The sequence below is a fragment of the Arthrobacter sp. Y3221160 genome (assembly GCF_059092585.1).
Genome location: NZ_JBNHHU010000001.1, coordinates 57,672 through 115,342 on the forward strand (window position 1 = coordinate 57,672; position 57,671 = coordinate 115,342).

Below are 57,671 nucleotides of genomic sequence, written 5' to 3' on the forward strand. Positions count from 1 at the left end.
CGTGATGCGCCAGGATTCCCTCTTCGTGCGCATCCTCGCCGGTTCCATCATGGTGTGGATTATCGGCCAGGCGTTCGTGAACATCGCGGTGGTCACCGGCCTGCTTCCGGTGATCGGAGTGCCCCTGCCGTTCATCTCCTACGGCGGCTCCGCGCTGACGGTCACCCTGGCCGCCGTCGGTGTACTCTTGTCCTTTGCCCGGACCGATGTGCCCGGCCGGAAGAAGTCCGGGGGACTCCTGGGCCGGTGGCGGCAGCAAGCGCCGGCCGGGAACCGCTGACCCCAACCCAGACCACCAGCAGCCGAGCAGAAGGTACTTCCGCAACACCATGAACACTTCCGATCCCTCTGTGGTCCTGGCCGGCGGCGGCACGGCGGGGCATGTCAGCCCGCTGCTGGCCATCGCCGGCGCCGTCCTCCGGGCCGCCCCCGCGGCCCGCATCCTCGCCGTCGGCACCGCCGTCGGCATGGAGACCCGGCTGGTCCCCGCGGCGGGCCACCGGCTCGCCACGATCGGGCGGGTTCCGCTGCCGCGCCGCCCCTCCCTCGACCTGCTGAAGCTGCCGTTCAAGTTCGCCGCGGCCGTGCGCCAGGCCGCGGGCATCATCGACGGCGCGAAGGCCGACGTCGTGGTGGGCGTCGGCGGGTACGTGTGCACCCCGGTCTACATCGCAGCCAGGCTGCGCCGGGTCCCGATCGTGATCCATGAGGCCAACGCCCGGCCGGGGCTGGCGAACCGGGTCGGGGCACGGCTGACCAGCCGGGTCGCGGTCGCGTTCAAAGACACGAAACTGCCCGGCGCCCGCTGGGTCGGCATGCCGATGCGGCCCGAAATCGCCACCCTGGACCGGGAAGCCTCCCGCGAGGCCGCGCGTCGGCGGCTGGGACTGGCGGCGGACCGGCCGACCCTCATCGTCACCGGCGGCTCCTCGGGCGCGCTGAGCATCAACCGCACCATCGGCGCTTCCCTGCAGGAGCTCGCCGCGGCAGGCATCCAGGTGCTGCACATCACGGGGCGGAACAAGGCGCTGCGGGACGCCGACGGGCAACTGCTCGCCGCTCCCGGCTACCACCAGGTGGAATTTGTGGACGGCATGCAGGATGTCTACGCGGCGGCCGACCTGCTGCTGGCCCGCGCCGGCGCGGCCACGGTGTGCGAGATAGCCGCCGTGGGCCTGCCGTCCGTGCTGGTGCCGCTGCCGCACGGCAACGGCGAACAGGCCCTGAACGCGGCCTCCCTCGTGGCCGCCGGCGGGGCCGTGCTGGTCCGCGACGGCGGGTTCACACCCCGCTGGGTCACGGACGAACTAATCCCGTTGCTGCGAAACGCGGAGCGGCTGCAGCAGATGTCCGCCGCGGCACACACCCTGGGAATCCGCGACGCAGACACCCGAATGGCACAATTGGTGCTCGAGGCAGCAGGGAGGAACACAGATGAAAGCCGTTGATTTCCACACCACCGCCCGGCTGCCGTTCGGCGACCTCGGCGCCGTGCACTTCATCGGATTGGGCGGCGCCGGAATGTCCGCCATCGCCCGGATCCTGCTGGCCCGCGGCGTGCCGGTCTCCGGTTCGGACGCGCGCGACTCGGCGGTCCTGCGCCAGCTGGAGGCCCTCGGTGCGACCGTCTTCGTGGGCCACGAGGCCGGCCATGTCGCCGGCGCGGACACGGTGGTTGTCTCCACCGCCATCCGGCCGGAGAACCCCGAACTGCAGGCCGCTGCCGCCGCCGGCCTGAACATCGTGCACCGCTCGGTGGCCCTTGCCGCCTCGATGGAGGGGAAGCGGCTGATCGCCGTCGGCGGCACCCACGGCAAGACCACCACCACGGCCATGGCGACCGTGATGCTGCAGGCGGCCGGCTGCGAACCCTCGTTCGCCATCGGCGGCGACGTGGCGGCGCTCGGCGTCAACGCCGCCCACGGGCAGGGCGAACTGTTCGTCGCCGAAGCCGACGAATCCGACGGGTCGTTCCTCAACTACCGTCCGCAGGTCATCGTGGTGACCAACGTGGAGGCCGACCACCTGGACCACTACGGGTCGGCCGAAGCCGTGTACGCCTCCTTCGACCGATTCACCGCACTGCTTCCGGCCGACGGCACCCTGGTGGCCTGCCTCGACGACGACGGCGCCCGCGCCCTGGCGGAACGGACGACGGCGTCCGGCGCAGCAGGCCGCGTGCTGGGCTACGGCTACGCGGCCGACGCCCAGGTGCGCGTCGAAGACACCGTCTTCGCCGGCTCGGGGAGCACCAGCAGGATCGAATACCCCGGCGGCAGCTGCACGCTGCGGCTGCAGGTGCCGGGCGAGCACAACATCCGCAATGCCGCCGCCGCCCTTGCCGTGGCCATCACCCAGGGCATCGATCCGGCCACCGCGGCCGAGGGACTGGCCGGGTTCACCGGAGCAGCCAGGCGGTTCGAGGCCAAGGGCACGGCGGCAGGGGTACGCGTGTTCGACGACTACGCACACCACCCCACCGAGGTCCACGCGGCCCTCACGGCCGCCCGCGAGGTGGCCGGCGGGCATGCGGTGCACGTCCTGTTCCAGCCGCACCTGTTTTCCCGCACCCGGGAATTCGCCGCCGAGTTCGCCCGGGCCCTGCAACTGGCCGATTCGGCGGCCGTTCTCGACATCTACGCCTCCCGCGAAGACCCCATCCCGGGCGTCACCAGCGAACTGATCACCAACCGGCTCGCTCCCGGCAGCTACGCACCGGATCCGGGGCGGGCGGTGAGGGACATTGTTGCCCGTTCCCGGCCCGGGGACATCGTGCTGACCGTCGGCGCCGGTGACGTGACCCAATACGGGCCCGTGCTGGTCGAGGCCCTGGGGCAGGCCGCAGCGGCGGCGCGATGAGTCCGCGCAAGCCCCGCACTCCCGCCGCGCGTCCCGCCGCCGCCCGGCAGCCGGAGGCCCCGCGGCCGCCGGAAGCCGCCGGGCAGCAGCCAAACCCCGGAGCCGCGACGGAGGCGCCCCGGGACACCGGCGTGCGGATCAACACCGGCAGGGTGTCGGCCATGCCCGCCGCGGAGTCGACCGCGGCTGCCGGGCCCGCCGCCGCTGCCCGGCCCGCCCCCGCTGCCAGGCCCGCCCCGCGCGCCCCTCAGCGCGGATCGGGCAAGCCTTCCGGTCGGGGCGGTGCCCCCGCCGGGAGGACGTCCGGGACGGCCGCGCCCTCCCGCACCCCCAAAGCCGGGGGAGCGGCACGGCCCACGCGTGCGCCCAGGCCCGGCGCCGGCACCCCGTCCGTCCCGGCAGCATCCGGCGCGCCCGGCAAGGCGGCAGGCAAGGCCGCGCGCGCGTCCGGCGCCAAGCGGGCCGGGGCGGCAGCGCTGCTGTCGCGGTGGCGGGGCCACAAGGGACCGGACCGCGCGGACGGGGCGGACACCTCCGAATCCACCGTTGTCAGTTTCCCCGAACCGGCGGCGCGCAAGACGCGGCGCCGGCTGTTGATTGCTTCCGGCATTGTGGCCGTGCTCTTCGCCGTCTTGATGTCGGTCATCTTCCTGTCGCCGGCGCTGGCCGTGAAGACAATCACCGTCGAGGGCGGCGAACTCACCGAAAAAGCAACGCTCACCGAGGCGCTGCGACCGCTCATGGGAACACCGCTGGCCCGCATCGGAGAACGCGACGTCCATGCCCGGGTGGACCACCTGCCGGCGGTGGAGTCGGTGGAAGTGATCGCCAGGCCGCCGTCGGAACTGCACGTTCGGATCATCGAGCACACGCCCGTGGCTGTGCTGAAGGACGGCAAGAAATTCGTGCTGATCGACGAGTCGGGGACGGAGCTTGCGTCGGTCGCCAAGCGCAGCGAGGCAAAACTGCCCTTGATCGACGGAGCGAAGGCCGCCGAAAACCCGGATGTCTTCGCGTCCATCACCGGGGTGCTCGCCGCGCTGCCGCCGGACGTCCTGAGGCAGCTCAAGCACGCCTCAGCGCAGTCGGTGGACTCGGTGGAACTCCAGCTGGCCGGCGGCCAAAAAGTGCTGTGGGGCAACGCGCAGGAGCAGGAACTCAAGGCCACCGTCCTGCAGGCGATGCTGCGGGCAAAAGACGTGAAAGACAAGGCGAGCGTCATCGATGTGAGCACGCCCACACGCCCGGTGACCCGTTGAGCAGGAGACGGGAAATGGGCAACATCCGGGGAACGCGCGACACGCGGAGCAAGGTCGTTGTGTGGGCCGGGGCTTGCGTCTAGCGTCTCGAATAGAAACTACTTGACATAACTCTAACCTTCAAGCTGAAGGTTAAGGTTAGGTGAAACTACCGGACAGGGTACCCGCCCGCTCCGGCAGAACTGATCAGTGCACAGACTCGAGCAAGGGACACAGGACGTGGCAGCACCGCAGAATTACTTGGCCGTCATCAAGGTCGTCGGCATCGGCGGCGGTGGCGTGAATGCCGTCAACCGGATGATCGAGGTGGGACTCCGTGGCGTGGAGTTCATCGCCATCAATACCGACGCTCAGGCACTGCTGATGAGTGACGCCGACGTCAAGCTCGACGTCGGGCGCGAACTCACCCGGGGTCTTGGCGCCGGCGCCGACCCGGAGGTGGGCCGGAAGGCCGCCGAAGACCATGCCGAAGAGATCGAGGAAGTGCTGCGCGGGGCGGACATGGTCTTCGTGACCGCCGGCGAAGGCGGCGGCACCGGCACCGGCGGCGCACCCGTGGTGGCCCGGATCGCGCGCTCGCTCGGCGCCCTGACCATCGGCGTTGTCACCCGCCCGTTCACGTTCGAGGGCCGCCGCCGCTCGAACCAGGCCGAAAGCGGCATCGAGACGCTGCGCGACGAAGTCGACACCCTCATCGTGATCCCCAACGACCGCCTGCTGTCCATCAGCGACCGCAACGTCTCCATGCTCGATGCCTTCCGGTCCGCCGACCAGGTGCTGCTCTCCGGCGTGCAGGGCATTACCGACCTGATCACCACCCCGGGCCTGATCAACCTCGACTTCGCCGACGTGAAGTCCGTCATGCAGGGCGCCGGCTCGGCGCTGATGGGCATCGGCTCCGCCCGCGGCGAGGACCGGGCCGTCAAGGCCGCCGAGCTGGCCATCGCGTCTCCGCTGCTGGAAGCTTCGATCGACGGTGCGCACGGCGTGCTGCTGTCGATCCAGGGCGGATCGGACCTGGGCCTGTTCGAGATCAACGAGGCCGCCCGGCTGGTGCAGGAGGTCGCACACCCCGAGGCGAACATCATCTTCGGCGCCGTCATCGACGATGCACTCGGCGACGAAGCCCGGGTGACCGTCATCGCCGCCGGCTTTGACCAGGTGGACGTCACCTCCGCTCCGACCCAGAAGCCGGCCGCCGCCCCCGCCGGTACGCCCGCCGTTCCGGCCGCCCAGCCGTCCGTGCCGGTCTCGGAGCCCATGGAGCACAGCTTCAGCGGTGCCATGCCGCAGCACCACGTTCCCGCCGACGCGGGCTTCGACATGGACCTGCCGGCCATCGTCGAGCCGGACCTGAGCGCAGGCCGCGTCGACGACCTGGACGTTCCGGACTTCCTGAAGTAAACCCTCAGGCAGGTCCGGCAGTGTTTTGGTGGAAGCAGCGGGTCCACACCGGCGTGTGGGCCGCTTTTACCGACCGCTCGGCCGGGAACCTTGGCCTGCATGTCGGGGACGACCCCGACACGGTGCTCCGGCGGCGCGCGGCGCTGGAAGACGCCATGGCTGTACCGGCCGGTTCGCTGCGGTTCATGAACCAGGTGCATTCGGCCGTCGCCGCGGTCATCCCCGCCGGCTGCGGGGAGGCCGACGCCACTGAAAGAGCCGCGCCGGCCGACGCGCTGGTCAGTGCCGACGGCGCGGCGCCGCTGGCGGTGATGGTCGCGGACTGCCTGCCGGTCGTGCTGGTGGGAACACGGGCCGACGGCGGGCCCGCCACCGCCGTGGCCCATGCTGGCCGCCGCGGACTGCTCGACGGGGTGCTGGCCAACACCGTCGCCCGGCTCCGCGAGGCCGGTTCGGGCGAATTGCGGGCCTGGATCGGTCCCTCCATCTGCGGGGCCTGCTATGAGGTTCCCGAGCAGATGCAGGCCGAGGCGGTTGCCCGGATTCCCCAACTGGCGGCGAGGACAGCCTGGGGGACGCCGGCTTTGGACCTTGCCGCCGGAGCCAGGGCAGAGCTGGCCGGGCTCGGTGTGGACGTGCATCAGGTGGCCGGCTGCACCCGGGAGGACGAAAGGCTCTACTCCTACCGGCGCGATCAACAAACCGGCCGGTTCGCCGGCCTTGTCTGGAAGGACGCATGAGTACCGACGCCCGCAAGTCCGAACTCGCAGCGAACCTGGAACGTGTCCGGGCACGGATTGCCCGGGCCGCCGCGGGGCGATCCACGGAGCCGGAACTGATCGTCGTGACGAAGTTCTTCCCGGCCTCCGACGTTGCGCTGCTGCATGACCTGGGCGTCACCGACGTCGGCGAAAACCGGGACCAGGAAGCGGCCGCGAAGGCCGCCGAGCTTGCCGGTGCCGGGCTCCGCTGGCACTTCATCGGGCAACTGCAGACGAACAAGGCAAAGTCCGTGGTGCGGTACGCGGATGTGGTCCATTCGGTGGACCGGCGGCAACTCGTCACCGCCCTCGGCAAGGCCGTGATGGCCGAGCAGGAACGGCGGGAGGCGGCCGGGCTCGGACCACGGTCGCACCTGGACTGCCTGATCCAGGTGAACCTTGACGAGAGCGGCGCCGGGCAGGCCGCGGGCACGGCGGCCCGCGGCGGTGCCCGGCCCGAGGACATCCCGGCGCTGGCCGATGCCCTCGGCGACACCGAGGGACTAAACCCCGCCGGGCTGATGGCCGTCGCACCGCTGGGCGCAGACCCTGCCCGCGCATTCGGCCGGCTGGTCGAACTGTCGCAGCGGCTTCGGGAACAGCATCCCGGCGCCGGCCTGGTGTCGGCGGGCATGAGCCAGGACCTCGAAGCGGCGGTCGCCGCGGGCGCGACACACCTCCGCGTCGGTTCCGATGTCCTCGGCCCGCGACCAGCCGTGGGGTAGCGTTTTGGCTAGGCAGACTCCTTGCCGGGCCGGCCGATCCGGGACCTGGCAAGGCGCGACAGCAGCGCTGAAGACAGGATGGGAGCGACCATGGCAGGCACACTGCGCAAGACAATGATTTATCTTGGGCTCGCCGATGGTGACGAGCACTACGAAGCCGAGCAGGCAGACACGCCCGCTCGAGATGAGGAGCAGCCTGTGGACCAGCCCCGTCAGGAGCGCCGCCCCGAGCCCGCCCCGCCGGTGAAGCAGGTTGCCGAGGAATACCGGGCGCCGGTGACGCCGATCAAGCGCGCTCCGTCGGCCCGCGAGGACGCTACCGTGCTGCACCAGATCACCACCGTGCATCCGCGGTCGTACAATGATGCCAAGATCATTGGCGAAAGTTTCCGCGACGGCATTCCGGTGATCATGAACGTCACGGACATGGGCGAAGCGGAAGCCAAGCGTTTGGTCGACTTTTCCGCCGGCTTGGTCTTCGGACTGCACGGCAGCATCGAGCGGGTCACGAACAAGGTCTTCCTGCTCTCGCCGTCGAGCGTTGAAGTGCTGGGCGAGGACCGGAAGTCCAGCGACCAGCAGGCCAGCTTCTTTAACCAGAGCTAGCCCGCAGCTACGTCCGGCAGGCGTGCCGCCAGCCTTACTCCTTCTAGCGCTAGGAATCGTGGAACCGGCGTGTCCCTCATTTTCGTCCTGCTCTACCTGATCTTGATGCTGTTCCAGCTGTCCCTGATCGTGCGGATCGTCTTTGAAATCGTGCAGGCCTTCGCCCGGCGCTGGCGGCCGCGCGGCATCGCGCTCGTCGCGGCGTCGGCGGTCTACTCCGTGACCGACCCTCCCATGAAGGCCCTCCGGCGGCTCATTCCGCCGCTGCGAATCGGAGGATTCGCGCTCGATCTTGCGTTCCTGGTCCTGTTCCTTGCCGTCACGATCGCCATGGCGATCGTGGCCGGTCTGGCCTGACCCGAGGCGCGTTAGTGTTCGTCTCCGAAACGATATATTCTGATTCAGATATAGCTGGCGGATGCCCGTTGCACGGCGGATATTCGCTACCGTTGTTATGAATCCAGCACGTAGCATTCATGACCCACGAACCAGTATGAGGTGACCAGATGGCTTTGACGCCAGAAGACGTTGTCAACAAGCGGTTCCAGCCGACCAAGTTTCGCGAAGGCTATGACCAGGACGAGGTCGACGATTTCCTAGATGAGATCGTCGTCGAACTCCGCCGGCTGAACCAGGAGAACGACGAACTTCGCAAGAAGCTGGCCGAAGCCACGTCGAACCAGGGTCCGGAGGCCTCCGTGCCGGCTCCGGTCTCCGCCGCCCCGAAGACCGAGCAGGTCCGGGAACCGGTCAAGGAAGAGCCCAAGGAAGAGCCCAAGCCGAAGGAAGAGCCGAAGCCGGCCCCCGCGGCCGTTCCGGCATCCGGGACCGGGCACACCGCGGCCGCCGAGTCCGCCGCAGGCGTGCTGGCCATGGCCCAGAAGCTCCACGACGAGTACGTCACCGCCGGTGTGGAGCAGCGGGACAAGATCATTGCCGAGGCACAGCTGGAAGCCAGCAGCCTGGTCAACGACGCCGAAGAGAAGAGCCGCAAGACCCTGGGCAACCTCGAGCAGCAGAAGGCCGTGCTGGAGCGCAAACTGGAGCAGCTGCGTGGATTCGAACGCGACTACCGGGCCCGCCTGAAGGCGTACATCGAAGGCCAGCTGCGGGATTTGGAAGCCCGCGGATCCTTCGCTGCCCCCGAGGTCAAGGACAGCGCGGACGCGTAAGCGCGGAAGATAACCGCCAGCCCCGTGCCACGGGGCTCCCAATGGCCGGCGCCGGGATTACCCTGCCGCCGGCCATTGGCTTTGGGCGCCCCGCCCCGGCGCCCGACCGGCACTGAAGACGAGAGAGACATGTCAGAAACTTCACCGGCAGCCGATCGACCCGACGATGGGGCGGCGGCCGCACCGGAACAGCGGAAGGGCGCCGGCCGGTTCATCCTGCTGCTGGCCGGCTGCGCGGCGTTCGCCTATGCCTTCGACCAGCTGACCAAGTGGTGGGTGGTGTCCACCATGACCGAGGGCCAGATCACCCCGGTGCTGCCGCCGCTGCTGCACTGGCACTTCATCCGCAATTCCGGGGCCGCGTTCTCGATCGGCGAGGACTACACGTGGGTGTTCACCATCGTCATGACGGCCGTTTCCGCGGCGATCGTGGTCTACGCGCGCAAGGTCCGGTCCCTGTGGTGGTCCGTGGCGCTCGGCTTCCTGCTCGGCGGCGCGCTGGGCAACCTGACCGACCGACTGTTCCGCGAACCCGGCTTCGGGGTGGGCCACGTGGTGGACTTCATCGCCTTCCCCAACTTCGCCATCTTCAACATTGCCGACTCCGCCGTGGTGGGAGCGGTCATCCTGTGGTGCGTGTTGACCTTCATGGGCATCGGAATGGACGGTACCCGGGAGGCCCCCAAGGCCGCGGACAAGCCGGCCGGCGACGGCAAGGCGGCGGGGGAGAGCGGTGACTGACGACGTCAGGGTCGTGGAGCTGGACGCCCGGACAGCCGGCGCGCGGGCCGATACCGCGGTGGCCGCGCTGCTGGGAGTATCCCGCTCGGCGGCCGCAGCACTCCTCGGCGACGGACGCGTGGAATTGGACGGCCGGGTTATCGCCAAGTCGGAGAAGCTCCCGCAGCAGGGAAGCCTGCGCATTGCCGTACCCGAACAGCGGGATCCGCTCGCCGTCGTTGTGGAAGAGGTAGAGGATTTGAAGATTCTCGGAGACGAGGACGATTTCGTCGTCATCGACAAGCCGGTGGGCGTTGCCGCCCACCCGTCGCCGGGCTGGGTCGGCCCGACCGTCGTCGGCGCCCTGGCCGCCCGGGGCTACCGGATTTCGACGTCAGGCGCCGCCGAGCGGGCCGGCATCGTCCACCGCCTCGACGTGGGAACCTCCGGCGTCATGGTGGTCGCCAAGACCGAACACGGCTACACCCTGCTGAAGCGCGCGTTCAAGGAACGCACGGTGGACAAGGTCTACCACGCGCTGGTCCAGGGACTGCCGGACCCGCTGGAGGGCACCATCGATGCGCCGATCGGCCGGCATCCCGGCTACGACTGGCGGTTCGCCGTGGTCGAAGACGGCCGCAACTCGATCACCCACTACGAGGTACTCGAGGCCTTCGGCAGGGCTTCGCTGGTCGAGGTGCACTTGGAGACCGGCCGCACGCACCAGATCCGCGTGCACTTTTCCGCGCTGCGGCATCCGTGTGCCGGCGACCTGACATATGGCGCGGACCCCAAACTCGCCGCCGCACTGGGACTGACCCGGCAGTGGCTGCACGCCAAGAAACTTGGCTTCCACCACCCCGGCAGCGGGGAGTGGGTCGAATACGAGAGCGAGTACCCGCGGGACCTGGCCTACGCGCTGCAGGCGCTGGCCGAACACCGCGTGTAAGCCGGTACCGGCCGACTCCGGCACCTAGAATGAAACGGTGGCAGCAGTGACTTCATCCAAGATCGGCAACGATTCCTTCGTCCACCTTCACAACCACACCGAGTACTCGATGCTCGACGGTGCCGCGCGGCTGACCGACTTGTTCAGCCACGCCGATGAACTGGGCATGAACGCGGTGGCGACGACCGACCACGGGTTCGTTTTCGGCGCCTTCGATTTCTGGAACAAGGCCCGCAACGCCGGCATCAAGCCGATCGTCGGGGTGGAGGCGTATCTGACCCCGGGCACCGCCCGGGCGGACAAGACACGCGTGCGGTGGGGCGACGGCGGACGCAACGACGTCTCCGGCGCCGGCGCCTACACCCACATGACCATGTGGGCCGAGACCACCGAAGGCATGCACAACCTGTTCCGCGCCTCGTCGCTGGCCTCCCTGGAAGGCTACCTCTACAAGCCCCGGATGGACCGCGACCTGCTGCAGACCTACGGCAAGGGGCTGATCGCCACCACCGGCTGCCCGTCCGGCGAGGTCCAGACCAAGCTGCGGCTCGGACTCTACGACGAGGCCAAGCAGGCCGCCTCCGATTTCCGGGACATCTTCGGCAAAGAGAACTTCTACTGCGAGTTGATGGACCACGGCCTGGACATCGAACGCAACGTCCAGGCCGACCTGCGGAAACTGGCCCGCGAACTCGGGCTGCCGTTCGTCGCCACCAACGACCTCCACTACACCCATGCCGAAGACGCCAAGTCGCACGCGGCGCTGCTGTGCGTGCAGTCCGGATCGACGCTGGCCGACCCGAAGCGCTTCAAGTTCGATGCGGACGAGTTCTACCTGAAGTCGCCGGCGGAAATGCGCGCCATCTTCCGCGACGTCCCGGAGGCCTGCGACAACACGCTCCTGATCGCCGAGCGCTGCAACGTGGAGTTCAATACCAAGGCTTCCTACATGCCGCGCTTCCCGGTGCCGGAGGGGGAAAACGAGGAGTCCTGGTTCGTCAAGGAAGTCGAGAAGGGCCTGCACTACCGGTTCCCCCACGGCATTCCCGACGACGTGCGGAAGCAGGCCGAATATGAGATCGGCATCATCCTCCAGATGGGCTTCCCCGGCTACTTCCTGGTGGTCGCCGACTTCATCAACTGGTCGAAGGACCACGGCATCCGCGTGGGACCCGGCCGTGGTTCCGGCGCCGGCTCCATGGTCGCGTACGCGATGCGCATCACCGACCTGAACCCGCTCAAGCACGGGCTGATCTTCGAGCGCTTCCTGAACCCGGACCGCGTCTCGATGCCCGACTTCGACGTCGACTTCGACGACCGCCGCCGCCCCGAGGTGATCAAGTACGTCACCGAGAAGTACGGCGACGACCGCGTCGCCATGATCGTCACCTACGGCACCATCAAGGCCAAGCAGGCGCTGAAGGACTCGTCCCGCGTCATGGGCTATCCGTTCTCCACCGGCGAGCGGCTGTCCAAGGCGATGCCGCCGGACGTCATGGGCAAGGGCCTGACGTTGAAGGAAGTCCACGATCCCAACGCCAAGCGCTACGGCGAGGCCGAGGAGATGCGCGAGCTGCTCAAGTCCGACCAGGAGTCCGCGAAGGTCTTCGAAACCGCGCTGGGCCTGGAGGGGCTGAAGCGCCAATGGGGCGTGCACGCGGCCGGCGTGATCATGTCCTCGGAACCGCTGATCGACATCATCCCGATCATGCGCCGGGAGCAGGACGGCCAGGTCATTACGCAGTTCGACTACCCCACCTGCGAAGGCCTCGGCCTGATCAAGATGGACTTCCTCGGCCTGCGCAACCTGACGATCATCACGGACGCCATCGAGAACATCAAGATGAACCAGGACATCGACCTGGACCTTGAAACGCTCGACCTGGACGACCGGCCGTCCTACGAACTGCTGGCCCGCGGCGATACCCTCGGCGTGTTCCAGCTCGACGGCGGCCCCATGCGGTCCCTGCTGAAGATGATGCGCCCGGACAACTTCGAAGACATCTCCGCCGTCATCGCCTTGTACCGGCCGGGCCCGATGGGCGCGAACTCCCACACCAACTACGCCCTGCGCAAGACCGGCGTCCAGGAGATCACCCCGATCCATCCGGAGCTGGAAGAGCCGCTGCGGGAAATCCTGGATACCACCTACGGCCTGATCGTGTACCAGGAGCAGGTGATGGCGATCGCGCAGAAGGTGGCCGGCTTCTCGCTGGGCCAGGCGGACATCCTGCGCCGCGCCATGGGCAAGAAGAAGAAGTCCGAACTGGACAAGCAGTATGCGGGCTTCCACCAGGGCATGGTGGACCGCGGCTACTCCGAGGCGGCGGTCAAGGCGCTGTGGGACATCCTGCTGCCCTTCTCCGACTACGCGTTCAACAAGGCGCACTCGGCGGCCTACGGCCTGGTGTCCTACTGGACGGCCTACCTGAAGGCGCACTATCCGGCCGAATACATGGCCGCCCTGCTCACCTCGGTGGGCGACGACAAGGACAAGCTGGCGCTGTACCTGAACGAATGCCGGCACATGGGCATCACCGTGCTGCCGCCTGATGTGAACGAGTCGGCGCTGAACTTCACCCCGGTCGGCACGGACATCCGCTTCGGCATGGGCGCCATCCGCAACGTCGGCGCCAACGTGGTGCACGCCATGGTGGCCGCACGCGACGAGAAGGGCAACTTCGCCAGCTTCAGCGACTTCCTGCAGAAGGTCCCGGCCGTGGTGTGCAACAAGCGAACCATCGAGTCGCTGGTCAAGGCCGGCGCGTTCGACTCGCTGGGCCATCCGCGCCGCGCCCTCGCGATGATCCACGAAGAAGCAGTGGACTCGGTCATCGTGCTCAAGCGCAACGAGGCGGCCAACCAGTTCGACCTCTTCAGCGCGTTCGACGACGGCGGCGAAACCGCCGGGGGCCTGTCGGTCGACGTGCCGGACCTGCCCGAGTGGGACAAGAAGGACAAGCTCGCGTTCGAGCGGGACATGCTCGGCCTGTATGTCTCGGACCACCCGCTGCAGGGGCTGGACGGGATCCTGAGCCAGCACGCGGACCTGTCCATCACGTCCGTGATCGGCGAGGACGGCCCGCCGGACGGGCAGATCATCACCATCGCGGGCATGATCACGTCGCTGCAGCGCCGGATCGCCAAGAACAGCGGCAACGCCTACGCCCGCGCCGAGGTCGAGGACCTGGGCGGTTCCATGGAGGTGATGTTCTTCGGGCAGGCCTACGCGCCGATCGCCACCGTGCTCGCGGAAGACCTAATCGTGGTGGTCCGCGGCCGGCTGCAGCGCCGCGACGACGGCGCCGTCACCCTGAATGCCCAGGAGCTCACGGTTCCGGACCTGAGCGACGGGCACTCGGGGCCCGTCGTGATCTCGATGGCCAGCTTCAAGGCCACCGAGTCGGTGGTCACCGCACTGGGCGACGTGCTGCGCACCCACCCGGGCACCACCGAGGTGCAGGTGCGGCTGAACGGCTCGCGCAAGGTCGAGGTGATGAAGCTCGGGGTGGATCTGCGGGTCAATCCGAACCCCTCGCTGTTCGGCGACCTCAAGGTCCTGCTCGGGCCGGCCTGCCTCGATGCCTGACCGGGCGGCGGCGCCGGGTCAGTAGAATGGGTGGGTGACTTCTGCAGCCTCGGCCAACACCTTCACCGATTTCCCCACCCTTGACCTGCGCGGCCGCCGGCTGGGCACCGCCGAACTCAAGGCGGCCATGCCGCGGGCGGAGACCACCTTCGACGCCGCCACCGGCGCCGTAGAGGAAATCATCGGCAAGGTCCGGGCGGGCGGGTTCGCCGCGTTGGCGGAGCTTGCCCGCCGGTTCGACGGGGTGGAGCAACTGCATCCCCGGGTGCCGGCGGCCGCGCTGGACGAAGCCCTGGAACAGCTGGATCCGCAGGTCCGCTCCGGCCTGGAGGAATCGATCGCGCGGGCCCGGCGGTTCGCCGCGGCGCAAAAGCCGGGGGACACCGACGTCGAGATCGGTGACGGAGCGGTGGTGACGCACAAGTGGATCCCGGTGAACCGGGTGGGCCTCTACGTCCCGGGCGGGCTGGCGGTGTACCCGTCATCCGTCGTCATGAACGTGGTGCCCGCCCAGGCCGCCGGCGTGGCGTCCATCGCCCTCGCGTCGCCGCCGCAGAAGGACTTCGGCTCGCTCCCGCACCCGACAATCCTGGCCGCCGCCAGGCTGCTGGGAATCGACGAGGTGTACGCCATCGGCGGCGCGCAGGCGGTGGCGGCGTTCGCCTACGGCGCGCCCGCGAACGGGCACGGCCCGGCGCTGGAGCCGGTGGACGTCGTGACCGGCCCCGGCAACGTCTATGTGGCCACGGCCAAGAGGCTGGTCAAGAGCGTGGTGGGGATCGACGCCGAGGCCGGCACCACCGAGATCGCCATCCTGGCCGACGAGACTGCCAATCCGGCGTTCGTGGCCGCCGACCTCATCAGCCAGGCCGAGCACGACCCGCACGCCGCCTCCGTCCTGATCACGGCTTCTGAGGAACTGGCGGCGGCAGTGCGCCGGGAACTCGGCGAGCAGGTCGCCCGAACCAAACACGCCGCCCGCGTCCGCGAGGCGCTGTCCGGCCCGCAGTCGGGGACCATCCTGGTGGACGGGCTGGAACAGGGCATCGCCGTCTGCGACGCCTACGCCGCCGAACACCTGGAGATCCAGACCGCCGACGCGGCCGGGGTAGCCGCCCGCATCCGCAACGCCGGAGCGATCTTCGTGGGCGACTACAGCCCGGTGAGCCTGGGCGACTACTGCGCCGGCTCCAACCACGTGCTGCCCACCAGCGGCACCGCCACCTTCGCCAGCGGCCTGAACGTGACGACCTTCCTGCGCGCCGTCCAGGTGGTCAATTACGGCGACGCGGCGCTGCGGGAAGTCAGCGGGCACATCGCCGCGCTGGCCCGCGCCGAGGACCTCCCGGCCCACGGCGACGCCGTCGCCATCCGGTTCGCCTGAACGGGCCCAAACCCCAACATGTAGTAATCACAGTCTTGTAATTCACCTAGATATGGTTCTAGGATGAATAAGTTGGCTGTCCCGAGGGAAGGAGTGTGGCGTGTACTGTCCGTTCTGCCGCAACTCCGATTCCCGGGTGGTGGACAGCCGGCTGACCGATGACGGTTCCGCGATCCGGCGGCGCCGCCAGTGTCCGGCCTGCGGGCGGCGCTTCACCACGGTGGAGACCACCAGCCTCAGCGTGATCAAGCGCTCCGGGGTCAGCGAGCCGTTCAGCCGAACCAAGGTCGTCAACGGCGTGCGCAAGGCCTGCCAGGGCCGTCCCGTGACGGAAGACGACCTGGCCATGCTGGCCCAGGAAGTCGAAGAGTCGGTCCGCGCCAGCGGTGCCGCGGAAATCGACGCGCATGAGGTGGGCCTGGCCATCCTGGGGCCGCTGAAGAAGCTGGACCTGATCGCCTACCTGCGGTTCGCCAGCGTCTACCAGGGCTACGAATCGCTGGAGGATTTTGAATCCGCGATCGACCAGCTGCGCCACGATGCGCAGAGGAACGGCCAGCAGGGGCCCGAAGGCCGGCAACGGCCGTTGACAGCGCAGTAGCGCGACCAAGACTCCGGTGGCGGCTGCGGAGGGGAAGCCGAGGCCGCCACCGGCACCAACCTCCCGGTTGCCGGCCTATTTGGCGAAGCCGAAGTGCAGGGCCGCCTGCAGGGCCGCCCCCACGATGCCGGCGTTGTTGCGCAGCTGGGCCGGGATGATCGGCGTGGCCAGCTGAAGCCGGGGCAGGAAGTCCTCGCTGCGTTTCGAGATGCCGCCGCCGATGATGAACAGCTCCGGCGAGAACAGGAACTCGACGTGCGAAAAGTACCGCTGCAGGCGCTGCGAGTACTCCGCCCAGTCCAAGCCGTCGCGTTCGCGGGCCACGGCGGAAGCCTTCGACTCGGCGTCGTGCCCGTCCAGCTCCAGGTGGCCCAGCTCGGCGTTCGGGACCAGCTTGCCGTCGAAGATGAATGCGGAGCCGATGCCCGTGCCCAGGGTGATGACCAGCACGGTTCCCTTCACCCCCGCACCCGCCCCGTAGCGGACCTCCGCCAGGCCGGCCGCGTCGGCGTCGTTCATCACCTGGACGGGGCGGGACATCCGGTGCGTGAGCAGCGCGTCCACGTCGGTCCCGATCCAGCGCTCGTCCACGTTGGCCGCCGACCGTGCAATGCCGTGGCGGATGATGGCGGGGAATGTCACGCCCACCGGCCGGTCGGATTCCGGTCCCTCCGGGCGGGCGCTGAGTTCTTTGACGATGCGCGCGACGACGTCGGCCACGGCCTCCGGACTGGACGGACGGGGCGTGTCATAGCGGATGCGGTCGCCGACCAGGATGCCCTTTTTGAGGTCGACGATGCCGCCCTTGATGCCGGTTCCGCCGATATCGATGCCGATCGCCGACCGGGCCGCCCGCTTGGCTGCCTTCTTGGCCACGATGTCCTCGGTCGCCATGCCACCTCCGTGCGCGTTGAGACCCGGCGTGCCTCGCCGGACTACCGGAAGCCTACCCGCTGTCTCCGGCGGTGTCAGGCTGCGAAAAGCTAGGGGAGGGTAAGGATTTCCGCCCCGGTCTCGGTGACCACCAGCGTGTGCTCGAACTGGGCGGTCCGCCTGCGGTCCTTCGTGACGACCGTCCAGTTGTCATCCCACATCTCCCACTCGATCGTGCCCAGGGTCAGCATGGGCTCGATGGTGAAAACCATGCCCGGCTCGATCGCCCGGCTGTAGGCCGGGGCGGCATCGTAGTGCGGGATGATCAGGCCGGTGTGGAAGGCCTCGCCGACGCCGTGGCCGGTGAAATCGCGGACCACGCCGTAGCCGAAACGCCTGGCATAGGACTCGATGCTCCGGCCGATCACGTTGATCTCCCGTCCCGGGGCCACGGCCTTGATGCCGCGGCGCAGCGACTCCTGGGTGCGCTCGACCAGCAGGCGGGACTCTTCATCGACGTCGCCGACCAAAAAGGTATAGTTCGTGTCCCCGTGGACGCCGTCCAGATACGCGGTGATATCGATGTTGACGATGTCCCCGTCCTGCAGCACGGTGGTATCCGGAATGCCGTGGCAGATCACTTCATTCACCGAGGAACAGATCGATTTGGGGAAGCCGCGATAGCCCAGGCAGGAGGGATACGCGCCGTGGTCCAGCAGGAATTCATGCCCGATGCGGTCCAACTCGTCGGTGGTCACGCCCGGCTCGATGTGCTTGCCCACCTCCACGATGGCCTGTGCGGCGATCCGTCCGGCGACGCGGATTTTCTCGATGGTCTCCGGCGTCTTGACCTCCGAGCCGGTGAATTTGGCCGGCGCCGGCTTCCACGCGTACTCGGGCCGGACGATCGAAGGGGGAACGGGCAACGGGGGGCTGACGGTGCCTTGAACGAGGGTTCCGACGGGTGCTGTTGCTGCGTTGTGGGGCATAGTATCGATCATATAGGTGCTGCAGAGGTGCCCGACAGCGGAGGGGCAACAGCCTTCGCACGCTGCCGGGCGCCGTCAACGTAAGGAGGCCGGCATGGCGGATTTCTGGTACAACGTGGTCACCCATCAGGTGGAAGTGGGCGCCCAGTCCGACTGGACGCAGCTGATCGGCCCCTACGAGACCCGCGAAGAGGCCGAGCACGCACTGGAAAAGGTGCAGCGGCGCAACGAGGAGTGGGACGCGGAGGACGACTGACCCGCCGGCGCCTGCTCCGGGCGCGGGGTTTACGGATCCAAAGGACGGGGTGCCTAGAAGGAGTGCTCCGGGCCGGGGAACACGCCGTCCTGGACGTCCGAGCGGAAGGCGGCGGCGGCGTCGGAAATGATGGTGCGCACGTCCGCATACTGTTTGACGAACTTCGCCATCTTGCCGCCGCGCAGGCCGACCATGTCCTGCCAGACCAGGACCTGGCCGGTGGTCGACGGTCCGGCCCCGATCCCGATCGTGGGGACACGCAGGGCCTGGTCCACCTTGGCGGCCGCCTCGGCCGGAACCATCTCCATGAGCACGGCGAAGGCTCCGGCCGCTTCCAGGGCCAGGGCGTCGTCGATGAGCCGTTCGGCGTCGTCGCCGCGGCCCTGCACCCGGTAACCGCCCAGCGCATGCTCGCTCTGCGGAGTGAAGCCGATATGCGCCAGTACCGGAACTCCGGCCTGCACCATGGCCCGGACGGTGTCCGCATAGTAGGCGCCGCCCTCCATTTTCACCGCGTGGACGCCGGTCTCCTTCAGGAAGCGCACGGCCGTTTCCACCGCCTGCGCCGGCGACACCTCGTAGCTGCCGAAGGGCAGGTCGGCAACGACGAACGCGCTGCGGGCCGAGCGGGCGACCGCCCGGCAGAGCGGCAGCATCTCGTCCACGGTGATCGGCAGGGAGGTCTCGTTGCCCAGGACGTTGTTGGACGCCGAGTCCCCGATCAGCAGCACCTCGATGCCGGCGGCGTCGAAAATCTCCGCGGTGTACTGGTCATACGCCGTCAACATGGCGAAGCGCCGGCCCTCGTCCTTGGCCTGCTGCAGGTGGTGGATGCGGGTGCGGCGGGCCGGGCGGGAAGCCGATGCCGCCGCCGGCGTGCCGTAAGGAGCCGGCTGCTCGGCGCCGGAAGACTGTGAAGTGGGCATGTGGTAGAGCCTAATCCTCAGGCGTCCGCTTCCTCCACTCTGGCGCGGACGCGTTACCGGGGGCGCCAACTTCGGTTGTGCTGCCAGTAGGCTAAAGGGAAGCAGACCACCGCAGGCTTTGGCATGCAGTTTTTGGATGCCGTGGCCCGGACACAGCGAAAGGCAGCACATGGACCGTCAGCAGGAATTCGTCCTCCGTACCATCGAGGAACGCGACGTGCGCTTTGTCCGGCTCTGGTTCACCGACATCGTCGGGTCGCTGAAATCCGTGGCGCTGGCCCCTGCGGAGGTCGAAGGCGCCTTCGAGGAGGGGCTCGGCTTCGACGGCTCCTCTATTGAAGGACTGGCCCGGGTCTTCGAGTCCGACATGCTGGTCCAGCCGGATCCCACCACGTTCCAGATCCTGCCGTGGCGGGGCGAAGCGGAGCAAACGTCCCGGATGTTCTGCGACGTGCTCACCCCCGACGGCGAACCGTCCACCGCCGACCCGCGCAATGTCCTCAAGCGGACGCTGGGCAAGGCCGCGGAGATGGGCTTCACTTGCTACACGCACCCCGAAATCGAGTTCTACCTGCTCAAGTCCGACCAGCTGGGTCCGGACGGGGTCCCGGTGCCCGTGGACCACGCCGGGTATTTTGACCACGTGCCCGGCGGTGTTGCCCAGGACTTCCGCCGCACCGCGGTGACCATGCTGGAAAACGTGGGCATCTCGGTGGAGTTCAGCCACCACGAGGACGGGCCCGGCCAAAACGAAATCGACCTCCGGTACGCCGATGCCCTGCAGACCGCGGACAACATCATGACCTTCCGCACGGTGGTCAAGGAAGTGGCGTTGATGGAGGGCATCTACGCCACCTTCATGCCCAAGCCGTTCTCCGACCACCCGGGTTCCGGCATGCACACGCACTTTTCGCTGTTCGAGGGAGACTCGAACGCCTTCTTCGAAGCCGGCGCCGAATTCCAGCTCTCCAAGACGGCGCGCCAGTTCATGGCCGGGATCCTGCGCCATGCACCCGAATTCACCGCCGTCACCAACCAGTTCGTTAACTCCTACAAGCGCCTGTGGGGCGGGGGAGAGGCCCCCAGTTACGTGTCCTGGGGCCACAACAACCGGTCGGCGCTGCTGCGGGTGCCGCTGTACAAGCCGAGCAAGGGCCAGTCCGCCCGGGTGGAATACCGGGGCATCGACTCGGCGGCCAACCCCTACCTGTCCTACGCGGTGCTCCTGGGCGCCGGGCTCAAGGGCATCGAGGAGGGCTACGAGTTGCCGCCGGCCGCCGAGGACGACGTGTGGAGCCTGAGCACCGCCGAGCGGCGGGCCATGGGCCTTGACCCGTTGCCGTCCAGCCTGCATGACGCCATCCGCACCATGGAGGAGTCGGAGCTGGTGGCCGGGATCCTGGGCGAACAGGTGTACGAGATTTTCCTGCGCAACAAGCGGGCCGAGTGGCACGACTACCGCCTGCAGGTCACCCCGCACGAGCTGAAGCGCAACATCGGAATCCTCTAGGGCGGACACGTGCTGACGAACCGGCGCTTGATCGCCCGAGGATTCCACGATCTGGAGCGCAGCACCCGGTTCCTGCGGGCCAGGGAACTGTCCGGCATCAGCCAGGAGCGGCTGGAGGCCGGGTTCGCGGTCAGCGCCGACCCGGACCAGGCGCTGGTGTCGCTGGTGCGACTGCTGGAGAAAAACCCGTCACTGGCGGACGTCATCAACATGGGCGGCGACGGCAGCGAAGCCCTGTTCCGGCTGCTCGGGGCTTCCGAGGCCCTGGCTGACTTCCTGCTCCGCCGGCCGGAGCATCTGGACGTCCTCGACACGGACATCGGACCGGAACCCGGCCGGGTGCCGGCATCCCGCCTGCGCAGCTCGCTGCTGCGATCCGTCGGCGCGGACCCCTTGTCGGGACAGCCGGTCGCCTCGTTGACGGGCAAGGAGGCCTACGTCGCGCTGCGGAGCACGTACCGCCGGCACCTGTCCGAACTGGCGATCCGGGACCTCTCCGCGGCCTCGCCGGTCGACTTCCTGCCGGACGCCGCCCGGGAACTGGCGGACCTGGCCGCGGCCGCGCTGGACGCCGGGCTTGCGGTGGCCCGGGCCGAAGCAGCGGAACGTTACGGCGCCGGCGACGTCGCGGCGGTGCGGCTGGCCATTATCGGCATGGGCAAGTGCGGGGCCGGGGAGCTGAACTATATTTCCGACGTCGACGTGGTGTACGTCGTCGAGGCCGACGGGCTCGCCGACACCGAGGCCGGGGTGATCGGCGCGGCGCTGGCCAGCGGAACGGCCCGCGCCATCTCCTCGCCCGGCCCGGAACCAGGGCTCTGGGAAGTCGACGCCAACCTGCGCCCGGAGGGCAAGGACGGTCCGCTGGTCCGGACGCTGGACTCGCACCTGACGTATTACCGGCGCTGGGCGCAGAGCTGGGAGTTCCAGGCACTCCTGAAGGCCCGGGCCGTGGCCGGGGACGCCGAGCTGGGCCGCCGGTACGAGGAAGCGGTGTCGCCGCTGGTGTGGTCCTCGTCGGAACGGGAAGGGTTCGTCGAGTCGGTGCAGTCGATGCGCCGCCGGGTCACCGAAAACATCCCGGCCCATGAGCGCGGCCGCCAGATCAAGCTGGGCCGCGGCGGGCTTCGCGACGTCGAATTCACGGTCCAACTGCTGCAGCTGGTGCATGCCCGGGTAGACGAATCCATCCGCCAGCGCGACACGACGTCGGCCATCGCGGCGCTGAGCACGGCGGGCTACATCTCGCGCGCCGACGCACAGGAATTCGATGAGGCCTACCGGTACCTGCGCGTCCTGGAACACCGGATCCAGTTGGTGCACCTGCGCCGGACCCACTTGATGCCCGACGACGAGCAGGCGCAGCGCGTGCTGGCCAAAGCCGCGCAGGGAGCGCTGCTCGAGAGGCGGCCGGCGCCGGCCGAGTTGCTGGACAAATGGCAGCAGACCAAGCGCAGGGTGCGGGCGCTGCACGAGCGCATCTTTTACCGGCCGCTGCTGGCCGCAGCCTCCAACCTGAGCCTGGACGAGGTGCGGCTGACCCCGGAGGCGGCGCAGGGCCGGCTGGCCGCGCTGGGCTACCAAGACCCGCGGGGTGCGATGCGTCATATCGAGGCCCTGACCGGCGGGGTCAGCAGGAAGGCGTTGCTGCAGCGCCAGCTGCTCCCGGTCTTGCTGGAATGGATCGCTTCCGGCGTGGACCCGGACGCGGGCCTGCTGGGCTTCCGCCGGCTGAGCGAACGGCTGGGAGACTCGCACTGGTACCTGGGCATGCTGCGGGACTCGAGCTCGGCCGCCGAACGCCTGTGCCACATCCTTTCCAGCAGCCGCTTCATCACGGACCTGCTGGAGGTCTCGCCGGAGTCCACGGCCTGGCTGGGCACCGACAAGGACCTCGTACCGCTCAGCTTCGACGCCCAGTGGCAGGAAATCCGGTCCAAGATGTCCCGCCATCCGGTGCCCGAGGAGGCCATCCGGCTGATCCGGCTGATCCGGCGCCGGGAAACGCTGCGCATTGCGCTCGCCGACTCCTCCGGGCTGCTGGAGCAGTCCCAGGTCGGGGCCGCTCTTGCGGACGCCGACCGTGCCGCCGTGCTCGGCGCGCTCCACGTCGCGGAAACCTCCGTGCTGGAGTCCGAGGAACGGCTGACGGCCCTGTTGGTGGTGGCCATGGGCCGGCAGGGCGGACGGGAAATCAGCTACGGCTCGGATGCCGACGTCATGTACGTGCACCGGCCCTTGCCGGGGGCCGACCCCGGCCTGGCCCAGCAGCAGGCGGAGCGCATTGTCACGCGGATCTCTTCCCTCCTGAAGCAGCCCTGCACACCCCCGGTGCTGGCCGAACGGGTGCTCGAAGTGGATGCGGCGCTACGGCCGGAAGGCAAGAACGGGCCGATGGTGCGCTCGCTGGACTCCTACCGCGAGTATTACCAACGCTGGTCCCTGGTCTGGGAGGCGCAGGCCTTGCTGCGCGCCCGCCCGATGGCCGGCGACGACAACCTGGCGGACGAGTTCATCGCGCTCGTGGATCCGATCCGCTACCCGGAGGGGCTGGGAAGCGATCAGGTGCGCGAAATCCGCCGGATCAAGGCGCGGGTGGAATCGGAGCGGCTCCCGCGCGGCGCCGATCCGGCCCGCCATCTGAAGCTGGGCCGCGGGGGACTCAGCGACGTGGAGTGGCTGGTGCAGCTGCTGCAGCTGGAGCACGCCCGGAAGCTCCCGGAGCTGCGCACCACCAACACGCTCGACGCGCTCTCCGCCATCGCCGCCGCCGGGCTGCTGCCGGGCGAGGACGCCGCCGCCCTCGGGCGAAGCTGGAGCCTTGCCACCCGGATCCGGTCGGCCAATGTGATCTGGGCGGGCAAGAACTCGGACGTGCTGCCGGCCTCGCGCCGGGACCTCGAAGCGGTGGCACGCTGGTGCGGTTACGAGCCCGGGAACGCTGCGGCGATCGAGGAAGACTACCTGCGCCTGACCCGCCGCGCCCGGGCCATCTTCGAGCGCTACTTCTACGGTTACGGCACCTAGCCTCCCCGACGCCAAGTGGTGCTGCCGGTCACCGGTCTGTACCCTCAATGAGGATCTTTTGCGCCTTGCACAGGCTGTACAGGCGTGCCCTGAGAACAAATCTAGGAGCTGTTTAGTTTGCACACCCTCCAACGCACCGGGCTGGGACGGCGCCTGCTGGCCCTGACCGGACTGCTGGCGGTGCTCTCGCTGGTCTTCGGCGGCAACGCGGCCGCGGCCGCGGCCCAGGCGCCGCAGAGCGCCAGCGGCAAGAGCTACGTCATCGGTACCGACACGACGTTCGCCCCCTTCGAGTTCCGCCAGGGCGGCGAACTGGTCGGCATCGACATGGACCTGCTGCGGGCGATCGCCGAGAACCAGGGTTTCGAGGTGGAAATCCGGTCGCTCGGGTTCGACGCCGCGCTGCAGGCGCTGCAGTCCAACCAGGTGGATGGAGTCATCGCCGGCATGTCCATCACGGACGAGCGCCGGCAGGTCTTCGACTTCTCCGACCCGTACTTCGACTCGGGTGTGCAGATGGCCGTGGCGCAGAGCAACAACGAGATCACCTCTTACGAGGACCTCGCGGGCGAGACGGTCGCGGTCAAGCGCGGCAGCGAGGGTGAAGCCTTCGCCGACTCCATCGCCGAAGAGTACGGTTTCACGGTCAAGCCGCTGGACCAGTCGGCCACCATGTACGACGACGTCAAGGCCGGCAACTCCGTGGCAGTCTTCGACGACTACCCGGTGCTGGCCTACGGCATCGCCCAAAACAACGGGCTGAAGGCCGTCACGGAGAAGGAACGCGGAAGTTCCTACGGCTTCGCGGCCAACAAGGACCAGAACCCCGAACTGATCCAAGCCTTCAACGCCGGCCTGGCCGAGCTCAAGGCCAGCGGCGAATACCAGCAGATCCTGGACAAGTACCTCGCTTCGCCGGAGACTGCCGGGAAGAGCAGCTTCTGGCAGCTGCTGACCGACAGCCTCCCCGCCCTGATGAAGGGCCTGGGGCTCACGCTGTTCGCCACGGCGGTCTCGATCATCATCGCCCTGGTCCTGGGCGTCGCCTTCGGGTTCCTGAAGGTATCCCGCCGGATCGTGCTGCGCGGGATCGCGACCACCTACGTGGGCATCTTCCGCGGCACGCCGTTGCTGGTCCAGGCGTTCTTCTTCTACTTCGGCCTGCCGCAGCTGACCGGGGCGCCGATCGACGTCCTCACCGCCGGCGTGCTGACGCTGAGCCTGAATGCCGGCGCCTACATGACGGAGATCGTCCGCGGCGGCATCCAGTCCGTGGATCCAGGCCAGATGGAAGCCAGCCGCAGCCTGGGCCTGGGCTACGTCAAGTCCATGCAGAAGGTCGTGATCCCGCAGGCGGTCAAGATCATGACCCCCAGCTTCATCAACCAGTTCGTCATCACGCTCAAGGACAGCTCCCTGCTCGCGGTCATCGGTTTCGCCGAACTGACCTACCAGGGCCAGCAGATCTACGCCTCCAACTTCCGTACCGGCGAAACGCTGCTGATCGTGGCGGCGTTGTACTTCGTGGTGATCACCGCGCTGATCAAGCTTTCCAACATCCTGGATAAGAGGTTCAACAAGTGAGCAAGATTCACGTCGCCGGACTCAGAAAAAGCTTTGGCAGCAACGAGGTCCTCAAGGGCCTCGACGTCGAGGTGGCCGAAGGCGAAGTCGTCTGCGTGATCGGGCCGTCCGGCTCCGGCAAGTCGACCTTCCTGCGCTGCCTGAACAAGCTGGAGGACATCAGCGGGGGAACCGTGGTGGTTGACGGTTTCGACCTGACCGACCCGAAGGTCGACCTGGACAAGGTGCGCCAGCACATCGGCATGGTCTTCCAGCACTTCAACCTGTTCCCGCACAAGTCCGTGTTGGAGAACATCATGCTGGCCCCGGTGGAGCTCAAGAAGCTCGGCAAGGCCGAAGCACGCAGCAAGGCCCTGGAGCTGCTGGAGAGGGTCGGGCTGTCCGAGAAGGCCGACGCCCGCCCGGCCCAGCTCTCCGGCGGACAGAAGCAGCGCGTGGCCATCGCGCGGGCACTGGCCATGAATCCCGACATCATGCTCTTCGACGAGGCCACCAGCGCCCTGGACCCGGAGATGGTGGGGGAGGTGCTGCAGGTCATCAAGGACCTGGCGGCGGAAGGCATGACCATGGTGGTGGTCACCCACGAGATGGGCTTCGCCCGCGAAGTCTCGGACCGCGTCATCTTCATGGCCGACGGCAACATCGTGGAGGAAGGCAGGCCGGAGGCACTCTTCGGCGCCCCGCAGCAGGCACGTACCCAGGACTTCCTGGCCAAGGTCCTCTGAGGTCCTCCGACCGGCCGACGGCGGTGCCCTCCGATGCGCGGGGGCGCGCCGCCGTCGGGCCCCGCCCTGTAGGTGTGTGGCCGGGAACAGGGCGCCGGGCTAGGCTGAGGCCGGAACCCAACCGAAGGAGGCGCCGGACATGACCGACATCGATGTGCTTGGACGCGAACACCTGGCCGTGGCCGTCGGAGCGCCGCACGGCCGCAGTGCCGCCTTGGTGGCCCAGGACGGTCCGCTGCGCCAGACGGTGTTGGCCTTGAAGGCCGGGGCGGAGCTGGGGGAGCACAACGCCCCGCTGGCCGGCACGCTGCTGGTCCTGGAAGGGGCGGTCACCGTGGTGTCCGCGTCCGGCCGCATGGCCGTCAACCAGAACCAGCTCGCCGTGATCCCGCAGGAGCGGCACTCGGTGGAGGCGTCCGAGGACTCGGTGTTCCTGCTGACAGCCGTCACCGAGACACGCCGGGACAGCTGAACGGCGCCGCCGAGACCCACCGGGACAGCCGAGCAACGCGCCGGGCCTTGCCCGCATGGCGCGTCGCGCGTCACCTGCGCAGCGCGCTGCGGATGATCGCCACCACTCCCGCGAACAGCAGCGCGGTGGCCGTCAGCACCAGCGAATAGGCGACCCCGACGCGCAAAATGACCAGGAACACCAGGAAGGCAACGGCAGCGCCGATGAGCGCGGCCCTGACCGGTCGCGGCGTGCGGCCCTGAGGTGCGGGCTCCCCGCTTTCGCCCATGGGCTTCATTTTGCCACGCCTCGCAGTCACAGCCGAGGATCTCAGCTGCCATCAGAAAGTGGTGGGGCGAAGAGGCTATCGACCGGTGGTCGACACTTTTAGAAGCGCGGGCCGAGATGGCGCGGCTCTATGATCTGCTGAACAGTGCAATCGAGCGCCCTGAGCATTACGGTTGCACTCGGCGTCAGCGAGTACGGTCCGGCGCCACCGAGATAAAAGGCGACTGCACTGGACCGCAGTTTCGTGCCGCGCGCCTCGTGTTAGTGTCGGCCGTGTTAAAGATGCCTTGTATCCTGCTGAGGTATCGACGGAAATCAGCGAGGGCACGAGGTAAGCGGGCACATGTTGGGACCCACACTGACGCTGCGCCCGCTATTCATCACGCGGATAGCCTTTTTCGCGGGTACGTTGCTGTTTCTGATAGTGCTCTTCTTCGAGGTCAAAGCCGGCCCTGGCCCTTCTGGACGCGTGGGGGATCACCCCTTCGGGTCGGTGCCAGATGTCATATTGTTTGTGCTTCTTATGGGCGCCCTGCTGCTCACCGGCTGGCGAAACTGGCGGTTGGGTGTGCAAGTATCCGCCGCTGATCTAACAGTGTTCGGAGTCTTTCGGGATCGTACGGTCCCGCGGTCCGCAGTCCGGGACATCACCATGAACTCTCTGCTCGTGTGGGAAGGGGCAGATGGGCAGATCCGGACCACGCCGATCACGGCGTTTTTAGAACTGGGTGGCGTGCTTGGCTTCGTAGCCCGTCACAACGAGCGGAGTCTCGCGCAATTGCGGGACGAGATCCGACCGAAGAATTGATGACCCAAGCGATGATGCAGGCACGTGCTGGTGGATCCCCTGAGCATGGAAGCTTGGCCGCGTTTGGCGCTTCATCGCAACCGAGATTAACGCATACGAAATTTCGCAGAAGACGGCAGCACTAACCAGACCTGCGGCATGACTACGCCTCACTGTTGATCGCCTCCGGGGTCGGCGTAAAGGTCATCAGCGGTGCAAAGCCAAGACGATGCGCGACACGCCTATGCGCAGATGTTTCCGGACAAAGAGGAGTCCGCACGTGCTGCTGTCACCGAAGTGTTGGCAGCTCGTGCGGACTCTGTGCGGACTAACCCCGCGTTTACCGCGGAATCTAGCTAGCAGCCGTAGTAGAGCTCGAATTCGTACGGGTTCGGGCGGGCGGCCAGCGGCGCGATTTCCTCTTCGCGCTTGTAGGCGATCCAGGTGTCGATCAGGTCCTGGGTGAAGACACCGCCGGCCTGCAGGAACTCGTTGTCCGCCTCCAGTGCCTCGAGCGCTTCCTCCAACGAACCCGGAGCCTTCTGGATGTCCTTGGCTTCCTCGGCGGGCAGCTCGTACAGGTCCTTGTCGATCGGGTCGGCCGGCTCGATTCGGTTCTTGATGCCGTCCAGGCCCGCCATCAGCTGCGCGGCGAAGGCCAGGTAAGGATTGGAGCTGGGGTCTGGAGCGCGGAACTCGATGCGCTTGGCCTTCGGGTTGGAGCCGGTGATCGGGATACGGATGCCGGCCGACCGGTTGCCCTGCGAGTAGACCATGTTCACCGGGGCCTCGAAGCCCTTGACCAGCCGGCGGTAGGAGTTGACCGTCGGGTTGGTGAACGCCAGCACGGCGGAAGCATGCTTGAGCAGGCCGCCGATGTACCAGCGGGCGGTGTCGGAGAGGCCGGCGTAGCCCTTCTCGTCGTAGAACAGCGGCTGCCCGCCGGTCCAGAGCGACTGGTGGCAGTGCATGCCGGAGCCGTTGTCGCCGAACACCGGCTTGGGCATGAACGTGGCGGACTTGCCCCAGGCGTCGGCGACGTTCTTGACGATGTACTTGAACTTCAGCAAATCGTCGGCCGCGTGCGTCAGCGTGCTGAACTTGTAGTTGATCTCGGCCTGGCCGGCGGCGCCGACCTCGTGGTGGGAGCGCTCGACCTCGAGGCCGACGGCGTCCAGCTCCACGCAGATCGCGTCGCGCAGGTCCGCCTGCTTGTCGGTGGGGGCCACCGGGAAGTAGCCGCCCTTGACCGGGGTCTTGTACCCCTGGTTCCCGCCTTCTTCCCGCTTCCCCGAGTTCCAGTAGGCCTCGACCGAGTCCACCCTGTAGAAGGAATGCTCGGGGCTGGACTGGTAGCGGACGTCGTCGAAAATAAAGAATTCGGCTTCCGGGGCGAAGAACGCGGTGTCGGCGATGCCGGTGGAGGCCAGGTACGCCTCGGCGCGCTCGGCCACGCCGCGGGGGTCGCGGTGGTAGGGGTCGCCGGTGCGCGGGTTCACGATGGAGAAGTTCAGCGCCAGCGTCTTCTCGACGCGGAACGGATCGATGAAGGCGGTCGAAACATCCGGGATCAGCTGCATGTCGGACTCGGCGATGCCTTGGAAGCCGCGGATCGAGGAGCCGTCGAAGAGTTGGCCGTTCACGAAGAAGTCCGCGTCAACGGTCTTGGCCGGCACGTTGAAGTGCTGCTGGACGCCGGGCAGATCGGTGAAACGGATATCGACGAACTTAACGTCTTCGTCGGCGATGTACTTGAGGACCTCGTCCGCATTCTTGAACATCGGGTCATGCTCCTTACGCATTCTGGGGGAACCTGCCTCCGCTGTACGGGGCCGGCAACAGTTACAACAATAGGAGCAGGGAATTTCCCGACAGTGTCGCAAATGTTTCGGGCAGGTTACGAAATCGATGTGCACTGCAAGTTTACCGTCAGTGGCCTTCACGCTTTACCGGCGGGAACTCCGGCCCGCACCCCCGGGGAACCCCGTTACAGGCGGGACCGGTAAACTTGAGGGGTGGTAAGCAGACGCGATCTTGGTTCCTGGCTCGAAGGCCCCCCGCAGTCCAACATCCAGAAATGGCCCGGGCAGCGGCTCGGGCTCCCGCAATCCGGGCCCGGCTCGATCGCGCGTCCGGGGCGCCGGATCGTGGCGCTGCTCATTGACTGGCTCCTGTGCTACGCGATCGCGAACGCCTTCCTGGGCGGCAGCCAGCTGGCCATCCTGGGGGTGTTCGCCGTCGAGCAGCTGCTGCTGGTGGGGACGCTCGGCTACAGTTTCGGCCACCGACTGCTCGGCATCCACGTGCGCAAACTCGACGGCTCCGCCCCCGGCTTGCTGGCCGCCGTCGTGCGCACCGTCCTCCTGTGCCTGGTGATTCCGGCGGTTATTTTCGACCCCGACCAGCGAGGCTTCCACGATCGCGCCATGGGCACCGTGCTGGTGCGCCGCTGAGCCAAGCGTTCCTCGATCGTGCCGTGAGCACCACCGTCCCGGCGCCCCGCTGAGCCGGCGCCTCACTGCAGGCCTCAAGCCTCCTGTCTGGCGCGATGCGTTAAACCCGAAAGGCTGCCGGTGAAACCGGCAGCCTTTCGGGTTTTGTCAGGCGGGACGCTCAGCGGCCGCGCATGGCCTTGCGGTCCGGGCGGGCCTTGAACGGATCCACGCCCTTGGGGATGGGAAGCTTGTTGCTGCCCAGGGCCGACAGGCGCTTGTCCACGGCGCTGACTTCCTGTTTGGTCAGTTCCTTCTTGAGCTTCTGCACGGTCTTGGCCACCTTGCTCAACTCCACCTGGCCTTCGCCGCGGCCGGTCTCGATCACATGGATCGTGACGTTGGGCAGGATGCGGCGAAGCCTGCGACGCTCCGACTCGACCAGCTGCCGCACGCGGTGCGAGGGGCCCTCGGTGACCAGCACAATGCCGGGGCGGCCCACGGCGCGGAAGACGGCGTCCTGCGTGCGCGGGTTCACGGCCACCGGCTGGTCCTGCAGGATCCAGCCGCGGCGCAGCACGCTGAGGGCCGCGCCGGAAGCACCGGGCTGGCCCTCGATCTGCGAGAACGCCGCACGTTCGGCGCGCCGCGACAAGATGAAGGTGGCGGCCAGAAGACCCAGCGGGATGGAGATGATCAGCAGCGTGACCCAGTTGTTGATCAGCAGGCCGATAACCAGGCCGACGGCGACGATGCCGAGGAAGGCCAGCAGCATGAACCAGACAACGTTCGGGTCGTTGCGCCGGGTCATCCGGAAGACCTGGCCGATCTGCTTCAGCCGGCCGGGCTGCTTGTTGGCTTTGGAGGGTTTCCCAGCCTTGGGCTTGCGTGAGAAGAGACCCCGCTTCGGGGCGTCGGAATCGGTGCTATGGGCCATAATGTCCAATTCTATCGTGAGCCAGGAGGCACTCGTGCCGTACGCGGACACGGCAGCGGCCCGGCAGCCGGCAGGCTCCCGGACCGCGGTTCCGGCGGTTCAGCTACCGGGCAGCAATCAGCGTGGCGGCTTCCTGGCGGGTGCTGCCGGACTCGCCGATGTGGGCGAGCTGGGGCGGGAGCTCCAGGCCCTTCTTGCGCATCGCGGTGGCCCAGAGGCGGCTGGCCCGGTAGGACGAGCGCACCAGCGGCCCGCTCATCACGCCCAGGAAGCCGATGTCCTCGGCCTCCTGGCTTAGTTCCACGAATTCCTCCGGCTTCACCCAGCGCTCCACCGGGTGGTGGCGTTCGGTCGGGCGCAGGTACTGCGTGATGGTCACCAGGTCGCAGCCGGCGGCGTGGAGATCGCGCAGCGCCTCGGAAATTTCTTCGCGGGTTTCGCCCATGCCCAGGATCAGGTTGGACTTGGTCACCATGCCCTGGTCGCGGCCCTGCGTGATGACATCCAGCGAACGCTCATAGCGGAAGGCCGGCCGGATGCGCTTGAAGATCCGGGGCACGGTTTCCACGTTGTGCGCGAATACCTCCGGTTTGGCGTCGCAGATGGCCGTGATGTGTTCGGGCTTTCCGGAGAAGTCCGGAATCAGGATTTCGACGCCGGTGCCGGGGTTGAGTTCGTGGATCTTGCGGATGGTCTCGGCGTAGAGCCACACGCCCTCGTCGGCCAGGTCGTCGCGGGCCACGCCGGTGACGGTGGCGTAGCGCAGGTTCATCTGCTGGACCGACTGGGCCACCTTGGTGGGTTCCAGGATGTCGACGGGGGAGGGCTTGCCCGTATGGATCTGGCAAAAGTCGCAGCGGCGCGTGCACTCGGAGCCGCCGATCAGGAACGTCGCCTCGCGGTCTTCCCAGCATTCGAAAATATTGGGGCAGCCTGCCTCTTCGCAGACGGTATGCAGCCCCTCCTTCTTGACCAGGTTCTTCATGCCCACGTACTCGGGGCCCATGTTGACCTTGGCCTTGATCCAGTCCGGCTTGCGCTCAACGGGGGTGGCTGCATTGCGGGCCTCGACGCGCAGCAGGCGGCGTCCTTCAGGGGCGAGCGTCACAACAGGGCTCCTTCGGTCTGGCGGTGGCCAGGGTCGGTGTCGGTGGCCGCGGGGCCGGGGGTGCCGGCCTTGACCAGGGATGTCTCGAACGAGCGGAGTTCTTCCTCCACCCGGTCTGCGATGTCGGCCGGGGCCACGTCCAGCCCGGTCTCGGCCTGGATGGTGGTGGTGCCGGCGTCGGTAATGCCGCAGGCAATGATCTGGCTGTAAGGTGCCAGATCGTTCCGGCAATTGAGCGCGAAGCCATGCATGGTTACCCGGCGGTTGACGCGGATGCCGATGGCGGCGATCTTGCGGGCGGGCCCGCGCTCGTCAGCCTCGATCCAGACGCCGGAGCGGCCCTCCATCCTGGTGCCGGCCACGCCGTAATCGGCGAGCACATTAATCAGGACCTGCTCGAGGATGTCAACGTAGTCGGCCACCCGGGTGGGATCCGGGAGGGCCACGATGGGGTAACCCACCAGTTGGCCGGGGCCGTGCCAGGTCAGTTTACCGCCACGGTCCACGCTGACCACGGGGGTGCCGTCCAACGGCCGCTCATGGTCTTCGGTCCGCTTACCGGCGGTGTAGACGGCGCTGTGCTCCAGCAACAACACGGTGCTGGGCGCCGTGCCCGCCACGACTTCGGCGTGCAGCTTGCGCTGCAGCGCCCAGCCTTCTTCATAATCGACGTAGTCAGGGGCGAAGCCCAGCCGAGAAAACTCAAGAGCCATTCAGCAAGACTACGCTCCGGGGGCCGGGCACTGCTATTTGTGTAACGACTCAAGTGCTGTGGATAACTCCTGCGCCCCGCGGCCAAACGGAGTACAAGTGGTCCATGGAAGATGGGCAGACACCCGGGGCGGCCTCCGTGGGGCAGGAACCGCCGCGGCCGGCGGCGCCGGGGCTGCACGTGCAGCGGTGGCTGGGCAACGGCGCCTCGGCCTCGGTATGGCTGGTCCGCGACGCGCTGACCCGAACGGAGTATGCACTGAAGGTGCTGTCTGCGCCCACTGTTCCCTCCTCCTCGGACGACGCCGAACGCCCGCGGCCTGGGCCGCGCCCTGCCCGGCACGTATTAGCCGCCGATGAGGGGGAACCCGCTCCCTGGGCGGTTGCCCCCGAGGGGCAACCGGGGGCCGCGGCCGCTGCCGCCGACCATGAACTATTCCTGTTGGCGGGGGCGCGGCATGAGCACCTGCTGCCCGTCCACGGACAAGTGGCAACCGACCGCGGGCCGGGGCTGCTGCTGGAATATGCTGCCGGCGGCTCGCTCGCGGCGCTCGTCGCCGCCCGCGGCCCGCTGGCCGTGGGCGAGGCCGTGACGATTCTGACTCCGATAGCCCAGGCCTTGGATTACCTGCACGGGACCGGGACCGTGCACGGGGACGTATCGCCCGGCAACGTGCTGTTCACCGCGGTGGGCAAGCCGATGCTGGCCGACCTGGGCGTCGCCCGCGCGCTGGGCAGCGACCGCCCGCCGGCGGCGGGCACGCCGGGGTTCGGGGCACCGCGCAGCGGTTCCGGCGGCGGCCGGCTGGATCCCGAGGCGGACATTTATGCGTTGGCAGCCATCGGCTGGTTCGCGCTCACCGGCCGGGTGCCCGGTGCCACCGCGCAGCGGCCGCCACTGGCGGCGTTGGTGCCCGAGGTGCCCGATCCCCTGGTGGCCCTCCTGGAAGACGGACTGGCCGAGAGTGCAGGGGAGCGCCCCTCCGCGGCGGAGTTCGCCCGCCGGGCGATCCGGGCCGCAAAGCCGGAGGCACTGGATTTGACGGCGTCGGCGCATCCTTCCGTTGCCAGCCAGTTGCTGACCCGGCGGCAGGCGGCGGGTAAGGCTGCCGGCCGCCGGGACAGGGGACCGCTGCCGCCGTTTCCGCGGGCGTCAGCCGGGGCCGGCCGTGGAGGCGGTGCCCGGCCCGCCCCCGGTCGGCGGGCCGCGGCCACGTTGGCGGTCGCCGCGGCCGCGGCGGCAGCGGGCATCCTGTTCGCCCTGGCCGGCAACGTAACGCCCGCTCCGCCGAGCGATCCGGATGCGGTCTCATCGCCTGGTGGTGGCCGGTCGGTGCAACAGGTGTCCACGGCGCAGCGCGAAGGGCAGGACCTGGCTCCCCCCGAAGCCCGGGGACTGCCGGCGGAACTGGAACGTGCGCTGCGGGGCCGCGATGCGGCGGCGGCCGTGCCGGCCCTGGCCTGGTTGCGCACCGAGGCCGTCAGGACGCGCGACGCAACGCTGCTCAACCGGGTCAATATGCCCGGCACGGCCGTCATGGACACGGACCAAGGCATCATCGCTGCACTGGCAGGCTCCGGCAGTTGGCTCGACGGCTTCGAAACCACGGTGGAGGAGGTAACGGCTGATCCAGCGCCACCAGGCGGAGGGCCACAGGAATGGGTGGCCGCAACCGTCAGCACGTCGGCGTACCGGCAGGTGGCCGCCGACGGCAGCGTGCTGGGACGACGCGCCGAACCCAGCGTGCAACGGGTCCACCTTGAGATGGTGAGGCGGGACGCCGGCTGGCTGATCCAGTCAGTCCGCGAGGCGCCCCGCCGCTCTGATGCCCCCGGGGCCAGCACAGGCCGTGACTAAGATCGAGGCATGACTTCATCGAGCTACTTCCGCTACCCGCACGTGCACGGCGATCTGGTCACGTTCGTCGCTGAGGACGACGTGTGGGTCGCCCCCCTTGCCGGCGGCCGGGCGTGGCGTGTCTCGTCACTGCAACTGCCGGCCCGGAACCCGAGGTTCTCGCCGGACGGGCAGCACCTGGCCTGGAGCGTGGTGCAGGCCAGCGCCCCCGAGGCCGTCACGGCGTCGGTCGACGGCGGGGGATTCCGCCAACTGACCTACTGGGGGCACGCCAGCACGAAGGTAAAAGGATTCACACCGGCGGGCCACGCCCTGGTGACGAGTTCCTTCGAACGCGAAGAATCACGTCACACCTGGGCCTACGCTGTGCCGCTGGACGGTTCGGACGCCCGGGTCCTGCCCTATGGGCCCGTCGACTCAATCGCGTTCGGGCCGGAACTCGGCGACGAGCGTCCGGTCGTGGTCGGCAGCGTGCTCTCGCGCGAACCGGCGTGGTGGAAGCGGTACCGCGGCGGAACGGCCGGCAAACTGTGGATCGACCGGGACGGCGGCGGCGAGTTCGGGCGCCTGGCGGCCGAACTCGACGGCAACCTGGCAGACCCGATGTGGATCGGCAACCGGATCGCGTTCCTGAGCGATCACGAAGGTTACGGCAACCTGTATTCGGTGGGGCCGGACGGAACAGGCCTGCGCCGGCACACCGACCACGACGGTTTCTACGTCCGCCATGCCGCGACGGACGGCACGCGCGTGGTCTTCGAGTCCGCCGGCGAACTCTGGATCCTGGACTCCCTCGATTCCGCGGACGCGGCCCGCCGGCTTGAGATCACGCTGGGCTCGGCATCCACGAGCCGCCGCAGCCGCCCGCTCGACGTGTCAAAGCACTTGGCCTCCGCCGTGCCGAATCCCAAGGGAACCGCCTCCGTCATCGAAACGCACGGCACGGTGCACTGGCTGACCCACCGGGACGGCCCGTCGCGCGCTGTGGAATCGACGCCCGGCGTCCGCGCCCGGCTCGCGCGGCCCCTCGGCGACACGCGGGTGGTCTATGTCGCGGACCACGACGGGGAAGAAGCCCTCTACATCCGCCAGGTCTTCGAACAGCTGTCCCGGGCCGACCAGCCTGCTCCCGCGGCAGCCGTGCCGGCCCCCGCCGAACCGGAGCCCGACGGCTTGCCGCGCCCGGTGTCGGCCTCCGCCGTCGTCCATCCGACCCAGTCCCAGCCCATCGTGGAGGTGCGGTCCGGCGGAAGGCAAGGCGGCGGCGGAAGCGGCGGCCGGGAACCGGACGCCCGTTCGGCTGAGGCGCTGGAGCCGCAGCAATTGCGCCGCGTGGAGCTGCCCGGCCCGGACCGGGTGAGCGCGCTTGCCGCCAGTCCGGACGGCAAGCTGGCGGCAGTGGCCACCGAATACGGCCAGGTACTGGTCCTGGACGCCGACAGCGCGCAGCTCCGCCGGCTCTCCGAAACCGACCACGGGGCGATCAGCGAGCTGGTCTTCTCGCCGGATTCCCGCTGGATCCTGTGGGCCGAGCCCGTGACAGCGGAGGGCACCCGCACGCGTCTCCGGCTGGCCCGGGCCGACGGCACCGGCGGGATCGTCGACGTGACCGACGGACGCTTCCGCGACCATGGTCCGGCGTTCACCCCGGACGGCAAGTTCGCCGCGTTCCTCTCCGAACGGAGCTTCGATCCGGTCTATTCCACCCACAGCTTCGACCTGGGTTTTCCCGAATCGACCAAGCCGTTCCTGGTGGCCCTGGCCGCCGCCACGTCTTCGCCGTTCGGTCCGTCGGTGCACGGCACGCTGCCGGACGCGCCGCCGTCGGCCGGGAAGGATCACGACGGATCCCCGAACGGGGAGGACCAGGCCACGCCCGCCGTCGCCGACATGGTGGTGGACGCCGAACGGCTGGGAGAGCGGATCATCCCGGTCCCGGTCCGGCAGGGCCGCTACACCGACCTCAGCGCGGTAGACGGAGCCCTGCTGTGGCTGGCCAGCGACCCCGCCGGCGTCACCGGAGAAGGCCGCGCGTCGGCGGAAGAGCCGGAGCAGTCCCAGCGGCTGGAGCGGTTCGACCTCTCCCGCCGGGAGGTTTCCGTGCTGGTGCCGGCGCTGGACTCCTACGAGGTGTCCCAGGACCGCAAGCGGATCGTGTACGTGCACAAGGCGCAGGTCAAGGCCGTGCCGGCCGCCGGGAAGGTCGACGACGACTCGCCCGAGAGCGTGCAGGTCGACCTGGGCCGGATCCGGGTCACCCTCGAACCGCTCAAGGTCTGGGGCCAGGCGTTCGACGAGGCCTGGCGGCTGCAGCGCGACTTCTACTGGGCCGAGGACCTGGCCGGGCTGGACTGGCAAGGCGTCTACGACCGTTACCGGCCCCTGGTCGAGCGGCTTGGATCCCACGACGACCTGGTGGACCTGCTCTGGGAGCTGCACGGCGAACTCGGCACCTCGCACGCCTACGTTTCGCCCCCGCCGGTCGCGGAGCCCGGCTCCGGCAAACAGGGACGGCTCGGCGCCGACCTGGCACGGACCGAGGCGGGCTGGACCGTGCAGAAGATCCTCGCCGGAGAATCGTCGGATCCGCTGGCGCTGTCTCCGCTGACTGCTCCGGGCGCAGCCGTCGACCCGGGGGACGTGATCGCGGCGGTGGACGGCATCCCCGTGGACCCGCTGGCAGGCCCTGCGCCGCTGCTGGCCGGCGCGGCCGGCAAGACGGTCGAACTGACCATCGTCAACGGGGCGGGCAGCCCGGAAGCCGGCCTGCAGCGGCGAATCGCGGTGATCCCCATCCGCGACGAAGAGCGGCTCCGGTACCAGAACTGGGTCTCGGGGAACCGCCGCAATGTCCGCGAGGCATCGAACGGACGCTTCGGATACCTCCATATCCCGGACATGGTGGCGCGCGGCTGGGCACAACTCCACCGCGACCTGGATGTGGAGACCGCCAAGGACGCGCTCGTCATCGACGTACGGCGCAACCGCGGCGGCCATACCTCCCAGCTGGTTGCCGAGTTGATCGGCCGCAAGGTCACCGCCTGGAACCTCGCCCGCGGCGAGCAGCCGGGCACGTACCCGGCCCACGCGCCCCGGGGCCCAGTCGTCGTCCTCACCGATGAATACGCCGGGTCCGACGGCGACATCATCACCCAGGTGAGCAAGCTGCGCGGGATTGGTCCCGTAGTCGGGACCCGGACGTGGGGCGGGGTGGTCGGCATCGACGCGAAGTTCTCGCTGGCCGACGGAACCGGCGTCACGCAGCCGCGGTACGCGTTCTGGTTCACCCAGGGCGTGGGCTGGGGCGTGGAGAACTACGGGGTGGACCCGGACATCGAGGTGCCGTTCCCGCCGCACGCGTACGGGGCGGGGGAGGACCCGCAGCTGGAGCACAGCGTCGGCATCCTCAAGGAGATGCTGGGCGAGCTGCCGACCGACCAGCCGCCGGCGCGGGCCGGTTATCCCGTGCTGCGCCCCGGACCGCTGCCGCCGCGTCCGCAGGATGTGCGTTGACCTTCGCCTGGGCGCACCGGGCGTGAACGGAAGAACCCCGGCGCATCCAAGATGCGCCGGGGTTCTTCGGTCTGTTCGGGATTAGCCGGCCAGGGTGGCATCAATCGTGATGCTCGGGACGGAGGCCAGGGCGCCGGAGACAGGACAGGTGTCCTTGGCGCCGGAGGCCAGGCGCTGGAAGTCGTCCTCGCTGATCCCGGGCACGGTCGCGTTTACGGTCAGGCGAATCTCGGTGATGCCGGTGCCCGGCACGAAATCCACGGCCGCCGAGGTTTTAATGCTCTCGGCTGTGGTCCCGTTTTCCTTGAGCATGTTGCTGAACTGCATGGAGTAGCAGGTGGCGTGGGCGGCAGCCAGCAGTTCTTCGGGGCTGGTCTTTCCCTCGGACTGGTCCGCACGTGCCTTCCAAGTGACATCGTAAGTGCCGATCCCGGACGTTTCGAACGTAGTCTGGCCGGCGCCGCTAAACAGGTCGCCGTTCCACTCGGTGCTGGCAGAACGTGTTGTAGCCATATGTCCTCCTTGGTCGATCTCGGATGAGTTCCATGCCGGCCCGGCCGCGGGCGGCCGGCGCCGTCCTTTTCATACTAGGGGAGTTGCCGCGGACTGTCCGGGCGGCACCGGGTTAAGCCACAGCGGCCGGCCCCGGAGCCCGGGACCGACCGCAGCGTCAGGAGCTTTGGAAAGTCAGTTCCACAAGGTCGCGATGGCGACGTTCAGCAGCGCCAGACCGCCCACCGAGTGGGCCAGGTTGGTGGAAATCGGTTCGCCGGCCTTGTACTTGCGGCGGCCGATGAACGCGAGGACGCCCACGACGAGCCCGATGACCAGCTTGATGGTCAGCTTCACGTAGTCGGCGTCCATGTTCAGGGCCGGAATTAGGCCCATCATGATGACGCCGGTAATCAGCTGGAGGGCTGCGCCGTCGAACTGGCGGGGGTGGACGGTGGGCTTCTTCATGTTGCCTATCCAGATGCCGACGATCATGGCGGCACCGACGATGTGCAGGAAGACGAAAATGCTGTAAAGGATGTCCATGGGCCCAGCTTATCGGCCGGGGAAGCACGCAGATCCGCGCCATGCCGCGGCGGGACGGGTATTTCTACCTGACGTAGTAGCGGCTGGCGGGCCGAGGGGACAAAGCACAGCGGCGGGCTGCGTCCACTGGGAACGCAGCCCGCCGCTCATCCGTGCGTCGCGCGGGGCAGGCCGGGCTAGAGGCCCAGGTCCGCCTCGAACTGTCCGGCTTCCAGACGCGCCCGCAGCGTCTGCAGGAAACGGCCGGCATCCGCGCCGTCGACCAAACGGTGGTCGTAGGTCAGGGACAGATACATCATCGAGCGGATGGCGATCGAATCGTCGCCGTTCTCATCCTGGACAACCATGGGCCGCTTGACGATGGCGCCGGTACCGAGGATTCCCACCTGCGGCTGGTTGATGATCGGAGTGTCGAACAGGGCGCCGACGCTGCCGATGTTGGTGATCGAGAAGGTACCGCCGGAGAGCTCGTCGGGAGCGATCTTGTTGCTGCGGGTACGGGCGGCAACATCGGCGATCTTGCCCGCCAGGCCGGCCAGGTTCAGGCTGCCGGCGTCATTGATCACCGGGACCAGCAGGCCCTTGTCGGTATCCACCGCAATCGCCAGGTGCTCTGCGTTGTGGTAGGTGATCTCCTGCTTTTCCTCGTCGTACTCGGCGTTCAGCTTCGGATGCTGCTTGAGCGCCTCCGCGACGGCCTTGGCGATGAAGGGCAGGTACGTCAGCTTGACGCCGTTTTGCTCCTGGAAGGACTTCTTGGCACGCTCGCGCAGCTTGGCCACCTTGGTCATGTCGACCTCGTGGACCTGGGTGAGCTGGGTGGAAGCGTCCAGCGATTCGCGCATCCGGCGGGCGATCACCTGGCGGATCCGCGGTGCCTTCTCGACGGTGCCGCGCTTGGCCGAGGCCGCGGCGTCCGCCGGAGCCTTCGCGGCGGCTGCCGGTGCTGCGGCCGGTTTGGCGGATTCGGCCGCCTCCAGCACGTCCTGCTTGCGGATGCGTCCGCCCACGCCGGTGCCCTTGACGTTGGACAGGTCCACGCCGTGCTGGTTGGCCAGCTTGCGGACCAGCGGGGTGACGTAGCCGGCGTCCGGGCCCGCGGCGGGCTCGGCGGCGGCCGGAGCCTCGGCCTTCGGAGCCTCGGCCTTGGGGGCTTCGGCCTTGGGAGCCTCGGCCTTCGGGGCTTCGGCGGCCGGCTGTTCGGCGGACGGTTCAACCACCGGGGCTTCGCGTTCCTCGGCAGGCGCGGCGGCCACCGGCTCGGCTTCCTTCGGCTCCGCCTTGGCGGGGCCGGCGCCGGTGCCGATGATGGCAAGCACCGAACCGACCTCTGCGGTCTCATCCTCGGCGACCTTGATCTCCTGGACCGTGCCGGCCACCGGGGACGGAATCTCCGTGTCTACCTTGTCGGTGGAGACCTCGAGCAGCGGCTCATCGACCTCGACCGTGTCGCCCACCTGCTTCAGCCAGCGGGTGACCGTGCCCTCGGTCACGCTCTCGCCCAGGGCCGGGAGGGTGACTTCGGTGCCTTCGCCGGAACCGGCGGCGGGCGCCTCCTCGGCGGGGGCTTCCTGCCGGGGCTCCTCCTGCTTCGGGGCCTCCTGTGCTGGGGCTTCCTCGGCGGGGGCTTCCTGCTGGGGGGCTTCAGCCTCCTGCTGCGCCGCCGGCGCTTCTTCGGCGGCCTCGCCGGAGCCGGAACCGTCGCCAATCCGCACCAGCGGGGCTCCGACGTCGGCGGTTTCGTCCTCGGCGACCAGGATCTCTTCGATCACGCCGGCTACCGGAGAGGGGATCTCGGTGTCGACCTTGTCGGTGGAAACCTCGAGCAGGGGTTCGTCGACTTCGACCCGGTCGCCGACCTGTTTCAGCCAGCGAGTGACAGTGCCTTCGGTGACGCTTTCACCGAGGGCGGGCAAGTTCACGGTTTCAGACATGTGGTGCCCGTTCTCCTTTGAGTCTATTTTCCGGCCTGGCCGGTACATCGAGTCTTGTCTTGAGCCTAGTGCACCCGCCCGGCGGGGACGGGTGCACCAGGAGAGGGCCTGTTAGCCGTGCAGCGGGCGGCCGGCCAGCGCCATGGCGGCCTCGCCGAGGGCCTCGTTCTGCGTGGGGTGCGCGTGGATGAGCGCCGCGACGTCCTCCGGGTAGGCTTCCCAGCTGACGATCAGCTGCGCCTCGCCGATCTGCTCGCCGATGCGGCCGCCGATCATGTGCATGCCCACAATGGGGCCGTCCTTTTCGCGGACCATCTTGATCATGCCGCTGGTGCCCAGGATCGAGCTCTTGCCGTTGCCGGCCAGGTTGTACTCGACGGTCTCCACGTTGTCCTTGCCGAACTTCTCCTCGGCCTGCGGCTGGTTGAGGCCGACGGAGGCAATCTCCGGATCGCAGTAGGTGACCTTCGGGATGTTGATGTCTTCGATGAGGGCCGGCTTGTTGCCGGCAATCTCCTCGGCCACGAAGATGCCCTGCTGGAATCCGCGGTGGGCCAACTGGACGCCGGGGACAATGTCGCCGACGGCGTAGATGTTGCCGACACCGGTGTGCAGCCGCTCGTTGGTGATCACGAAGCCGCGGTCAACCGTGAGGCCGGCTTCCTCGAAGCCCAGGCCCGCGGTGCTCGGTCCGCGCCCGACGGCAACCAGCATCAGGTCGGCCTGGAACGTCTTGCCGTCGGCGAGGGTGACCACCACGCCGTCGTCGTTCTGTTCCACCTTTTCGAAGAACACGCCGGTGTTGAACTTGATGCCGCGCTTCTTGAACGCGCGCTCGAGCTGCTTGATGATCGCCGGGTCCTCGTTGGGCACCAGCGAGGGCAGGCCCTCGACGATGGTGACGTCAACGCCGAACGAGTTCCATACCGAGGCGAACTCGACGCCGATGACGCCGCCGCCGAGCACCACGGCGCTCTTGGGCAGGGTGTCCATCTTCAGGGCATGGTCGGACGTGATGACCTTGCCGCCGATTTCCAGACCCGGGAGGGTCTTGGAGTAGGAGCCGGTGGCCAGGACGATGTTCTTGCCCTTGTAGGCGGTGCCGCCGACCTCGATGGTGTCCTTGCCGACGAGCTTGCCTTCGCCTTCGATGACGGTGATGCCCTTGGACTTGACCAGGCCGGTCAGGCCCTTGAACTTCCCGGCGATGACACCGTCCTTGTAGGCATTGACGGCAGCCATGTCGATGGAATCGAGGCTTACGTTCACGCCGTACTTCGCGGCGTCCTTGGCGTGGTCGGCCAGCTCGGCGGAATGCAGCAGCGCCTTGGTGGGGATGCAGCCGTTGTGCAGGCAGGTGCCGCCGAGCTTGCCCTTTTCCACCAGACCGACGCTGAAGCCCAGCTGCACGGCGCGGAGGGCAGCGGCATAACCGCCGCTGCCGCCGCCGAGGATCAGGATGTCGAATTCTTGCGCTGTTGCCGAATCGGCCACGTGAACGCTCCCTCGCGTGTTCGCAACGTGTGGTGACACGTCGATGAGTTGATTGGGGTTGACGAACGAAGTTGGTTGGGTCTCACCTTAGCCCTCCCGCATACCATCATCTAGTTGGTGACGGCCCCAACAGGCCGGATTGTGTGCGGATTCACGCGGGCGCGCTCCGAGGCGCGGGCCTTTAGGAGCTGCGGGCCACTACATCCTCGGCGTAGGCCACCAGCGTGCGGACGGCGACGCCGGTGCCCTCCTTCGGGGTGTAGCCGTGCGGGGATCCTTCGTTGAAGGCCGGGCCGGCAATGTCGAGGTGGGCCCACGGGATGCGCGCGCCGCCGGATTCGCCCACGAACTCGCGCAGGAAGATCGCGGCCGTCAGCATGCCGCCGTACTTGTCGCCCATGTTGGACAGGTCTGCCACCTGCGAGTCCAGGCTGGGACGAAGTTCCTCCGGCAACGGCATCGGCCAGAACAGTTCCCCCGCCCGGTCGGCGGCGGCCTTGACGGCATCGCGCACGGGTTCGTCGCCCATGACCGCGGCCACCCGGCTTCCCAGCGCGACCATCTGCGCACCCGTCAGGGTGGCGACGTCCAGCAGGACGTCGGGATGTTCCTCGCTGGCGGCGGCCAGTCCGTCGGCCAGGACCAGCCGGCCTTCGGCGTCGGTGTTCAGCACTTCCACCGTCTTGCCGCCGTACATGGTTAGTACGTCGGAGGGCCGGGACGCGGTGCCGGACGGCATGTTCTCCGCCAGGCAAAGCCACGCCGTGGCCTTCACCGGCAGTCCCAGCTCGGCGATCGCCAGGACGGCGTTCAGCACCACGGCCGCGCCTGCCATGTCGCACTTCATGGTCATCATGCCGGTGGCGGGCTTGAGCGAGAGGCCGCCGGAGTCGAAGGTGATGCCCTTGCCCACGAAGGCGAGCTTCGCCTTGGCCCGGACCGGCGCGTATTCGACCTTGACCAGGCGGGGCGGGCGGCTGGATCCCTTGCCGACGCCGGTCAGGCCCCCGTAACCGTCTTTCGCCAGCCGTCCCTCGTCCAGGACGGTGACCTTGACCGGCAGGTTCCGGGCCATCTGGGTGGCCGCCTCGGCGAACGTCTCCGGGTACAGGTGGCTCGGCGGCTGGTTGACCAGGGAGCGCGTCGCATTGACCGCCCGTCCCAGCACCGAGGCCCGCTTGAGTGCCTTCGCCAGTTCCTTGTCGCCGGCAACCGGCGTGATGACGGTGGCTTCCGCCACCGGGCCGCGGGCCCCGGCCGCCCGGGTGCGGTGATCGCTGAAGTCATAGGCGCCCAGGGCGGCGCCTTCGGCGACAGCCGCCGCTTCGGCCACTGTTCCGGCCGGCAGGCCGAGTGCCACCGAGCGGACCCCGGCCAGTTGGCGCACCGCCGAGCCGGCGGTGCGGCGCAGGGTTTCTTCCGTCAACGCCTGCCCGGGCAGCAGCTTCCCGACGCCGGCCAGCACCACCACGTCCGCCCCGGCCCCGGGCAGCCCCGGCAGGCGGTGGACCTGGTCGGCCGCCCCGGTGACGCCGAGCAGCGGAAGGGAGTCCTGCAGCGACTTCGAGGCCTTGGCCGGCAGCGGATTCTCCAGCAGGACCGGACCGTCTCCGTCCTGCCCGACCGCAATGACGAGGGCGGCTGACTTGGCCTTTTTGACATCCTTGGCAATGGCGCTGAGCTTGAGCTCGGTCGTGGGGATCACGCAGATCTGTCCTAACTTCTCCTACAGCCGGCCGGCCGGACGGGTGGTGCCCGCCGCCGCTCACCGGTTGCTTACCGTTGTGTCTACAGTAGTTCCAGCAGGAATGAGCCTTTGAAAAGGTTGGCCGGAACAGGGCCTGCACCTGTCGATCGTAGTCTCTCCGCACCGGATGCGGTGCCGCGCACGCGCTGTCCGGCCCGCGGGCCGGAATTTTTCCGCCCGCCCGGGCGCTGAACATTGCGAGAGGCATGCACGGCAGGGAAAGAGACGATGCCGGAACGGAGGGCACATTGCTGGATCCACGGTCGCTGATGTCGACCAACGCGGAGTTGTTCGACTCGCCTGAGCTGCGCGGGCTTGATCTCGTCATGGGATTCACCGGTGCTGCGGAAGCCGGCCACGTGGTGGAGCAGATCGGCGACGAGCTGCTCGACGGGCTCGACGCACAACTGGTCGCCTCCTTCGACGCCGACCAACTGGTGGACTACCGCAGCAGGCGGCCCCGCATCACCTTCGCCGGCGACCGTTTCACCGACTACGAAGCCCCCGCCATCGAGCTTTACCGGCTGGTCGACGGGCTCGGCACTCCGTTCCTGCTGTTGACCGGCCCCGAACCCGACTACCAGTGGGAGCGGTTCTCCCGTGCGGTCGTCTGGGTGGCGAACCGGCTCCAGACGCGGCTGGTCGCGTGGGTCCAGTCGCTGCCCATGCCGGTGCCCCACACCCGCCCGATCGGCGTCACCGTCCACGGCTCGCGGCAGGACCTGATCGACGGGATCACCAGCTGGAAACCGCAGGCGGAGCTGCAGGCCGGCATCGGCCCGCTGCTGGAAGTGCGCCTCGCAGAGGCCGGCCGTGACGTCGTCGGCTATTCCATCCACGTGCCCCACTACCTGTCCGACGCCCAGTACCCGCCTGCCGCCGTCGCGGCGCTGGAGTACATCGGTGCCGCCACCTCGCTGACGTTGCCCACAGACCGGCTGCGCGAGACCGGACGCGAGGTGGAGAGCCAGATCGACCGGCAGGTACAGGACTCCGCGGACGTCCAGCGCGTCGTCGGCCGGCTGGAAGAGCGGTACGACGAGTACGCGGGGCATGAAGAGCGCCGCTCGCTGCTGGTCAAGGACAACGAAGAGCTTCCCGACGCCGACGAGATCGGCGCGGCGGTGGAGGCCTTCCTGGCCACTCAGCCTGCCACCGACGACGACGGCGCCGAAGGAGCCTCCACGGGGTCCGGCGACGCCGATTAGTCCCGCGCCCCGGACCGTGGGCAAGATGGAGCAATGGATTCGCGGCGTGCTTGGTGGGTGTGGGGGAGCGGGATATTCGCCTACTTGGTGGCGATCACCCAGCGGACCTCCTTCGGCGTAGCAGGGCTGCAGGCCACCGAGCGCTTTGACGCCACCGCCGCCGCGTTGTCGACGTTCACCGTGGTTCAACTGGTGGTGTACGCGGGCCTGCAGATCCCCGTCGGCCTCATGGTGGACAAATACGGACCCCGGATGATGGTGGCCGGAGGGGCCGTACTGATGCTGGCCGGGCAAACCGCCCTGGCCTTCGCGTCCTCCGTCCCCGAAGGGCTGGCCGGACGCGTCCTCGTCGGTGCCGGCGACGCGATGACCTTCGTGTCGGTGCTGCGGCTGCTGCCCAGTTGGTTCAGCGGGAAGCACATTCCGTTGCTGACCCAGTTAACCGGCCAGCTGGGCCAGATCGGCCAGCTGATCAGCGTCATCCCGTTCGTGGCCATCCTTAACCTGGCGGGTTGGACGCCGGCTTTCCTCTCTGTTGCCGCGCTCTCCGCGGTGGCCTTCGTCCTTGCCCTCGCAGTGGTCCGCAACGAGCCGGGACCCCGGCGGACGGCCCCGCAGCCGACCCTCCGCCAGACCGGCGCGTCGCTGGCCGAAGCGTGGCGGGAACCGGGTACCCGACTGGGACTGTGGACTCATTTCACGGTCCAGTTTCCCGCGAACGTGTTCATGCTCATGTGGGGTTACCCGTTCCTGGTGTCGGCCCAAGGCCTGACGCCGACGGAAGCCTCGGCGCTGATGACGGCAGCGGTCATGACCTCCTTCGTCGCCGGCCCGTTGCTGGGCCGCTGGGTGGGCCGGCATCCCCTCCGGCGCTCCACCATGGCCCTGCTGATCGTGGGGGCCATGTCGGCGGCCTGGCTGTGCGTCCTGGTTTACCCGGGCCCGGCCCCGTTTTGGCTGCTCCTACTGCTGGTCATGGCCGTGGCCGTCGGCGGCCCGGGTTCCATGATCGGCTTCGACTTCGCCCGGACCTTCAATCCGCTCAGCCGCGCCGGAACGGCCACCGGGATTGTCAACGTCGGCGGCTTCATCTCGGCGCTGCTGGTGATGCTCGGCATGGGCGTGGTGCTCGATGCCCTGCTGGCCAGCGGGTTCTCGCAGGGCGACCTGTACGCGCTGGACTCGTTCAAGCTGGCCTTCAGCCTCCAGTTCCTCTTCCTGATCGCGGGCACGCTGGCGATGCTGGACGTGCGCAAACGCGTGCGCACCCGGATGTCGCACGGCGGGATCACCGTGCCGCCGCTGCGCGATGCGCTGGCACGGGAGCGCCGCCGGCGGCGCGAACGGATCCGGGAAAGCAGGGGGAACGGCGGAACCCGGGGCGGCTGAGCACCCTCCCTCCACCGTTGAGCACCCTTCCTCCACCTGGGCTTCGGAAGGGCGGTTGTCCACAGGGGAGCCCCCTCGGCTGGCCGCCGGGCAGGCAGCGGCGGAAGGCTCCTGTCATGGAGAAGAAGAAGTTCACCGCCCGCCGCTCCGTCGACATTCTCGGTTTCGTGCCGCATGCGCTGGGATTCCTTCCCGCCGACAGCGTGGTGCTGCTGGCCCTTTCCCAAGGCCGTTTGGGCGCGACCCTCCGCCTGGACCTCCCCGCCAGCGGGGACGGCTGCCACCTCGAACTGTTTGCCGAAACGGCGGCGGACTATCTGCGCTCGGACGAGGGCGCCGACTCCGCGCTGCTCATCCTGTACACGGACCACCCCTGGCGTTCGCCGGGCCGGCCGCCCCATGCCCGGCTCGTGGCCGCCCTCGGCCGTTCCCTGTCCGCCGCCGGGCTGCCGGTCCGCGCGGGCTGGACGGTAGGCCCGCAGCACTGGCGGGAGCTTTATTGCGCCGACGCCGAATGCTGTCCGCTGCCCGGACGTCCGGTGTCACAGATCCGGGACAGTGCCCTGAGCGCCGAACTTGTCTACAGCGGCAGCACTTACGCGGCCTCCGCAGCGGAGGCCGTGGCCGTCCCACGGGCGGCAGCCTCCGGCGCGCCGTACGCGACCGCCACGTCCGTCCGGAGAGCCGGGGCAGCAGAGGCACTAACACCGGCACCGGCAGCGACACCCGATGTCGCGGCCGGGATACGGCAGGAGGCGGACCGGCTGGCCGCGGGACGCGCGGGAGGGTGGACCCATTCGGACTTCTACTTCCACACCCTCCGCCGCTGGGAGCAATCCCTGGCAGCGCACAAGGCCGGAACCCTCACGGCGGAAGCGCAGGCCTTCCTGCTGGCGAGCCTGAGCGACGACGCGGTACGGGACGGTATTGCCATCTTCGCCTGCAGCAGCGCCGAGACGGCGTTCCTCTGGGCCGAGGCATCCGGCCTCCTCGATGACGCGGACCGGGCGGCGGGCGCCGCGCCGCCCGTCGATCCATTGCCCGGGTCCGGCGATCCTGCCGCAGCCCGGGGCTGGTCCAAAATTTTGATCGGTGAGTCGCCCCACGCTCCGGACTGGGATCGCGTGGACGCCACGGCACACCTGCTCTCCCGCCTGCACGCCGTCGGAGCGGGGCGCTCCCGCGCTGCCGCCGGCACGCTGCATGCCTGGATCGAATGGGCCCGGGGACGCGGTACGCATGCGCATCAACGGGCCGAGGCCTGCCTTCGCGAATGGCCCGGCTACCGGCTGGCGGAACTGGTGCAGGAACTGGCAGACAGCGGAATGCTGCCGGTGTGGGCGCGCCGGCGGGAGACCGCCTGGCCCGGACGGAGGCACCTGACGGCATGATCGCGGCGTCGCGACGGTCGAAAATCAGTTCATCCGGCGGTCTGAATCGTGAGACAATGGGAACCGAGACCCGGTTGGGTTCGTGTTTCAAACAGCGGTAGATCCTGCGGGAATACCGCCGCCGCGGATCAGGTTATGCCATGCAGACCCTGCGTCCGTGGCTTGGTTTGAATTCATTCACGGACTTGACAGGGTCATAGTGGTGTTACCCGCAGGTAGCGTCACAGACCGCCGTACGAAAGGTTCTCTGTGTCACCGGACAAGAAGACTGCTGCAGCTCCCGATGAGGAGACTGCTGCCTCCGCTCCGAAAAAGTCCGCGACGACCAAGCGCGCGGGCGCCCAGTCAGCGGCAGCGGCGGAAGCTGCTCCCAAACGGCGCGGCCGCAAGCCCGGTGCCGCTGCCAAGAAGGATGAGGCGAACACCGCCGAGCTGGCCACGGAAGAAGTCGACGAGGATCCCGAGGTCGAGCCGGAGCCCACCGAGGAAGACGTAGAAGCCACCGAGGAAGCCGGCGCCAAGAAGGGCAAGGACGGCGAGACCGGGTCCGGGTTTGTTTACTCCGACGCCGACGACGACGACGCCCCCGCCCAGCAGGTGGTCTCCGCCGGCGCCACCGCCGACCCCGTCAAGGACTACCTGAAGCAGATCGGCAAGGTCGCCTTGCTGAACGCCGAGCAGGAAGTCGACCTCGCGCTGCGGATCGAGGCCGGTCTCTTCGCCGAAGAGAAACTGGCCAAGGACGACGGCACCATGGAGACGCGCCTGCGGCGCGACCTGGAGCAGATCGTCCACGACGGCAAGCGCGCCAAGAACCACCTGCTGGAAGCCAACCTCCGACTGGTCGTCTCGCTGGCCAAGCGCTACACCGGCCGCGGCATGCTGTTCCTGGACCTGATCCAGGAAGGCAACCTAGGCCTCATCCGCGCCGTCGAGAAGTTCGACTACACCAAGGGCTTCAAGTTCTCCACCTACGCCACCTGGTGGATCCGGCAGGCCATCACCCGCGCCATGGCGGATCAGGCCCGCACCATCCGCATTCCGGTGCACATGGTGGAAGTCATCAACAAGCTGGCCCGCGTGCAGCGCCAGATGCTCCAGGACCTGGGCCGCGAGCCCACTCCCGAAGAGCTGGCCAAGGAACTGGACATGACACCGGAAAAGGTCGTCGAGGTCCAGAAGTACGGCCGGGAGCCGATCTCGCTGCACACGCCGCTGGGCGAAGACGGCGACTCGGAGTTCGGCGACCTGATCGAAGACTCCGAGGCCGTGGTTCCCGCCGACGCGGTCAGCTTTACCTTGCTGCAGGAACAGCTCCACTCGGTGCTGGACACGCTGTCCGAGCGCGAAGCCGGCGTGGTGGCCATGCGCTTCGGACTCACCGACGGCCAGCCGAAGACTTTAGACGAAATCGGCAAGGTCTACGGCGTCACGCGGGAACGCATCCGCCAGATCGAATCCAAGACCATGTCCAAGCTGCGGCACCCGTCGCGGTCGCAGGTACTCCGCGACTACCTGGACTAATCCGACTGCGCAGCAGGGCCGGCACCCGCAAGGGGCCGGCCCTGCTGCGTTAACCGGCACCCGCAAAACGCCGGCCCTGCTGCGTTAGCCGGCGGCAGCGGGGGAAGGGGAGCGCCGCGTTCCGGCGCCAGGTCCCCGGGCGCCCCCGGCGGAAAGGCCTCCGGAGACGCAAAGGGCGCCGTTCCCCTTGCGGGGAACGGCGCCCTTTGACCGGGTACCGGGCGGACCTGTCGGACCGCTCCGGGAACGGGCTGCGGCTGCAGCCCGTTCCCAAAGAACCTATTCGGCGGCGGCGCCGGCCTTTTCGGTCAACCGGCTGGTTTCGTCCTGCCATTCCGAGGCCTTGGAGCGAAGCTGCGGCTCATGCTGCCGGGCATGGTGCCCGCAGAAGAGGAGTTCGCCGCCGGAGGAGGCCAGGACAACCCGTACATAGGCTTGGGCACCACACCGGTCGCATCGGTCCAATGCGGTCAGTTCACGGGGGGCTACTGCTGTCGTCATGATGACCTCCTTACGAGTGCGTCTATCCATAGAACCATCCGAAGCGCGGAAATCTTCGCAAGATGGGGTCACTTTCGCTCACCGCGTATCACGTGTGGGTAACAGCCGGGAGCTGCGTCACATGCCGGTCTGCGCTCCGGCGCGGTGCACAAGCCCGCCCGCAAAGGGGATTAGCCTAGTAACGGTCCGTTATTCGCGGCGGACCGCGGCCAAGGACCGCAGTTCTGTCTGCCAAGGAGCACTCGTACACGTGGCGCCAACGAAGTCTGAGTACACAGCACGCCATCTTTCCGTCCTGGAAGGGCTGGAAGCCGTCCGCAAGAGGCCGGGCATGTACATCGGATCCACTGATTCCCGCGGGTTGATGCACTGCCTCTGGGAAATCATCGACAACTCCGTCGACGAGGCGCTGGCCGGGTACGGGCAGAGCATCAAGATCACGCTGCACCCGGACGGCTCGGTGGAGATCCACGACGACGGCCGTGGCATCCCGGTGGACATCGAGCCAAAGACCGGCTTGAGCGGCGTCGAAGTAGTGTTCACCAAGCTGCACGCCGGCGGAAAGTTCGGCGGCGGCTCCTACACGGCCTCCGGCGGCCTGCACGGCGTCGGCGCCAGCGTGGTCAACGCCCTGTCCTCCCGCCTGGATGTCCAGGTGGACCGCGGCGGCAAGACGTACCAAATGTCCTTCCGCCGCGGCGAGCCGGGCAAGTTCATCGACACGGGCAGGGGGCCGGGCCCGGAGTCCGCGTTCGAGCCGTTCGTCACGGGCTCCAAACTGGAAGTGGTCGGAACCGCTAAGCGCGGCGTGACCGGAACGCGCATCAGATACTGGGGCGACCGGCAGATTTTCACCCCGGACGCCAAGTTCTCCTACGAAGAGCTGCAGAACCGGGCGCGGCAGACCTCGTTCCTGGTTCCGGGGCTGAAGATCACGCTGCGCGACGAGCGCAGGTTGGCCGGCACCGCCGGCGAGAACGGCCCGATCGAGGAAGTGTTCCACCACGACGGCGGCATCGCCGAGTTCGTCGAATACCTGGCCAACGACAGCGCCGTCACGGATGTCTGGCGCTTCCACGGCTCCGGCAAGTTCAAGGAAACCGTTCCGGTACTCGATGAAAACGGGCACAGCAAGATCGCCGAGGTCGACCGCGACTGCCACGTTGACGTCGCCCTGCGCTGGGGCATTGGCTACGACACCACGGTCCGTTCCTATGTGAACATCATCGCCACCCCCAAGGGCGGCACGCACCAGGCCGGCTTCGAACAGGCGCTGTTGAAAACCTTCCGCAAGGTGATCGAGGCGAACGCCCGCAAGCTGAAGGCCGGCAGCGACAAGATTGAAAAGGACGACGTCTTCGCGGGACTCACCGCGGTGCTCACCGTCCGCCTGGCCGAGCCGCAGTTCGAAGGCCAGACCAAGGAAATCCTGGGCACCTCCGCCGTCCGCGCCATCGTGTCCCGGGTGGTGGAGAAGGAGCTGGCCGCCAAGCTGGGGTCCTCGAACCGCGGGGATAAGGCCCAATCCGCGCTGCTGCTCGAAAAGGTCGTCAGCGAGATGAAGTCCCGCATCTCGGCCCGCGTCCACAAGGAGACGCAGCGGCGCAAGAACGCGTTGGAGACGTCCTCCATGCCGGCAAAGCTGATCGACTGCCGCACCAGCGACGTCGAACGCTCCGAGCTGTTCATCGTCGAGGGCGACAGCGCTTTGGGCACGGCACGGCTGGCCCGCTCGTCCGACCACCAGGCGCTGCTGCCGATCCGCGGCAAGATCCTCAACGTGCAGAAGGCATCGGTGGGCGACATGCTCTCCAACGCCGAATGCGCGGCCATCATCCAGGTGGTGGGGGCCGGGTCCGGGCGCAGCTTCCAGCTGGACGCGGCCCGCTACGGCAAGGTCGTCCTGATGACGGACGCCGACGTCGACGGCGCGCACATCCGCACGCTGCTGCTCACGCTCTTCTTCCGCTACATGCGCCCCCTGGTCGACGCCGGTCGCGTGTACGCCGCCGTGCCCCCGCTGCACCGGGTGGAGATCATCAACCCGGGTGCCAAGGCCAACGAGGTGGTGTACACCTACTCGGAGAACGAGCTGCACAAACTGCTCGCCACCCTGGAGAAGGACGGCCGGAAGTACAAGGAGCCGATCCAGCGCTACAAGGGCCTGGGCGAGATGGACGCCGACCAGTTGGCCGAAACCACCATGGAGCCCCGCCACCGAACGCTGCGCCGGGTGCGGATCGAGGATGCCGAAGCCGCCGAGCGTTCCTTCGACCTGCTGATGGGCTCCGACGTGGCGCCGCGCAAGGAGTTCATCGTGGCCGGCGCCTCGATGCTCGACCGGGAACGGATCGACGCCTAGGCCGCCAGCCCGGGTGCCACCAACAGGACGGTCGGCACCGCCAGCAGCAAAGCCGCGGCCAGCAGTACCGCGGACCGGGCCGCGCCGCCAAGGGCCGGAACAGGGGAGAGCAGCCGCCGCAGCCGGTGTGCGGTGACAAAGGACTCCGCCTCGGCGGCGCCGAGCAATCCCTTCGCCGGGTCGCCCAGGCTTGCGGCCGGGCCTGCCGCCGCCGGCCGCTCACCGGCAGCGACGACGGCGATCGCACGCACCAGCGTCTCGCGGGCCGACGTCTTCAGGGAATGGTCGTCCGCGAGCATCTCGATCAGCTCGTTCACCGCCGTCCGGGCCAGCTTCGAGGTGGGGAGCCAGGGCAGGGCCGCCCGCCAGGCGGCGAAGGCCCACAGCAGCAGGTCGTGGCGCTGTTCCAGGTGCGCCTTTTCGTGCGTCATGACCGCGTGCAGTTCGTCCGGCGAGAGCAACTCGAGCAGGCCGTTCGAGAGCACCGTGACGGAGCCGCCGCCGCCGGGCAGGCAGTAGGCCACCGGCGCCGGGTGGTTGATCACCAGGGTGCGCGGGGAGTCTTCGGACGGGGAGCTCAGCAGATTCAGCAGGTCGCGGTGCCGGCCGCGCTGTTTGCGGATCTTGTAGTAGGTCAGCAGCAGCGTGAAGACCAGGTGCACGGTCAGCAGCAGGGCGGCGCTGAGCGCGAACACGTGCACCAGGTCCAGCCCGGTATCCGCACTGTCGTCCAGCAGAAGGCCGGTCAGGCCCCGGAGGCCGGCCAGCAGGTGGTCTCCCAGCGGTTCCAAGCCCCACGTCAGCATGGCGCCGATCATGGACAGGCCGCCGGCCAGGGCGATGGCCTGCCAAAGCACCAGCGCCGTCCCGGGACTGCGGGCCGTCCAACGTGCCCGCGAGAGCAGGATGGGGGCAGGCCACGCCAAAATGACCGCCATGGCGGCCAGCAGGTAGGAGGCCAGGAACATTCAGCTCAGTTGGAAGAGAGGATCTTGCGCAGGGTTTCCGCTTCCTCGTCGCTGACCGTCCCGATAAAGCGGGCCAGGACGGCCTCGCGGTCCGGGGCCGAGCCCAGGACCTCGTGCATCAGCTCCACGGTGTGCTCTTCACGGCTTGTCACCGCCCGGTAGCGGTGCGGGCGGATGTCGCGGCCGCGCTGGACCAGGCCCTTCTTCTCGAGCCGGGACAGAACGGTCAGCACCGTTGTGACGGCCAGCTCCTTGCCGTCCGCCCCGTCCGCGGAGACCTGCGCCAACGTGTCGCGCAGCTCATTGGCGGTCAGTCCGGCCTCGGCCGGATCGGCGGCGTTCTGGGACCACAGCACGTCCATGACCGCCCGTTCCAAATCTCCGAGAGTAGCCATCTGGTTCCTTTTCGTCTCTTAACGTCGCATCAACGGCGCGCAGAACCTTTCTACGACCGTGCTCTTGGTCTCTAATTTACCGTCTTTCGTGCAAATGTTCTACAGTTCGTAGAAGATTAAGTTCTACGGCGTGTAGAAATGAGTTCCGGAGTAGTCCGGAACCCAGGTCAGTCCGGGAGGCAGCGGCAATGGAAGCACTTGAAATCGCGCGGTGGCAGTTCGGTATCACCACCGTCTACCACTTCCTCATGGTGCCGCTGACCATCGGCCTGGGACTGCTCGTCGCGATCATGCACACGGCCTGGTACCGCACCGGCAAGGACCAGTACCTGCGGATGACCAAGTTCTGGGGCAAGCTGTTCCTGATCAACTTCATCATGGGCGTGGCCACCGGCCTGGTCCAGGAATTCCAGTTCGGCATGGCCTGGAGCGAATACAGCCGCTTCGTCGGCGACGTCTTCGGTGCGCCGCTGGCCATGGAGGCCCTGCTCGCGTTCTTCGTCGAGTCCATCTTCCTGGGCCTGTGGATTTTCGGCTGGGGCCGACTGCCCAAAGCGGTGCACCTGCTCAGCATCTGGGGTGCCTCGCTGGCCACCGTCGCTTCGGCCTACTTCATCCTGGCCGCGAACTCCTGGATGCAGCACCCGGTCGGCGTCGAAATGATCGACGGTCGGCCGGTCATGGTGGACGTCTGGGCGGTGCTGACCAACAACACGCTGCTGGTGGCCTTCCCGCACACCATCTTCGGCGCCACCTCGGTGGCCGGCGGTTTCCTGCTGGGCATCAGCTGGTACCACCTGTGGAAGCGCCGCCGCGACGGCATCGACACCGTGGGCCCGGACGGCACGGTAGTCGTCGGATCCGACCCGGCGCGCGGCAGGGATGCGGCCGACCACAAGGTCTGGCTCCGCTCGCTGCGGATCGGCGCCGTCGTCGCGGTCGTCTCCTTCGCCGGGGTGTCCCTCACCGGGGACCTGCAGGCCAAACTGATGTTCCAGCAACAGCCCATGAAGATGGCCGCCGCGGAGGCCGCCTGCCACGACGGCACGGGCTTCTCCATCCTGACGGTCGGCGACCTCGGCTCCAACGACTGCGACGACATGGTCGCCGTGGTGGAGCTGCCCGGACTGCTCTCCTTCATGGCCAACGGCGATTTCGACACCGAGATCCGGGGCATCAACAGCCTGCTGCCGGAGTACCAGGAGCGCTTCGGAACGCACCTGCCCGACAACCCGATCTACGGCGAGCGCGCCGGCAGCGAAATCGACTACGTGCCGGTCATGGAAGTCACGTACTGGGGCTTCCGGATGATGATCACCTTCGGCATGCTGGCCGCCGCGGCCGCCGCCGTCGCCCTGTGGGTGGTGCGCAAGGGCACGGTGCCCGAATCGAAGTGGCTGATGCGGCTGGCCGTGTTCGGAATCCTGGCCCCGTTCGGTGCCAACTCGGCGGGCTGGATCTTCACTGAAATGGGCCGCCAGCCGTTCGTCGTGGCACCCAACCCGGATCCCGACGGCATCGACAACGTCTTTATGTTCACGGCCGCGGCCGTGTCGCCGGGCGTCTCGCTGGGGGAGCTGATTTTCTCGCTCAGCGCCTTCACCTTGGTCTACGGCTCGCTGCTGGTGGTGGAAGTGAAGCTGCTCGCCGCCTACTGCCGCGGCGGTGTGCCGGCGGCAATGCCCGAGCTGCTGCCCGCGGCGTCCGCGGATGGCAAGGACGACGACGGCGGCACCGGCGGCCACGGCAAGGACGGAGACGGAACGGACGGGAACGGAAAAGACCCTGATGACGTGCTCGCGTTCGCGTACTGAACCGGCTCCTACGGATCGATAAGGACGACTCATGGAAACCCTGCCCACCATCTGGTTCATTGTCATCGCCTTCTTCTGGACCGGGTACCTGTTTCTGGAAGGATTCGACCTCGGCGTCGGCATGATGATGCGCGGCTTCGCCCGGAACAACACGGAACGCCGCGTGCTGCTCAACACCATCGGCCCGGTCTGGGACGGCAACGAAGTCTGGCTGGTCACCGCGGGGGCCGCCACTTTCGCGGCCTTCCCCGAGTGGTACGCCGCCCTGTTCTCCGGTCTGTACCTCCCGCTGGTGCTCGTGCTGCTGGCCCTGATCTTCCGCGCCGTCGGCATCGAATACCGCGGCAAGGTGGACACGGACCGGTGGCGGGCGCGCTGGGACTGGGCGATCGCGCTGGGCTCGTTGGTCGCGGCCTTCGGCGTCGGGGCCATGCTCGGCCTGACCACCACGGGCCTGCCGCTCAACGCCAACGGCGACCGGGTGGGCGGACCGTTCGCCTGGTTCAACGGCTATGCCGTGCTCGGCGGGCTGGCGGTGGTCGGCTTCAGCCTGGTCCACGCGGCGGCGTTCCTGGCGCTGAAGACCGACGGCGAAGTCCGGTTGCGGGCCAAGGCGCTGGTCCTGCGCTGGCTGCCGGTGGCGCTGCTGCCGATGGCCGCGTGGGCCGCCGTGTTGGTGCTGCGCCACGGCAAGGCCGTCACGGTGGCGACGCTGTTGCTGGCCGCCCTCGGCGCGGCGGCGGCCTGGCTGCTGGCCAAGGCCGGACGGGACGGACTCTCCTTCGCCGGACTCGGCACCTTCGTGGTCGCCGGGTCGGCAACCATCTTCACCGCGGTGTTCCCCACGGTACTGCCCTCGACCATCGACGAGTCCTTCAGCCTGACGGTGGACTCGGCGTCGTCGTCGGACTACACGCTGGGCGTGATGAGCGTAGTGGCGCTGTTCGGCATCCCGGCCGTGCTGGTCTATCAGGGCTACACGTACTGGGTGTTCCGCAAGCGCGTGAGCGCCTCCGCCATCCCCGCAGCACACGCCGTCACCGCACAGTGAAGCCGGTGCTTCCGGTGGGCGCCGCCGGCAAACGGGCGCTCTACCTGCTGGGACTGGCCGCGGCCGTCAAGGCGGGCGGCTTGGTCCTGCTCGCTTCGGCGGTGGCCGCCGGGGTGGCGGGCGTGGCGGCCGGGACGTTCAGCTGGGATGCGGTCCTGCTGCCCGGCGCCCTCGGCGCCGTCCTGCGCGCGGCCGCGGCCTGGGGCCAGGACGTGGCCGCACAGCGGGCTGCGGCCGGCATCAAGGAGGACCTGCGGGCCCGCCTCGCCGCCCGGATCCTGCACGACGGCGGTGCCTCCCCGGCCGGGCGCAACGGCTCCGCCCCGGGCGAGGGCGCCCTGAGTGTGCTGGCCACCCGGGGACTGGACAACCTGGATGACTACTACGCCAAGTACCTGCCGGCCCTGGTGACCTGCGCCACCGTACCCCTGCTGGTGGGGCTGCGGATCCTGGCCGCGGACTGGGTGAGCGCGCTGATCGTGGTGCTCACGCTGCCGCTGGTGCCGGTCTTCATGATCCTGATCGGCAAGCACACCGAAGACCGGACGAAACAGGCGGCCGCGGCCTTGGACCGCCTGTCCGACCACCTGCTGGAACTGGCCCGGGGACTGCCGGTCCTGGTCGGCCTGGGGCGGGCCGCCGCGCAGACCAGGGCCCTGGCCGATGTCGCCCGCGCCTACCGGGAACGGACCCTGGCCACGCTGCGGGTCGCCTTCCTGTCCTCGCTGGCACTGGAACTGATCGCCACCATTTCCGTGGCCGTGGTGGCGGTGTTCGTGGGCATCCGGCTGGTTTACGGCGGAATGGAACTGGAAGCCGGGCTGCTGGCCCTGATCCTGGCTCCGGAGTGT

The 57,671-nt window shown here is 68.2% G+C and carries 49 protein-coding genes (2 of these 49 cut by a window edge); 33 read left to right on the top strand and 16 right to left on the bottom strand.

Going from position 1 to position 57,671, the window contains the following annotated elements; genetic code table 11:
* From ftsW to nrdR, 15 genes are all read left to right on the top strand, one after another.
* Nucleotides 1–280, top strand: partial view of a putative lipid II flippase FtsW gene (gene ftsW, locus AC5RWG_RS00260; protein WP_494013807.1) — the final stretch only. Its footprint begins 1,037 nt before the window's first position; only the last 280 of its 1,317 coding nucleotides appear in the window; its start codon lies off the left edge, out of view; it ends in the stop codon at nucleotides 278–280.
* 49 nt (nucleotides 281–329) lie between these two features.
* Nucleotides 330–1,448 (top strand): undecaprenyldiphospho-muramoylpentapeptide beta-N-acetylglucosaminyltransferase, encoded by a 1,119-nt coding sequence (murG, locus tag AC5RWG_RS00265; protein WP_493999467.1) that lies wholly within the window; start codon nucleotides 330–332, stop codon nucleotides 1,446–1,448.
* Nucleotides 1,435–2,859: a UDP-N-acetylmuramate--L-alanine ligase gene (gene murC / locus AC5RWG_RS00270; protein ID WP_494013808.1), complete on the top strand. Its 1,425-nt coding sequence runs from the start codon at nucleotides 1,435–1,437 to the stop codon at nucleotides 2,857–2,859. The genes murG and murC overlap by 14 nt, the downstream gene beginning before the upstream one ends.
* Nucleotides 2,856–4,118, top strand: coding sequence for a cell division protein FtsQ/DivIB (locus AC5RWG_RS00275; protein ID WP_494013809.1), 1,263 nt, complete (start codon nucleotides 2,856–2,858; stop codon nucleotides 4,116–4,118). Before murC ends, AC5RWG_RS00275 begins: the two co-directional genes overlap by 4 nt.
* Nucleotides 4,119–4,337: 219 nt before the next feature.
* On the top strand, nucleotides 4,338–5,522 hold the full coding sequence (ftsZ, locus tag AC5RWG_RS00280; RefSeq protein ID WP_493999470.1) for a cell division protein FtsZ: 1,185 nt from the start codon (nucleotides 4,338–4,340) through the stop codon (nucleotides 5,520–5,522).
* A 20-nt stretch (nucleotides 5,523–5,542) separates the two neighbouring features.
* Nucleotides 5,543–6,262, top strand: a complete 720-nt coding sequence (locus AC5RWG_RS00285) for a purine nucleoside phosphorylase YfiH/LACC1 family protein (RefSeq protein ID WP_494013810.1) — start codon at nucleotides 5,543–5,545, stop codon at nucleotides 6,260–6,262.
* A complete protein-coding gene (locus AC5RWG_RS00290; RefSeq protein ID WP_494013811.1) occupies nucleotides 6,259–7,008 on the top strand; it encodes a YggS family pyridoxal phosphate-dependent enzyme in 750 nt (249 codons plus the stop codon). Before AC5RWG_RS00285 ends, AC5RWG_RS00290 begins: the two co-directional genes overlap by 4 nt.
* 90 nt (nucleotides 7,009–7,098) lie before the next feature.
* The gene (locus AC5RWG_RS00295) at nucleotides 7,099–7,614 is read left to right on the top strand and encodes a cell division protein SepF (protein ID WP_493999473.1); all 516 of its coding nucleotides are present in this window, start codon (nucleotides 7,099–7,101) and stop codon (nucleotides 7,612–7,614) included.
* Between the two features lie 69 nt (nucleotides 7,615–7,683).
* Nucleotides 7,684–7,971: a YggT family protein gene (locus AC5RWG_RS00300; protein WP_493999474.1), complete on the top strand. Its 288-nt coding sequence runs from the start codon at nucleotides 7,684–7,686 to the stop codon at nucleotides 7,969–7,971.
* A 149-nt stretch (nucleotides 7,972–8,120) separates the two neighbouring features.
* Complete coding sequence (locus AC5RWG_RS00305; protein ID WP_493999475.1) at nucleotides 8,121–8,786, top strand: DivIVA domain-containing protein; 666 nt, start codon at nucleotides 8,121–8,123, stop codon at nucleotides 8,784–8,786.
* Nucleotides 8,787–8,915: 129 nt separating this feature from the next.
* Nucleotides 8,916–9,527: a signal peptidase II gene (lspA, locus tag AC5RWG_RS00310; protein WP_494013812.1), complete on the top strand. Its 612-nt coding sequence runs from the start codon at nucleotides 8,916–8,918 to the stop codon at nucleotides 9,525–9,527.
* On the top strand, nucleotides 9,520–10,455 hold the full coding sequence (locus AC5RWG_RS00315; protein WP_493999477.1) for an RluA family pseudouridine synthase: 936 nt from the start codon (nucleotides 9,520–9,522) through the stop codon (nucleotides 10,453–10,455). Before lspA ends, AC5RWG_RS00315 begins: the two co-directional genes overlap by 8 nt.
* A 46-nt stretch (nucleotides 10,456–10,501) precedes the next feature.
* Complete coding sequence (dnaE, locus tag AC5RWG_RS00320; protein ID WP_494014120.1) at nucleotides 10,502–14,044, top strand: DNA polymerase III subunit alpha; 3,543 nt, start codon at nucleotides 10,502–10,504, stop codon at nucleotides 14,042–14,044.
* Between the two features lie 34 nt (nucleotides 14,045–14,078).
* Entirely contained in the window at nucleotides 14,079–15,428 is a 1,350-nt protein-coding gene (gene hisD / locus AC5RWG_RS00325) for a histidinol dehydrogenase (protein WP_494166207.1), read from the top strand.
* 100 nt (nucleotides 15,429–15,528) lie between these two features.
* Nucleotides 15,529–16,029: a transcriptional regulator NrdR gene (gene nrdR / locus AC5RWG_RS00330; protein WP_493999479.1), complete on the top strand. Its 501-nt coding sequence runs from the start codon at nucleotides 15,529–15,531 to the stop codon at nucleotides 16,027–16,029.
* Between the two features lie 75 nt (nucleotides 16,030–16,104).
* Here the strand turns inward: nrdR and ppgK are convergent, their stop codons facing one another.
* On the bottom strand, nucleotides 16,105–16,905 hold the full coding sequence (gene ppgK / locus AC5RWG_RS00335; protein WP_493978006.1) for a polyphosphate--glucose phosphotransferase: 801 nt from the start codon (nucleotides 16,903–16,905) through the stop codon (nucleotides 16,105–16,107).
* Nucleotides 16,906–17,012: 107 nt separating this feature from the next.
* Entirely contained in the window at nucleotides 17,013–17,891 is an 879-nt protein-coding gene (map, locus tag AC5RWG_RS00340) for a type I methionyl aminopeptidase (RefSeq protein ID WP_493999480.1), read from the bottom strand.
* Between the two features lie 16 nt (nucleotides 17,892–17,907).
* Between map and AC5RWG_RS00345 the strand changes: the two genes are divergently transcribed.
* The gene (locus tag AC5RWG_RS00345) at nucleotides 17,908–18,147 is read left to right on the top strand and encodes an SPOR domain-containing protein (protein WP_493999481.1); all 240 of its coding nucleotides are present in this window, start codon (nucleotides 17,908–17,910) and stop codon (nucleotides 18,145–18,147) included.
* Between the two features lie 53 nt (nucleotides 18,148–18,200).
* On the opposite strand, the gene panB is transcribed toward AC5RWG_RS00345, so the two are convergent.
* Nucleotides 18,201–19,073: a 3-methyl-2-oxobutanoate hydroxymethyltransferase gene (gene panB / locus AC5RWG_RS00350; protein ID WP_493999482.1), complete on the bottom strand. Its 873-nt coding sequence runs from the start codon at nucleotides 19,071–19,073 to the stop codon at nucleotides 18,201–18,203.
* A gap of 169 nt (nucleotides 19,074–19,242) precedes the next feature.
* Here panB and AC5RWG_RS00355 point away from each other — a divergent pair, with 169 nt between their 5' ends.
* The 5 genes from AC5RWG_RS00355 to AC5RWG_RS00375 all read left to right on the top strand — a co-directional run bounded on the left by AC5RWG_RS00355 (nucleotide 19,243) and on the right by AC5RWG_RS00375 (nucleotide 26,391).
* The gene (locus tag AC5RWG_RS00355) at nucleotides 19,243–20,583 is read left to right on the top strand and encodes a glutamine synthetase family protein (RefSeq protein ID WP_493977944.1); all 1,341 of its coding nucleotides are present in this window, start codon (nucleotides 19,243–19,245) and stop codon (nucleotides 20,581–20,583) included.
* A gap of 9 nt (nucleotides 20,584–20,592) precedes the next feature.
* The gene (locus AC5RWG_RS00360) at nucleotides 20,593–23,610 is read left to right on the top strand and encodes a bifunctional [glutamine synthetase] adenylyltransferase/[glutamine synthetase]-adenylyl-L-tyrosine phosphorylase (RefSeq protein ID WP_494166208.1); all 3,018 of its coding nucleotides are present in this window, start codon (nucleotides 20,593–20,595) and stop codon (nucleotides 23,608–23,610) included.
* A gap of 117 nt (nucleotides 23,611–23,727) precedes the next feature.
* Nucleotides 23,728–25,194, top strand: a complete 1,467-nt coding sequence (locus tag AC5RWG_RS00365; RefSeq protein WP_494166209.1) for an amino acid ABC transporter substrate-binding protein/permease — start codon at nucleotides 23,728–23,730, stop codon at nucleotides 25,192–25,194.
* The gene (locus tag AC5RWG_RS00370; protein ID WP_494013817.1) at nucleotides 25,191–25,919 is read left to right on the top strand and encodes an amino acid ABC transporter ATP-binding protein; all 729 of its coding nucleotides are present in this window, start codon (nucleotides 25,191–25,193) and stop codon (nucleotides 25,917–25,919) included. Before AC5RWG_RS00365 ends, AC5RWG_RS00370 begins: the two co-directional genes overlap by 4 nt.
* A gap of 139 nt (nucleotides 25,920–26,058) precedes the next feature.
* Nucleotides 26,059–26,391 (top strand): cupin domain-containing protein, encoded by a 333-nt coding sequence (locus tag AC5RWG_RS00375; RefSeq protein ID WP_493977940.1) that lies wholly within the window; start codon nucleotides 26,059–26,061, stop codon nucleotides 26,389–26,391.
* A 70-nt stretch (nucleotides 26,392–26,461) separates the two neighbouring features.
* On the opposite strand, the gene AC5RWG_RS00380 is transcribed toward AC5RWG_RS00375, so the two are convergent.
* The gene (locus AC5RWG_RS00380) at nucleotides 26,462–26,659 is read right to left on the bottom strand and encodes a hypothetical protein (RefSeq protein WP_494013818.1); all 198 of its coding nucleotides are present in this window, start codon (nucleotides 26,657–26,659) and stop codon (nucleotides 26,462–26,464) included.
* A 342-nt stretch (nucleotides 26,660–27,001) separates the two neighbouring features.
* Between AC5RWG_RS00380 and AC5RWG_RS00385 the strand changes: the two genes are divergently transcribed.
* A complete protein-coding gene (locus AC5RWG_RS00385; RefSeq protein ID WP_494166210.1) occupies nucleotides 27,002–27,466 on the top strand; it encodes a hypothetical protein in 465 nt (154 codons plus the stop codon).
* Nucleotides 27,467–27,801: 335 nt separating this feature from the next.
* On the opposite strand, the gene glnA is transcribed toward AC5RWG_RS00385, so the two are convergent.
* Nucleotides 27,802–29,226: a type I glutamate--ammonia ligase gene (gene glnA / locus AC5RWG_RS00390; RefSeq protein ID WP_493967363.1), complete on the bottom strand. Its 1,425-nt coding sequence runs from the start codon at nucleotides 29,224–29,226 to the stop codon at nucleotides 27,802–27,804.
* 234 nt (nucleotides 29,227–29,460) lie between these two features.
* Between glnA and AC5RWG_RS00395 the strand changes: the two genes are divergently transcribed.
* On the top strand, nucleotides 29,461–29,898 hold the full coding sequence (locus AC5RWG_RS00395) for an RDD family protein (RefSeq protein WP_494166211.1): 438 nt from the start codon (nucleotides 29,461–29,463) through the stop codon (nucleotides 29,896–29,898).
* A 160-nt stretch (nucleotides 29,899–30,058) separates the two neighbouring features.
* On the opposite strand, the gene AC5RWG_RS00400 is transcribed toward AC5RWG_RS00395, so the two are convergent.
* The 3 genes from AC5RWG_RS00400 to lipB all read right to left on the bottom strand — a co-directional run bounded on the left by AC5RWG_RS00400 (nucleotide 30,059) and on the right by lipB (nucleotide 32,635).
* On the bottom strand, nucleotides 30,059–30,814 hold the full coding sequence (locus AC5RWG_RS00400; protein ID WP_493978004.1) for a DUF4191 domain-containing protein: 756 nt from the start codon (nucleotides 30,812–30,814) through the stop codon (nucleotides 30,059–30,061).
* Between the two features lie 103 nt (nucleotides 30,815–30,917).
* The gene (gene lipA, locus AC5RWG_RS00405) at nucleotides 30,918–31,922 is read right to left on the bottom strand and encodes a lipoyl synthase (RefSeq protein WP_494013821.1); all 1,005 of its coding nucleotides are present in this window, start codon (nucleotides 31,920–31,922) and stop codon (nucleotides 30,918–30,920) included.
* A complete protein-coding gene (lipB, locus tag AC5RWG_RS00410; RefSeq protein WP_494013822.1) occupies nucleotides 31,919–32,635 on the bottom strand; it encodes a lipoyl(octanoyl) transferase LipB in 717 nt (238 codons plus the stop codon). The genes lipA and lipB overlap by 4 nt, the downstream gene beginning before the upstream one ends.
* Before the next feature lie 104 nt (nucleotides 32,636–32,739).
* Here lipB and AC5RWG_RS00415 point away from each other — a divergent pair, with 104 nt between their 5' ends.
* Both AC5RWG_RS00415 and AC5RWG_RS00420 read left to right on the top strand, forming a co-directional pair.
* Entirely contained in the window at nucleotides 32,740–34,491 is a 1,752-nt protein-coding gene (locus tag AC5RWG_RS00415) for a serine/threonine-protein kinase (protein WP_494166212.1), read from the top strand.
* A 9-nt stretch (nucleotides 34,492–34,500) separates the two neighbouring features.
* Entirely contained in the window at nucleotides 34,501–38,004 is a 3,504-nt protein-coding gene (locus AC5RWG_RS00420; protein WP_494166213.1) for a S41 family peptidase, read from the top strand.
* 81 nt (nucleotides 38,005–38,085) lie between these two features.
* Here the strand turns inward: AC5RWG_RS00420 and AC5RWG_RS00425 are convergent, their stop codons facing one another.
* The 5 genes from AC5RWG_RS00425 to AC5RWG_RS00445 all read right to left on the bottom strand — a co-directional run bounded on the left by AC5RWG_RS00425 (nucleotide 38,086) and on the right by AC5RWG_RS00445 (nucleotide 44,175).
* Nucleotides 38,086–38,517, bottom strand: a complete 432-nt coding sequence (locus tag AC5RWG_RS00425) for an OsmC family peroxiredoxin (protein WP_493987444.1) — start codon at nucleotides 38,515–38,517, stop codon at nucleotides 38,086–38,088.
* Nucleotides 38,518–38,691: 174 nt separating this feature from the next.
* On the bottom strand, nucleotides 38,692–39,042 hold the full coding sequence (locus AC5RWG_RS00430; RefSeq protein ID WP_494166214.1) for a hypothetical protein: 351 nt from the start codon (nucleotides 39,040–39,042) through the stop codon (nucleotides 38,692–38,694).
* Between the two features lie 176 nt (nucleotides 39,043–39,218).
* The gene (sucB, locus tag AC5RWG_RS00435) at nucleotides 39,219–40,976 is read right to left on the bottom strand and encodes a 2-oxoglutarate dehydrogenase, E2 component, dihydrolipoamide succinyltransferase (RefSeq protein WP_494166215.1); all 1,758 of its coding nucleotides are present in this window, start codon (nucleotides 40,974–40,976) and stop codon (nucleotides 39,219–39,221) included.
* Between the two features lie 111 nt (nucleotides 40,977–41,087).
* Nucleotides 41,088–42,470, bottom strand: coding sequence for a dihydrolipoyl dehydrogenase (gene lpdA / locus AC5RWG_RS00440; RefSeq protein WP_494013827.1), 1,383 nt, complete (start codon nucleotides 42,468–42,470; stop codon nucleotides 41,088–41,090).
* Nucleotides 42,471–42,651: 181 nt separating this feature from the next.
* Nucleotides 42,652–44,175: a leucyl aminopeptidase gene (locus AC5RWG_RS00445; protein ID WP_494166216.1), complete on the bottom strand. Its 1,524-nt coding sequence runs from the start codon at nucleotides 44,173–44,175 to the stop codon at nucleotides 42,652–42,654.
* A 248-nt stretch (nucleotides 44,176–44,423) separates the two neighbouring features.
* On the opposite strand from AC5RWG_RS00445, the gene AC5RWG_RS00450 reads away from it, so the two are divergent.
* From AC5RWG_RS00450 to AC5RWG_RS00465, 4 genes are all read left to right on the top strand, one after another.
* A complete protein-coding gene (locus AC5RWG_RS00450; protein ID WP_494013829.1) occupies nucleotides 44,424–45,425 on the top strand; it encodes a proteasome assembly chaperone family protein in 1,002 nt (333 codons plus the stop codon).
* A 33-nt stretch (nucleotides 45,426–45,458) separates the two neighbouring features.
* Nucleotides 45,459–46,814 (top strand): MFS transporter, encoded by a 1,356-nt coding sequence (locus AC5RWG_RS00455; RefSeq protein ID WP_494166217.1) that lies wholly within the window; start codon nucleotides 45,459–45,461, stop codon nucleotides 46,812–46,814.
* Nucleotides 46,815–46,930: 116 nt separating this feature from the next.
* Nucleotides 46,931–48,205 (top strand): DUF4192 domain-containing protein, encoded by a 1,275-nt coding sequence (locus AC5RWG_RS00460; protein WP_494166218.1) that lies wholly within the window; start codon nucleotides 46,931–46,933, stop codon nucleotides 48,203–48,205.
* Between the two features lie 249 nt (nucleotides 48,206–48,454).
* Entirely contained in the window at nucleotides 48,455–49,729 is a 1,275-nt protein-coding gene (locus AC5RWG_RS00465) for an RNA polymerase sigma factor (RefSeq protein ID WP_494013832.1), read from the top strand.
* Between the two features lie 279 nt (nucleotides 49,730–50,008).
* Here AC5RWG_RS00465 and AC5RWG_RS00470 read toward each other — a convergent pair whose 3' ends face one another.
* Complete coding sequence (locus AC5RWG_RS00470) at nucleotides 50,009–50,230, bottom strand: DUF7455 domain-containing protein (RefSeq protein WP_493999501.1); 222 nt, start codon at nucleotides 50,228–50,230, stop codon at nucleotides 50,009–50,011.
* 250 nt (nucleotides 50,231–50,480) lie between these two features.
* Between AC5RWG_RS00470 and AC5RWG_RS00475 the strand changes: the two genes are divergently transcribed.
* The gene (locus AC5RWG_RS00475; protein WP_494013833.1) at nucleotides 50,481–52,592 is read left to right on the top strand and encodes a DNA gyrase/topoisomerase IV subunit B; all 2,112 of its coding nucleotides are present in this window, start codon (nucleotides 50,481–50,483) and stop codon (nucleotides 52,590–52,592) included.
* Here AC5RWG_RS00475 and AC5RWG_RS00480 read toward each other — a convergent pair.
* Complete coding sequence (locus tag AC5RWG_RS00480) at nucleotides 52,589–53,560, bottom strand: M56 family metallopeptidase (protein WP_494013834.1); 972 nt, start codon at nucleotides 53,558–53,560, stop codon at nucleotides 52,589–52,591. The two genes, AC5RWG_RS00475 and AC5RWG_RS00480, sit on opposite strands and share 4 nt — an antisense overlap.
* Nucleotides 53,561–53,565: 5 nt before the next feature.
* Nucleotides 53,566–53,955, bottom strand: a complete 390-nt coding sequence (locus AC5RWG_RS00485) for a BlaI/MecI/CopY family transcriptional regulator (protein WP_493977919.1) — start codon at nucleotides 53,953–53,955, stop codon at nucleotides 53,566–53,568.
* A 188-nt stretch (nucleotides 53,956–54,143) separates the two neighbouring features.
* Between AC5RWG_RS00485 and AC5RWG_RS00490 the strand changes: the two genes are divergently transcribed.
* The 3 genes in view from AC5RWG_RS00490 to cydD are tightly spaced (at most 31 nt apart) and all read left to right on the top strand, a layout consistent with a single transcriptional unit that may run on beyond the window.
* Nucleotides 54,144–55,769 carry a cytochrome ubiquinol oxidase subunit I gene (locus AC5RWG_RS00490; RefSeq protein ID WP_494166219.1) on the top strand — a complete coding sequence of 542 codons (1,626 nt, stop codon included), beginning with the start codon at nucleotides 54,144–54,146 and terminating at the stop codon, nucleotides 55,767–55,769.
* 31 nt (nucleotides 55,770–55,800) lie between these two features.
* The gene (gene cydB / locus AC5RWG_RS00495) at nucleotides 55,801–56,820 is read left to right on the top strand and encodes a cytochrome d ubiquinol oxidase subunit II (protein WP_494166220.1); all 1,020 of its coding nucleotides are present in this window, start codon (nucleotides 55,801–55,803) and stop codon (nucleotides 56,818–56,820) included.
* Nucleotides 56,821–56,825: 5 nt separating this feature from the next.
* On the top strand, nucleotides 56,826–57,671 hold the 5' portion of the coding sequence (cydD, locus tag AC5RWG_RS00500; RefSeq protein ID WP_494166221.1) for a thiol reductant ABC exporter subunit CydD. It continues 2,574 nt past the right edge of the window; 846 of the gene's 3,420 nt are visible here — the first part of the coding sequence; it begins with the start codon at nucleotides 56,826–56,828; the stop codon falls past the right edge of the window.

Bases quoted from the DNA above. Each gene is read 5' to 3' on its own strand.
- AC5RWG_RS00455 (WP_494166217.1), top strand. From the start codon at position 45,459: ATGGATTCGCGGCGTGCTTGGTGGGTGTGGGGGAGCGGGATATTCGCC.
- lspA (WP_494013812.1), top strand. From the start codon at position 8,916: ATGTCAGAAACTTCACCGGCAGCCGATCGACCCGACGATGGGGCGGCG.
- AC5RWG_RS00290 (WP_494013811.1), top strand. From the start codon at position 6,259: ATGAGTACCGACGCCCGCAAGTCCGAACTCGCAGCGAACCTGGAACGT.
- AC5RWG_RS00295 (WP_493999473.1), top strand. From the start codon at position 7,099: ATGGCAGGCACACTGCGCAAGACAATGATTTATCTTGGGCTCGCCGAT.
- AC5RWG_RS00380 (WP_494013818.1), bottom strand. From the start codon at position 26,659: ATGGGCGAAAGCGGGGAGCCCGCACCTCAGGGCCGCACGCCGCGACCG.
- AC5RWG_RS00385 (WP_494166210.1), top strand. From the start codon at position 27,002: ATGTTGGGACCCACACTGACGCTGCGCCCGCTATTCATCACGCGGATA.
- AC5RWG_RS00485 (WP_493977919.1), bottom strand. From the start codon at position 53,955: ATGGCTACTCTCGGAGATTTGGAACGGGCGGTCATGGACGTGCTGTGG.
- AC5RWG_RS00450 (WP_494013829.1), top strand. From the start codon at position 44,424: ATGCACGGCAGGGAAAGAGACGATGCCGGAACGGAGGGCACATTGCTG.
- AC5RWG_RS00275 (WP_494013809.1), top strand. From the start codon at position 2,856: ATGAGTCCGCGCAAGCCCCGCACTCCCGCCGCGCGTCCCGCCGCCGCC.
- AC5RWG_RS00490 (WP_494166219.1), top strand. From the start codon at position 54,144: ATGGAAGCACTTGAAATCGCGCGGTGGCAGTTCGGTATCACCACCGTC.
- AC5RWG_RS00305 (WP_493999475.1), top strand. From the start codon at position 8,121: ATGGCTTTGACGCCAGAAGACGTTGTCAACAAGCGGTTCCAGCCGACC.
- AC5RWG_RS00415 (WP_494166212.1), top strand. From the start codon at position 32,740: ATGGAAGATGGGCAGACACCCGGGGCGGCCTCCGTGGGGCAGGAACCG.
- AC5RWG_RS00470 (WP_493999501.1), bottom strand. From the start codon at position 50,230: ATGACGACAGCAGTAGCCCCCCGTGAACTGACCGCATTGGACCGATGC.
- AC5RWG_RS00430 (WP_494166214.1), bottom strand. From the start codon at position 39,042: ATGGACATCCTTTACAGCATTTTCGTCTTCCTGCACATCGTCGGTGCC.
- glnA (WP_493967363.1), bottom strand. From the start codon at position 29,226: ATGTTCAAGAATGCGGACGAGGTCCTCAAGTACATCGCCGACGAAGAC.
- panB (WP_493999482.1), bottom strand. From the start codon at position 19,073: ATGCCCACTTCACAGTCTTCCGGCGCCGAGCAGCCGGCTCCTTACGGC.
- sucB (WP_494166215.1), bottom strand. From the start codon at position 40,976: ATGTCTGAAACCGTGAACTTGCCCGCCCTCGGTGAAAGCGTCACCGAA.
- AC5RWG_RS00420 (WP_494166213.1), top strand. From the start codon at position 34,501: ATGACTTCATCGAGCTACTTCCGCTACCCGCACGTGCACGGCGATCTG.
- AC5RWG_RS00460 (WP_494166218.1), top strand. From the start codon at position 46,931: ATGGAGAAGAAGAAGTTCACCGCCCGCCGCTCCGTCGACATTCTCGGT.
- AC5RWG_RS00425 (WP_493987444.1), bottom strand. From the start codon at position 38,517: ATGGCTACAACACGTTCTGCCAGCACCGAGTGGAACGGCGACCTGTTT.
- map (WP_493999480.1), bottom strand. From the start codon at position 17,891: ATGCCCCACAACGCAGCAACAGCACCCGTCGGAACCCTCGTTCAAGGC.
- lipB (WP_494013822.1), bottom strand. From the start codon at position 32,635: ATGGCTCTTGAGTTTTCTCGGCTGGGCTTCGCCCCTGACTACGTCGAT.
- AC5RWG_RS00375 (WP_493977940.1), top strand. From the start codon at position 26,059: ATGACCGACATCGATGTGCTTGGACGCGAACACCTGGCCGTGGCCGTC.
- murC (WP_494013808.1), top strand. From the start codon at position 1,435: ATGAAAGCCGTTGATTTCCACACCACCGCCCGGCTGCCGTTCGGCGAC.
- cydB (WP_494166220.1), top strand. From the start codon at position 55,801: ATGGAAACCCTGCCCACCATCTGGTTCATTGTCATCGCCTTCTTCTGG.
- AC5RWG_RS00400 (WP_493978004.1), bottom strand. From the start codon at position 30,814: ATGGCCCATAGCACCGATTCCGACGCCCCGAAGCGGGGTCTCTTCTCA.
- AC5RWG_RS00480 (WP_494013834.1), bottom strand. From the start codon at position 53,560: ATGTTCCTGGCCTCCTACCTGCTGGCCGCCATGGCGGTCATTTTGGCG.
- AC5RWG_RS00355 (WP_493977944.1), top strand. From the start codon at position 19,243: ATGGACCGTCAGCAGGAATTCGTCCTCCGTACCATCGAGGAACGCGAC.
- murG (WP_493999467.1), top strand. From the start codon at position 330: ATGAACACTTCCGATCCCTCTGTGGTCCTGGCCGGCGGCGGCACGGCG.